This is a genomic window from Paenibacillus hubeiensis (assembly GCF_032334105.1).
Taxonomy (GTDB): Bacteria; Bacillota; Bacilli; order Paenibacillales; family Paenibacillaceae; genus Paenibacillus; species Paenibacillus hubeiensis.
Genome location: NZ_JAVYAE020000011.1, coordinates 57,672 through 115,342 on the forward strand (window position 1 = coordinate 57,672; position 57,671 = coordinate 115,342).

Below are 57,671 nucleotides of genomic sequence, written 5' to 3' on the forward strand. Positions count from 1 at the left end.
CCTGATCAATCTGTCCGGTTGCCTGAATGCCTTTCTGCTTCTGGAACGCCTTGACCGCTTCCTCGGTCTTCTGGTCGTAGTAACCGTCCACGCGATCCGGTTTGAAGTCAAGTCCTCTCAACATCGTCTGTGCACTCTTCACATCCGTGCTGTTGCTGTCGAATTTCAAAGGCAATTTTTCTTTGTTGATCGGCGCCACCGAGAAGTAGTCCGGCTGGTTAACCGCAATATCCGGCTTGATGCCTTTCTCGTGAATCCAGTCGCCGTTCGGCGTCAGCCATTTCGCTATGGTGATTTTCAGCAGGCTTCCATCGCCCATCTGTTTGTCATAACTCGTCTGAACCGTACCTTTACCGAAGGAATTTTCGCCGACGAGCGTTGCGCCTGCGGATTGTTTCAATGCACCGGCCAAAATTTCCGACGCGCTCGCGCTTCCTTTGTTCATGAGAACCGTAATCGGATACGGCTTTACTTTGGATGGACCGTTAGACTTGCTTTGTTCGCGCTTGCCGTTTTTGTCCTCGACCTGCACGATGACCTTGCCTTTTGGAACAAACTGCTCGGCAATGTCGATCACGACTTGCAGTACGCCGCCCGGGTCATTGCGCACGTCGATGATCAAGCCTTTCATGTTCTGCTTCTCCAGCTTCGCGAGCTCTTCCTTGAAGCGTTCGCCCGTATTCATCGAGAATTGCGTAATCGAGATAACCCCGACGCCGTTGTCCTCCATGTGGGCATAAACGGTCTCCATGTCGATGTCATCGCGCACGATCGTGAATTCGATGGCCTCCGTCGAACCGGCGCGTTTCACCTGGATCTTGGCTTCGCTGCCTTTTGGCCCTCTGATTTTGTTAACGGCTTTGTTCAGTTCCAACCCTTGCAGGGATTCACCGTTAACGGAGAGGATAATGTCTTTGGCGCGAATGCCCGCTTTTTCGGCCGGCGAACCTTTGATCGGGGACACGACGACAACGTTGCCGTCTTGCGAAGATACTTCGGCCCCGATGCCCGTAAACGAGCCTTCGATGGACTCTTCAAACTGGGCCGCCGTTTCCTGGGCCATGTAGTTGGAGTACGGGTCGCCGAGAGATTCCATCATGCCGTTGATCGCCCCGTCGATCAGTTTGGTTCGATCCACGTCTTTATAATAGTTGTTCGAGATCAAATCCATCGCGGTTTGAATCTTCTTCAAATCGTTCTTCTGCTGCGTGCTGCCCGTTACGCTCGCCAGCAAGCCTTCACCTGGGGTGGTTCTGGCCGCAATGCCGGGATACGTCATCAACACCATGGTTAACAGGCTTCCCCCGAGGAGGCCCAGAATAACCAGCAGCAGCGCCGATCTTTTCTTCATCATCCGTTTGCCACCGCCTTTGTTTTCGAAGGAGTCTCTCTCACAGCCGGCTCCTTCTGCATATTGCTTCCCTGAACATGCCAGCTTAGTATATGTCTAGCTTGTACGGATTATGATCTTTCCATTCCCGGGCAGATGCCGTCTCTACAAGTAGTTCATCGGATTGACAGGGTTATCGTTGTCCCGTACCTCAAAATGAAGGTGAGGACCGGTCGAGTTGCCGGTATTGCCCGATTCCGCGATTTTGTCTCCGCGGGATACGTTGTCACCTTTGCTCACGCTGATGCTGTTCAAGTGGCCGTACAGCGTCCACAAGCCGCCGCCATGGTCCACGATGACCGTGTTTCCGTATCCGTTCATCCATTCGGCCACGATGACGATGCCGTCGGATGCGGCATGTACGCTCGTACCGATCGGCACGGCGAAGTCAACGCCGTTGTGCATCTTGCCCACTTCGCCCGTAATCGGATGCGTGCGGCGTCCAAACGGCGAGGAGACATATCCTCCGGAGACGGGTTTGGAGAAGATGCCGCTGCCGGAACTGTACGAGGAACCTCCGTCTGAACTTACCTTGGTCGTTGTCTTCGCAGAGGCTGCGGCTGCAGCTTTGGCTTTCGCCTTGGCTGCTGCCAAGGCCTTTGCTTTGGCCGCGGCTGCGGCTTGTTGTTCGCGCAGCTTGTTTTTCTCCTGCAACAATGCGGAACGTTTGCTGGCGATTTGCAGCAGCATGGTCTCCTGCTCCTGCGTTGCCTCTTCCGACTCTTCAATTTTAGCATCATAAGAGGCGAGAAGCACCTGCTTCTCCTTCTCTTTCTGGTCCAGCTGCGCTTTGCGCTGCTTTTTCTGTGCGTACAGGCTCTTGGCTTCAGCATACTGCTTGTCCAAATCCGCCTTTTTTTCCACGACAAGCTGTTTGTCTTTTTTGTGCTCATCGAGCAGATGTTGATCTTGGTCCACAATCGTTTTCAGAGAATCCGCACGCGTCAGGAAATCCGAAAAACTCGTGGAGGACAGCAGAACGTCCAGATACGAAACGGCACCGTCCGTGTACATCAGGCGCACCCGCGACTCGAGCAATTTTTGGCGGGAAACGATGCGCTCTTCTGCAGCCTTAAGCTCCTTTTTCGTGGTTCGGAGATCTTCTTCCGTATTTTCGATCTCCAGGGTAACGTTCGTCAGTTCGTCGCTGACCACGTTGATCTGCTCCATGACGATCTTCAGGTATGCATTGGTTTTGTTTTTGTAGTGTTGGGCCTTCTGCTTGTTGGCAGCGGCTTTTTGCTGCTCTTTTTTGGCGGCAGCCGCTTTGCTCTCCAACTGCTGAATCTGCTTGTCAATATCGCTGATGCTTTGCGCATATCCGTCAGAAGCTTGAAAGGTCAAACCGGCCAATAACGATAAGGCCAGCAGCGAAGCTGTTTTTTTCAAAATGGTGATCCCCCATCCTATGAATTCACGAGAAAGCAACCTGCACAGGTGGTGAACAGCATGTTCCTGCTTTCTTCATCTAAAAGACTCCGTCAATGTACATATCGTCAAACAGGGTCCGTTAGTGAACCTGCTTTGCCATTCGATTTCGACAAAATTCGCAATTTCCAATCATTCGCGCCGTCCGCAGCTTACACTTGAAGCGACTTGCGGATGGACAACGTGCTTCCCAAAATACCTACGAGCACACCCAAAACCACAAGCAATGTACCCATAAGGAACCAAATATCCCCGAGCGGGATCAAATTGAGCATCTGCATGAACATATCCTGGGAAATGGTCGCCATCAGGCGGCTGTACCCAAAGAATAGCACCGCTACCGTAACGACCGAGCCGATCAGACCGATCAATGCCCCTTCAATGAAGAAAGGCCAGCGGATGAACGTGTTCGTGGCACCGACCAGCTTCATGATGCCAATCTCCCGGCGACGGGCCAGAATCGTTACGCGAATCGTATTCGAGATCAGGAACATGGACATCAGACCCAGCCCGCCGACAAAAATAAAGCCGATGTTGCGCACAAGCTTCGTAAACTTAAAGAGGACTTCTACCGTTTCTTTGCCGTAGTTCACTTTCATGATCGGTTTTTCCGGATGCTTCTCATTGAGGGCTTCGATTTTTTGCGCCACAAAAGTGACGGTTTCCGGTTCGATGACCTCGACTTCGATCGTCTCCGGCAGCGGATTGTTGTCCACGTCAAAACCGTCAAGCACGTTGTCTGCGCTATCGCCGAGCCGTTCGCGGAATTCCTTCAGCCCTTCCTCCTTCGAAACGAAGCGGATTTCCTTCACTTCAGGCATGGCGCTGATCTCCTGCTCCAGCGTATTGCGCATCTGCTCGTCCACGTTGAGCTCAAGGAAGGTGCTGATCTGCACCTGGCTGTCCACTTGATTCGCCATGGAATTCACGTTGAGCACCAGCAGCATGAACACGCCCAAAATAAGCAGCGAGACAATAATCGACATGATTGAGGCCACCGACATCCAGCCATTACGGAATACGTTTTTGAACCCCTCCCGCAAATGGCGCACGAGAGTGCTAAAATTCATAACCGTACTCCCCTCTCATCTGGTCGCGCACGATTTGACCGCGCTCAATGGCGATAACCCGTTTGCGCATCGTGTTGACGATATCCTTGTTGTGGGTCGCCATCACGATCGTCGTTCCCCGGAAATTGATCTCGTCCAGCAGCTGCATGATGCCCCACGACGTCTCCGGATCAAGGTTGCCCGTAGGCTCGTCCGCGATAATGACGGACGGATTGTTCACGATGGCTCGCGCAATCGCGATGCGCTGCTGTTCCCCGCCCGACAGTTGGGAAGGCTCGCGATTCGCTTTTCCTTTCAAACCGACGAGGTCGAGCACTTCCAGTACCCGTTTCTTGATATGGCGCTTTGGCGCCTCGATGACTTCCATCGCAAAGGCTACGTTCTCATACGCGGTCATTTTCGGCAGCAGCCGGAAATCCTGAAAAATAACGCCGATATTGCGGCGTACGTAAGGGATTTTGCGCGGCTTCAGCTTGCCGATATTAAATCCGTTGATGGAGATCTGTCCTTTGGTCGGAATTTCTTCCCGGTACATCAATTTCATAAATGTCGATTTACCCGCCCCGGACGGCCCGACAATATAAACGAATTCGTTGCGGTCGATCTTCACCGACACCCCTTGTAATGCGTGGGTACCATTGGGATAGGTCTTCCACACGTCCTGCATTTCAATCACATCATCACTTCCTGCTCGCATAGTTAGCCATTATACTTTCGACATCATACCGTCATTTCCTTTAAAAAAGACTGAATTTCATCAGCAATCCCGCATTCTCCCTTTTTCGAGCCCGAAGAATGGCTGCACATGAAATTTATTGTAACAAATTTGTTACCTTTTGAGTACCCGAAAGTTTTCCAACCTTGGATCATATAGATAAAGCATGTTGCAAATGACGGAACAACAGAAGCCAAAAGGAGCGTACGCTGATGAAAAAAATACATTTGACGGTCATTGCCCTCTTTTCGTTACTCCTTCTCGGTTCCGCTTCTTACGGTGTGCTCTATATGTACGTGAACCAGCCTAACCTCCCCAAAGAAGTCGTCGTTGGCGGTTGGTCCGTGGGGGGACAGCCCCGTAAAAGTGTTTTGAGCACGCTGGACGAGCGATTGCAACAGCTATCGGACTGGCCCGTCTCGCTTGAAGTGGTCGAACCGGAACCCCAAACACTGCAATTCACGGCATCCGAAACGGGAGCCCGCTATGGAGCAGACGCATTCCGGTCCGCCGTTAAGGCGTTGGAGGAAGGGGATGTATGGGAACGTGCCTATGCGCGCTATCATTTCGCCGAGACGTGGTCGCTGGACATGTCGTATGATGCAGGCATCCTCAAGAAGAGGTTGAATCCGGAATGGGAAAAAGAGACCTTCAGATCGCCCGCGAACGCCGTCCGCCGCATCACCGCAGGCGACAAAGTACAATACATCCCCGGGAAAGGCGCCCGCCGGATCGCCTGGGATGAGCTGGTAAGCCTGATGGCAGCCAAGCTCCCTCATGATTTTACCGGAATAGACTCCGCCAAGGAACGCAAACCCGTGTCGGTTCGGCTCCCTCTGTACACCCAGCAACCCGAGGTGACCGTGCATTCGCTGCAGCAGGAAGGCATCGAACGGAAAATCGTCCAGTTCTCCACAAGCTTGGGAAACAGCAGCAACGGACGGATACATAACGTCAGCTCGGCGGCCCAGGCGGTAGACGGCATGATTCTGCCTCCGGGGGGCATGTTCGATTATGAAAAGGTCATTCGCAAGGCCGAAAAAGAATACGGCTTCCGTGAAGCTCCGGTGATCGTGAACGGCCGCTTGACGCCAGGCATCGGTGGCGGCATCTGCCAAGTATCGAGCACCGTATACAATGCCGCCCTTTTGACGGGACTGGACATCGTCGAGCGCCGCAATCATTCCCTGCCGGTCAAGTATTTGCCGAAAGGACTTGATGCCACTTTTGCCTCGGGGGCGATCAATTTCCGTTTCAAAAACAATACCGGGAAGTCTCTGCTGATCCATGCCAAGGTTCAGGGCGGGTACCTCACCGTCAAATTTTTCGGCACATTCCCCGAGAATGTCACCTATGAGCTGGAATCCCGGACGGTCGAAACGCTCGGCGTTCCGGTGAAATACGTCTCAAGCAACGTGCTGCCCGAAGGCGTAGAGCAGGTTCTCCAAAACGGCCAACCGGGATATATCGTAGAAACCGTTCGCATCAAAAAAGTCGACGGCAAAGTCGTGGAAACCCAAACGATCTCGCGAGACACGTACAAAGCGCAAAACCGCCTGATTGCCCGCTCGGGCCACAGCAGCCTGCCCGATCTGCAGGAACCGTCCGTCGTGGAGGATGGGGTCAGCAGCAGCCGCCCCTGAGGGAAAGTTTGGAGATGATGGTCCCGAGGCCAGGGCGAACAGGTCATGCAGGGTCAATCTCGGGTGAGTTCGATGTAGGCATGCGAAGGCGCAGAAGGTTTATGCATCTATCGACATAATTTGCTGAAGAGCATGACGCGGTATTTGCAACAGAAGCTTCCATAGATTGCACTTGTGTATTCATGTGCCCGATGTGATAAAAGGAGCGCAACCTTATACGAACGGTGAGGTTCGGATGGTTGCGCTCCTTTATCATGTTCCAGGTGTGCTCGGGGCCGGTAGGCTGGTTCACTGCGACTTGGGGCTAATCGCGAGTACGCTTACGAACTTCACACGCGTTATATGTAGGCTTTTGCACACTCAAAAATTGTAACGAACCCAGGACACGCTATTCATAGGAAAATGCGCTGTTTAGGCGCAATCCCCTTGAAATAACGTGCGTCAGGTTCATTACAATTTTCCACATGCTGATTTTCACGGAATAAGGTGCCTCAGATTCGTTACAGCTCGTTCGCTCCACATCAAAAGGACCGCCCCTGTCATATTTATGACTGGACGGTCCCTCGATGATGTTAGTGATGCGGATAATTAACATTTCATTGTGTATGTTTGCGTTCGTTTGCTGCATGTACGATTCTGTTTTGATGGATCACGCCAAGCATGGATTGGATGCTCCTCCACAACGCTTGCCTGCTGCCGATGCTTCGAACGAGTCGTTCATTGCAATAGCAAGTTTGCGTGATGGAATATGCTCAGCAAACATGAACCAAACTTCCCACTTAGTGGCCTGCGGTGTACTCTCCCTGCTCCTCGCCCACAACCATTTTGTCCTTGCCCATAAAAAACGCGGCGATCAAGGCCAACGCGGCCGGAATGATGGCCCAGGCAAACAGCTGTACGATGGAAGAGGAGAGCGCATGCGTAATAGCCTCCAGCACTTGGGGCGGGATCGCCTGCCTAAGCTCCGGCGAGAGCAGCGCATGCGGGTCGGCCAGGTCCACGCCCTGCGGTATGCCGCCTGCGGCTGCTCCGCTGCCCGCCGCGCCGCCACCAAGAGCCTCGCTCATTTTTTGCGTGAAAACTTGCCCCTGCACGATTCCGAAAATGGTGATGCCCATCGTCATGCCCAAGGATCGCAGAAAATTCAGCGTTGAACTCGCGGCACCGCGCTGGCGCGGCTCGAACGCGTTCATGGCCGCATTGCTGAGCACCGAGAAGGAACCGCCCACGCCGAGACCAATCAACACCATGAAAATCCGGATCGTCCACAAGGAAGAGTTCTCATCCAATGTCGTCAGCAGACCAAGTCCAACCACGAGCAGTGCAAGCGTAGGAATCATGATGCTGCGATACCGGACTTTGGTCATCAACACACCGCCCATCGAGGCCGTGACGACGGAACCCAGCATCATCGGCAGCAGTACGAGCCCCGAATTCGTGGCTTTTCCGCCGAGCACACCCTGAATGAAAATCGGAATGTACACCGAAGCGGTAATGAATGCCGCCCCGCTGAACATCGCCATGACATTGCTGGACCAGTACACCCGGGTGCGGAACATGGCAAACGAAATGATCGGTTCCTTCGCTTTGCTCTCCGCGTACAGGAACAGCAGGGTCAACGCGGCGAATCCGGCAAACAAGCCGAGAATCTGCGCCGAATCCCATGCATACGCCTTGCCGCCAAGCTCGAGCGCAAAGATCAGGCACACGACCGCGCCGATCAGCGTCGCCGCCCCCAGCCAGTCGATCTGCTGGGATTGATGCTGATGCGACTCCTTATAGAAAAACGCGATAAACACAAACGCGATCAGACCGAGCGGCAAATTAATGTAAAATACCCATTCCCATGCCGCGTATTGCGTAATGTACGCCCCGAGCAGCGGACCGAATACGCTGGAAAGCCCGAATACCGCGCCGAACAAACCGCCGAGCTTGCCTCTTGCTTCCGGCGCAACCACGTCAAACATAATCGTGAACGCAATCGGCACCAAAGCGCCTGCCCCGATCCCTTGAACGGCCCGGTACATCGTCAGTTCAACGATCGACGTTGCCGTGCCGCACAAGGCAGATCCCAGCATAAATACCAATATGCCGAACACGAAAAATTTCTTGCGTCCGTACATGTCGGACAATTTGCCGAAAATCGGCATGCCTGCCATCTCGGCGACCATGTAGGCGGAGGTGACCCATACGAATTTGTCCAGTCCCCCTAGTTTGCCGACGATGTCTCCCATCGCCGTAGCTACGATGGTATTGTCCATCGAAGCCATCAGGATGCTGAGCAGCAGCCCTGCCAGCACCAATCCAATATTGTTTTTCCGTACAGCCATCGTAATCCAATCTCTCCATTCCGCGATCTATTCAATTTTCGACTGGACTAGTATAGCCGAAATGCTTCCGGGGTTAATCAGTCCCGAGACCGATTGCGCTGCTCCCTAACCTCCGCTTGAGGATTGACCTGCAGCGATTCCGTATATTCCACCAAACCGATTCGGCATCCCGGGCCGATGACGATCCGATGGCCTCTGACGACGTCAACCTCAGCATCCTCCAATTCAATAACGTCTCCTTCAATCGCGTCCGCCTTCAGCGTCGCCACGGCATGCTGCCCGAGCAGCCCTTGAATCAGCCTTCCACGGCCCCGCCCGATCTCAATTCGGGAACCGCCGATCTCATGGACCCTGGATGAACCTTTCAATTGAATGCTCAGCTGTTCGGCGCTCAGCATGCCTCCTACCTCAATGCGCCCGGTCAGCCGAATCCGCTCTGCCTGGCAGTTTCCGGCCACATGCAGCTCGCCTAACACTTTTACCTCTTCCGCCTTAAGATCATATTGGCTTTCTCGACCGGAAGCGGTTGTTTCGTTCCCCGGAGCCTGGGCCCTGCCTCCATCCTCTGCAGCCACCAAAGCGAGGGTTCCCGTCACTTTGATTTCGGTCGCATCAAGCGAACCCTTCACCACCGATGTCCCGGTGCACTTGAATTGGCGACAGCGCGTAGCACCATTAAACGTGGAGTCACCCACGACTTTGACTTTGCGGTATTCACCGCCTGCCCAGCTGCTCTCCCCGGTAATGCTGATGTCCCCAGGCTGCGCCGATGAACCTTTAGCTTGACGATCCATATACGATTCCACCTTCCTCTCTCCTCACATCGCTTCTCTTATATACGTTTGCTGCTGCCTACAACGGCATCCCCATCGACATCCAACATGTTCGAATATTCGACCAGCCGGATTTTGCATCCTCGTCCAATATGGACTTTGCCGCCTCGCACGATATCCGCTTCCGTATTCTCAAGCACGACTTCGTCTCCCTCGATCAGATCGGCCTTGAAAGATGGTTTGCCGCCCAGACCGATGCTTTTCCAGAACCCGCCTTGTTCCCTGCTGCGGATATCGATGGTTTCACCCCCAACTTCCTTGGCCGAAGAGGCCGTATGAAGCCTGATCTCCACAGACCCTGCGTTCAGCAAACCACTGATTTTGATGTTGCCCTGCACATGGAGCGATTCGCACTGCACATCGCCATCAACGCTGACCATGCCGCCAATGTCGATACGCTCCCCATCCACTCTTCCGTGCACGCTGCATTTTCCGTTGACATCCAATTCAGGACTTTTCAAATCGCCGTGAATGGTCGCCAGCCCGTCAATGCGAGCGCGCTCACAGCGGAGAGGGCCGTTCATCGTACACACGCCGTTGATCGTGGCGCTCTCTGCATCTACCCCACCCTCAAGGCGCAATGTTCCATTGACGTCCATGGAGGTGCAATCCAGGTCTCCGTTGATTTTGGCCACCCCATCGATCCGCACGCGATGGAACTGTCCCCCTGCCGCCTTGCTCACACCAGATACATTCAGATCATTGCGCAAATCCCGTTCTTCCATGTGCAATCTCTCCCTATCCCAATTTGAGTTTCAATTCTTCCATGAACGTGCCGAGCGGCAATCGCAGGACGACCTTTACCCCGTCGTCAAAGTAAATCTCCGCTCCCGCGCCGGCCAGCATGAATGCAGGCACGCCCATTTTGCGCAATAACAGCAGCTCGCACGGCTTGCCGGCAAACCGATAATAATGCTCCGCCATGACACCAATGAGCAGAGCTCCCTCCTGCCGAGTAATGTCCCCGCCCATAAGCAGCTTCTCCAGAACGTAAAGCATCATGATCTGCTCAAGTGCATACTGCGGCTGCTCGCGTCCAGCTTCCTTCAATAAACCAAGCGAAAGCTCCGTAACAATGTTTCGGTCTATCAGCTGTTTTGCTGACATCTGTACTTCCCCAAGGGTAGGCGAGAACACATCGGCCAATTCGTCCAGGGACAAGCCGTCTTTCATATTCAAAATTTTATCGATGCGCTGCAGTATTTGCTGTCTTGGGAAAAACGTCTCCTGCCCGGTAAAAGAAGACTTTCGGATAAACCATTCCTCGGGAATGAGGTTTTTCCGTTTCCAGCGGTACAACTGGCCGTAGGATATGCCCGTCAGGTCCAGCAATTCTTTTTTGGAGATCAAATCATCCGTCATTTTCGAACCTCCCTTTCGTCGAAACCATCGTAACATAACATTGTTACGTTGTAAATCATAATTCAATGATTCCCGGGAAACACACTTCTATACCCGGAGATGAAACCCGCTCCAACGGCACCGTTAACAAAAATAAACGACGGACTCCCCCGTCAGGAAAGTCCGCCGCTCTCGGCACGGATATCTTCTTCGTTTGTTTCCTTACTTCGTCTCCATTCCGTTTTCCGGCAGCAACGCTTTAATTCTGAATGCCATACGCAAACGCAGCGTTTCCTCCGGATCTTTAAGACTCCGGCCGATAATCTCCTCGCATTTTTCCAATCGGTAAATAACCGTATTGCGATGGATGTACAGCCGCTTCGCCGTTTCGGCAAGTTGGCAATGAGTCTCCAGGTAAACAGACAACGTCTGGAGCAGCATATGATGATCCTTAAGCGTCTCATCTGTGAAACCTTGCATCGTGTCGGTGTAAAACTTCCGCAAATGCTCGTGTGGGATCATGCGCAAAATTTCGGGCACTTCTTTGGGCTGATAATGTTCAATAAAACGCGTCTTGCCCGCCATGCTGCCGAAGTATAGCGCTTCGTTCGCTTCCTTATAAGAGACAGGGATTTGGGCAAGAGGCTGCGCATAACCGCTGACGCCGAACGACAGTTCCGCTCCGTAATGAGCAGCGATTTTGAACTGAAGGCGTTCCAGAAGCGCCACAAAAGAAGGTTCAACCTCTTTCCACTCCTGGACCATCGGCATCAAGAACACGTATGAGCGATCATGATTGAACAAAAGCAGCGGATGGCGGAAATGGGCCAGTTCCGCTTCGAGATGTTCGGCGATGCGGTCCTGCTCCGCTTTGTACTGCATAAACGAGGTCGTTTTGTCGGTACCATCGAGCTTGCCGACCGCGCAGATATACCGCTGGTGTGAAGACAGGCCGAATTCCCGGCCTCGGCTGGCGATCTCCTCACTGCTCGAGAACGAACCCCCGATGAAGTTAGCGAAAAACTCGTTCTGGATCTGGCGACGATTTTGCTTGAGCGCGTTGTCCTTCATCAGCTCGAACGCGATGACATTGGTCGCTTGTTCCACGGTCAGAATACTCGAACGTTCGGTCGGCAAAACGAAACCCTCAATACATAGGTAATGCAGTTGTCTATGGGTATATACCGGAAACAGCGTGATCGTCTGTCGTTCTTCGTCCAGCAAGGAGAAAGCGGAGAAAATGGAAGGTGCCACATGAACACGACTGCCTCCGGACAGCATATTTTCAAAACGAACCGCGGTGGAGGCAGCGGAGAAGCGACCGCAGATCGGCTGCAGGTAAGGACCAAGCAGAAGAACAGGCAACCGCAGCAGGGAAGCCAGTTGGTCCAGCAGCTTCGGAATGCCCTGGCCGCTCATAATCTGCTGAGTGAATTGTCGATGCGTCTTCATGGCATTGTGCAGTTCGGTTGTCCGCACGTCGAGGATATGACTCAACGATTTATTGACGATATCCCCGAGTGACGGTTCCACAGGCAGTTCCATCAGCGGCAGTCCCAGCTCGTCCGCAAGCCGGACCGCCGACTCGGGAATACCGCCAAGGAACCGTTTGCTTTTTATGCCGAGGGCCGCACAGTCCTGACGACTCATCTGCCGGATCAACTCCAGGAGTGCCGGCAGATCATCCTTAAAATGAAAGGCCGTCGTAACAAGCAATTCATTTCTTTTCAGGTAAGGAATGATATCGGGGGCATCCATCATATTGACGGTGTAAACTTCCCGATTCACCCCCTTCGCTCCCGCGACAATGGCAGTCCCATCAAACACCGGCAGCTTCAGCAGATCATCCAGTTTCATCGTTCCCTCACCCTTTGGTTAACATGACTAATAAATTTTCTAATTCTTCTACATTTACGTGAATGATTTCCCTTTTGTTTTATTTTACGATTAATTAATCATATTGCCAAGTTAACAAATATAACACCGGTTGGAAAGCTTGTGGTGCCGGAATGGGGAGAGATTACATTGATGATCGAACAGCCGAATCCGTCAGCCTTATCCGAACAGGTCGAAAACATGATCGAATGGCTGGCCTCCCACGGGGGAGACGAAAGCGGCGGGGTGACACGGCTGCTGTATGACCCCGCCTGGATAGCTGCCCAGCGGGCAATCAAAGAGAAAATGGAAAAAACCGGGTTGTCTGCCCGCTACGACGATGTCGGCAATCTCTTTGGCCGCGTTGCCGGCCGTGATCCCGAAGCGCGTGTCATACTGACAGGTTCGCATATCGACACAGTGAAAGGCGGCGGCAAATATGACGGAGCCTACGGCATCGTCGCCGCGCTGATTGCCGTGGAATATTTACTGACCCATTATGGCCTGCCGCTCAAGCCGATCGAGGTTGTGTCACTATGCGAAGAAGAAGGAAGCCGCTTTCCGATGACCTACTGGGGCTCCGGCAATATTACCGGAGTCAAGAGCCGGAAGAAGGTTCGCGACATCAAGGACGCCAACGCCGTTCCGTTCGAGCAAGCAATGCGGGATGCCGGGTTCGGATTCGGACAGCATCCGCAGCCGGAGCGCCGCGACCTGGAATGCTTTATCGAACTGCACATCGAGCAAGGCCAGGTGCTGGAGCGCGAAGGGAAATCCATCGGCGTTGTCAGTCATATCGTCGGACAGCGCCGCTACGATATTACGGTTCGCGGCGAGAGCAATCATGCCGGCACGACGCCGATGCATTGGCGTCACGATGCGATGTTTACCGCAGCCGAATTGATCCGGCTGCTAACGCATCGTGCCAAAGCGGACGAGAGCGGACTGGTCGCCACCGTCGGCCGGATGGATGTCAAGCCAAATGTCGGAAACGTGATTGCTAGAGAGGTCACCTTCAGCTTGGACGTGCGGCACAGCGATGCGGAGAGAATACGGTTGTTCTGCGAGGAATGCTTTGGCGAATTCGAGAACATCGCGGCCGAACATGGAACAGACGTCGTTTGCCGGAAATGGATGGACGAGTCGCCGGTCGCGATGGACTCTGTACTGAGCGCGACTGCCGAAGATATTTTGAAGCAGAAAGGCATTTCGTACAAAACGATGACCAGCGGGGCGGGACATGACTCACAGGTATTCGGGATCTATTGTCCGACGGCGCTGTTGTTTGTACCGAGCCGGGGCGGAATCAGCCACTCGCCGGAGGAATTTACGAATACGGAAGATTTGCAGCGCGGTGTGCGCCTGCTGATCGACTTGCTGTATAAGCTAGCTTATTGAATAAACAATCAGGAGGCGTTACGAGATGACGAAGTACCGGGAAATCCATGCACCTTTGAGAACGATTATGACGCCGGGGCCGGTCGAGGCTGATCCAAGAGTGCTGCGCGCGATGGCGACGCCGATTCTGGGCCAATTCGATCCGGAATTCACGCGGATGATGAACGAAACCATGGACATGTTGCGGCAGACGTTCCAGACGGCGAACCAGTGGGCCTTCCCTGTCGACGGCACTTCCCGCTCCGGCCTGGAAGCCGTACTCTGCAGTCTGATCGAACCAGGCGACAAGGTACTCATTCCGATCTTCGGCCGCTTTGGCCATCTGTTGACCGAGATTGCAGAGCGTTATGGTGCCGAGCTTCACTTCATGGAGTGTCCATGGGGAGAAGTGTTCGACCAACAAGCCGTCATCGATGAAGTTGAGCGCATACAGCCGAAAATTTTAGCCATTGTGCACGGAGAAACTTCAACAGGCTGCATGCAGCCATTGGACAAAATCGGACCAGCTTGTCGCGAGCGAGGCGTGCTGACAGTCGTCGATGCGGTCGCTTCGATCGGCGGCGCGCCGGTCAAAGTGGACGAATGGCAGCTTGACGCGGTCATCGGCGGAACGCAGAAATGCATTTCCGTGCCGTCCGGGATGGCTCCAGTCACCTATAACGAGCGAGTCGAGCGTATTCTGGCGAGCCGGAAAAAGGTCGAGCGCGGCGTCGCGATCGACAGTGACCGCCGGAACGTCGCGCAGCCGATCCGCAGCAACTACCTGGATTTAAGCCAGCTGCAGGATTACTGGGGACCGCGCAGGCTGAATCATCATACGGAGGCCACGTCCATGCTGTACGCGCTGCGCGAAGGCCTGCGCATTCTGCTCGACGAAGGACTCGAAGAACGCTTCGAGAGACATAAACTGCACGAAAAGGCACTGATGGCCGGCATCCGAGGCATGGGCCTGGAGTTATTCAACGACGTCGCATGGAAGCTGCCGGTCGTGACTTGCGTGAATATTCCGGCAGGTGTCGACGGCGAGTCCGTCCGAACCATGCTTCTACAACAGTTCGGCATCGAGATTGCCAGCTCATTCGGCCCGCTTCACGGGAAGATTTGGCGGATCGGCACGATGGGCTACAGCTGCCGCAAAGAGAACGTCCTCTTCGTTCTGTCCGCGCTGGAAGCTGTGCTGATCAGACATAACGCTCCGATCGTGATCGGACGCGGCGTGCAAGAGGCGCTTGATGTGTATGAACAAGCACGGTTAGATGTTGCATCGCAAAGCTAAGACGGGCTACGACGCGAAGAACAAGACGCGGCGTCCGTTCACACTGATTTTCAGTTACAAAGGATTCCGGAAACCTCCGGAATCCTTTTGCATAAATCCAGCTTCGATGAAAAGCGTTCTGCGCATGGATGCGCCGCTTGAACGAATTCAACGAAGCTCCAAGCGGAAGGTGAAGTATGAACCATTTGATCTCGCTGCGCTCGGGTCTGGCGGGGCTGCAGTGGCTGTTTTTTTTGTTCACGAATACGGTCGTCATTCCGATCACCGTCGGAGCAGCCTTCGGGCTGCCGCAGGAGAAAATTCAATTTTTGATTCAATGCTCATTTGTCCTGACAGGGCTTGCCTGTGTCGTACAAGCAGGGCTTGGGCATCAAAGAGCTGTCATGGAAGGACAGTCCGGATTATGGTGGGGCGTTATCCTGAGCCTCAGCGCATCCGCGCCGTCTCTGGGCATTTCGCTAACGGAACTGGGCGGCAGTCTGGCGGTCGGAATCATGATCTCAGGCGTAATCACAGTTCTGATCAGTGTATGCGGATTGGCCGCTCCATTATCGAAACTGTTTACGCCAGGTGTGATGGCAGTATTCATGTTCCTGCTCGGCTGCAGGTTGAACACGATTTTTCTCGAAGGCATGCTCGGCATATCAGCAGGTTCTTCCTCCGAAGCCTCGGTCATTCAGCCAAGCATTTTCCTCTTAGCCGCAGCAGTGGCCATTTTCGTCGCCGTTCTGTCGGTAAAAGCCAGAGCCGCGATCGGACAATATGCGCTGCTGATCGGCATTTTGGGCGGTTGGGCGCTGTTTGTGTTGATCTTCGGCGGAGAAAGCGCAACAGCCGGATCAGGCAAGCTGGAAGCGGGCTGGTTCCCGCTCGGCGGACCTTCGGATGGACTCGACACCGGTGTTGTAGCCATTGCAGTCATCGCCGGTTTAGTCAACACCTCGAATACATTCGGGGCATTGAAAGGAACCGACAGCATTTACGAACAAGAGGCATCTGGAGGTCAGTACCGACGCTCCTTCACGATCAGCGGCGTGCTCGCGGTCGTGTCCGGGCTACTGGGGCTTGTGCCATATGCACCTTATGTTTCGTCCGTGGGTTTTCTCCAGCAAACCCGCATCCGGGATCGGCTCCCCTTCGTGATCGGCGGTTTGCTGTTCTTCGGAATCGGCCTGATTCCGGCAGTCAGTGCTGTACTGACGCAACTGCCGCTAAGCATCGGGAGCGCCGTGCTGTTGGTGACGTATTTGCGGCTGCTTGGCTCTTCGCTGCAATATTTCGGCCAAATTCGTATGGATGCGGCGAACCTGTACCGGACGGCAGCGCCTTTATTTGTCGGAATTATCGTTATGGGATTGCCGTCATCAACCTTCTCTTCGCTGCCCCCACTGCTGCGTCCACTGCTCGGAAACGGCCTGCTGGTCGGCATTTTACTGGCATTGCTGCTGGACCGGGTCCGCTTCCACTCCGCACGGTAAGCAGGGGCAGCGGGCTTGAACGATGATCGAGTACATGATTAAGGAGAAGCCCATTCTTCCCGGAGCGCTCTCCACCTCGATTCATAAACGAAAGGAGAAACATAATGAGAGGAATACACGAGGTTCATACAGAGGTATCAAAACGAAACGCTGAGGCGGAAAATAATCCGCCCAAGGCCGACAAATGGGGAGCTTTCGTCGACGCTTCAATCAAGCTGCCGTGCACCGGAACAGGCCGGCTCACCGGATTGACTTTTGCAGTCAAAGACGTCTTCGACATCAAGGACGTAACAAGCGGTGCCGGCAACCCGGATTGGCTGCGCACGCACAAACCCGCCGAATCTACCGCTCCGGCGTTACTTGTCTTATTGGCAAACGGCGCAAAACTCGAAGGCACGACGCAGACCGACGAGCTGATGTACAGCCTGAACGGGGAGAACGCCCATTACGGAACGCCGGTCAACCCCGCCGCACCCGACCGGATCCCCGGCGGTTCGTCAAGCGGTTCGGCCGTCGCGGCTGCGGCGGGGCTGGTCGACTTTGCCATAGGAACGGATACTGGCGGTTCAGTACGCATTCCATCATCATACTGCGGCCTATATGGCTTCCGCCCTACGCACGGAGCCGTATCGACAGAAGGCGTCATTCCACTGGCACGCAGTTTTGATACGGTCGGCTGGATGAGCCGGACTGCGAACGTTTTATTAGACGTCGGAAGCGTTCTGCTGGAAACGAGCAAAGGCACTTCGAATTTTGAGCGGGTCAGCAAAACCTTCAGTGAAAACGCGGAAGTTCACCCATCCGGCAGCGACATACCGCAATTCACGCGTTTTTTCACGGCGGAAGAAGCATGGGGCCTGCTCGAAGCCGAAGACCGCTCGCTTCTGAATACGAAGCTCCGATCGCTTACCGACTGGCAGGATGGTGGATCCGCAGTCCGATTGACAGGACATACGGAGAGCCTGACTGACTGGTCGGCGGCGTTCCGCGTGCTTCAGGGGCTGGAAATCGTTCGGGAACACGGTGAATGGATAACAAATGAGCGTCCGCAGTTTGGCCCGGGAATCGCGGAACGTTTTGCATGGGCCGGAACACTCGAGGAATCCGCCAGCACGTCAGAAGCCGAACTGCGCGTCCGCATTCGGAGCAAGCTCGTTGAACTGCTGGGCAAAGACGGGCTCCTGGCAATACCGACCGCACCAGGCCCCGCTCCACTGCTTGGGCTGCAAGGTCTGGAAGCCGAGGATTACCGGGCGAAGACCATGCAGTTGTCCTGTATCGCGGGACTTTCGGGCATGCCCCAGGTTACCATCCCCGTGATCCGCCAGGACGGGCTACCGCTTGGACTTTCCTTTATCGGCGGTCCGAATACGGATATGAAACTGCTGCACTGGACAGCAAAACATGTTACGGAAGAGGTGCTCGGATGAAACTCGCAACAATTGTACACGAACAACGGGAGCAAGCCGCCTTTTTGACGGATCGGGGCATCATCCCGCTGGTATGGCTGAACGAACGGGAAGGGACGGATTGGGAAACGGATCTGTTGGCATTGCTGCAAAAAAACAAACTAAACGCTCTGCTCGGCTGGTATACCGGCGGCGGAAAGGCTCTCCTCACTGAACTGCCTGCCCTCGTGCACGGACAAGTCTCTTATCGTGCGCTTTACCGCCAGCCGGGAAAAATGATTGGCGTAGGCATGAACTATATGGCAAAAGCAATCGAGCTGTCCGGACGTCCGCCGGAGGACGAACCGGTCATTTTCCTCAAGCCAGACACATCGCTGATCGGTCCCGGCGAGTGCATCCGTCTCCCGGATCGAGCGGGGCAAATCACCGCGGAAGCAGAGCTGGCGATCGTCGTCGGCCAAACGTGCAAGGGAATCAGTGAAGAGGAAGCCATGAGTGTCGTGGCCGGTTTCACGACCTCGCTCGACATGACTGCCAAGGATATCCACTCTCGCAATCCCCGATTCATGCAGCGCGCCAAGAGCTTCGACACGTTTCTGAGCCTGGGCGCCACCCTCACTACAGTTGATGAATATGCGAGCCTGGCGGAACTGGAGGTCGAGACCGTGCTGAATGGTGAAGTGGCGCACCGTAATACCGTCAGCAGGATGATGTTCTCCCCTGCTTACCTGATCTCTTTCCTCTCACATGTGATGACGCTGCATCCGGGAGATATTATTTTAACAGGAACGCCCGGTTCCGTCGTGATCAAACAGGGAGACAAGGTAGAATGCCGAATCGCCGGGCTGAAAACACTGAGCAATATGGTGGAGACCTGAATCAAATCCTTTGTACTTTTATACATCAAAACCCGAAAATATAGCGCTTACAATATAAACTTACGTAATGTGTAATATTTTTTTAGTCAAATTCAACAGCAAACCCGATGACAATCTACGTTTTTGTCAATGATTTATGAAGATAAGGTGATAAAATAAGAAACATAAACCAAAGGTCAGTATACATTACATATTAGAGTAATGTTATCTTACATTAAATCATCTGGGATATATGCAAAAGGCTGGCCGAACGGTCGTTTAATCTTCAAACCGACCAGCCTTGCACACCCAATAAAAACGAGGGAGTGGGTCGAGTATGTCTACGAATTTGGCAGGTCGAGTGTTGGAGGAGACGCAGCTGCAGGAAAAGATCAGTGTGGACGACTCCCTGAAACCGAAGCAAGAGAGCGACAGAAAGATTGGACCGGTATCTTACATGTTTATGTGGATCGGGGACGGCGTGAACCTCGGCAACATGACGCTCGGGGCGAGCCTGATTGCCGCTGGCGTCGCTACGCTCAATGTGTTTCAGACGTTTGTAGCCGCGATCATTGCGATCGGTATCATTTCCGTTATTTTCGCCCTGAACGACCGATTCGGCTACCGGACGGGCATCCCTTACGTTGTTCAGCTGCGGATGTCGTTCGGCATCAAGGGCTCGATGATTTCCTCATTCCTGCGCGGCGTGCCTGCCATCGTCTGGTACGGTTTCCAGAGTTGGGTCGGGGCAACGGCGCTGAATGAAATTGTGAAGGTGCTGAGTAGCGGCAGCTTCGACAGCATCCCGATTTGTTTCGTGGTGCTGCAGGCGGTTCAGATCGTTCTCTCGCTTTATGGCTTTCATGCGATCAAGTGGGTGGAGACGCTCGCTTCCGTTGTCATCATGCTGGCCCTCGTCTACGTGTTCGGCATCTTGCTCAATTCCCACAGCACGGCAATTGCCGAGCATTGGGTGAACGCTCAGGGGACATGGGGACTTCCCTTCTTTGCCTTCATCATGGTATTTCTCGGCAACTATGCGGCGATCTTTCTGAGCGCAGCGGACTATTCCCGTGAGCTCAAAAGCGGCATCAGCGACAAAAAGCGCAGTATGCTTTACTTCTTGCCCATCTTTATCGCCTACGGCTTCGTCCTGACGATCGGGGCCATGATGGCCGCGGCGACAGGCATTTCCAATCCGGTCAAAGCATTCGCCGTCATCGTCGACAATCCGTATATCACCGTTGGTGTGTCCGCCTTCATCGTCATCGGTGCGGTTGCCGTCAACATGGTGGCCAACATCGTACCGCCAGCTTACGTCATCTCGCTCGTTACCAAGCTGAAATACAAAGCATCCGTCATTATAACCGGATTACTCGCGCTCTGCTCCTTCCCTTGGGTACTCGTGCAGGATTCTTCGGCCAAAGGCTTAAACATGTTCATCCTGATCTACTCCGCTTTCCTTGGTCCGATCGTCGCAATTATGTTAGTCGAATACTACATTTTGCGCAAACAGAAGGTCGATACGGTAGAGCTGTATCTGGAAAACGGCGCTTTCAAAGGCTATAATCCGAGCGCCATACTCGCCATGCTGATCGGAGCAGGCGCAGCATTCCTACTGGTCGACATCGGCTGGATCATCGGATTTACCGTAGCGGGCATCGCATACCTACTGCTGAGCAAACTCGCTTTCAAAGGCTCATCGTTCAAGAAGGGTACGATTTTTGAATAAACAGTCTCAACTATACATTGGAAACCACCACCTAAAAGGAGAGATGCGCATGGAACGTTACGATCTGATCGTACGCGGCGGCAGCGTGGTGCTGCCGGACGGTGTCACGAAAGTCGATGTCGGGGTCAAAGACGGAAAAATTGCGGCAATCGCCGCCAAACTGGAGGGCGAAACAGAGCAGGAATGGGACGCGGCGGGACTCCATGTGCTTCCAGGCATGATCGACGTGCACGTTCATTTCAGCGAGCCGGGCCGCGAGCATTGGGAAGGCTTTACGACCGGATCAGCCATGATGGCTGCCGGCGGCTGCACCACCTTCTTCGATATGCCGCTGAACGGCATTCCGTCTACGGTGAATGAGGAGGCGCTGCTGGATAAGGCTCGTCTTGGAAACGAAAAGTCGCTCGTCGATTTCGGCCTTTGGGGCGGACTCGTGCCGGGTAACGAAGACGATCTGCAGCCTTTGGCGGAATCTGGCGTGATTGGATTCAAAGCGTTCCTGTCCACGACAGGCAACAAAGAATTCGAAGCCGTGGATGACATGACGCTCCTGAACGGCATGAAAAAGATTGCAGCACTCGGCAAGGTACTGGCCTTGCATTCCGAGAGCGCAGCAATCACCAACTGGCTGAAAGCGGAAAAGGAAGCGGCGGGACTTGTGAGTGCTGACGACTATCTGGAGACTCGCCCGATTCTCGCCGAAGTTGAAGCAGTGGAACGCGCACTGCATTATTCGGAAATAACCGGCTGCGCGCTGCATTTTGTGCATATCAGCTCGGCTGCGGCCGTGGCGAAAATCGAGGCGGCGAAGGCTCGCGGCATGAATGTAACGGTTGAGACGTGCCCGCATTATTTGCTCTTTAATCACAATAGTCTGCGGGAAAAAGGCAGCATCGCCAAGTGCGCGCCTCCACTGCGGGAAGCAGACGAGCAGCAACGGCTAATCGCCCTGCTGGCACAAGGCAAATTCGATATGCTGTCGTCGGACCATTCACCGTGTCCGTACGATATGAAGGACCCGAAAGATTATAACCTCTTTCAGGCCTGGGGCGGCATTAGCGGTGGACAGTTCACGCTGCTGTCTGCCCTGGAACTGGCACTGGCGCACGACATCCCGCTCGAGCAGGTTGCCGCGTGGACGGCATCGAATCCGGCGGAGCGCTTCGGTCTCGCGGGCAGCAAGGGCACCATTGCCATCGGGATGGATGCCGATCTGGCGATCGTCGATTTGAACGAAGCGTTTACGGTCACGGAAGAAAATTATTATGCCAAACATAAACAGAGCCTGTATATCGGGCATACCTTCCCGTGCAGCGTGACCGGTACCGTCGTTCGGGGACATATCGTCGCTCGCAGCGGCGACGTGTCGACGAAGGTTGCGACAGGCAGCTGGCAGAAGCCGTGAATAGATACGAATCACAAAGAAGCAGGTTGAGAGATCAACCCGCTTTTTTCGTTTAAGTATGCGACTACCGTTCTATTTTCATCGCTAACGGATACCGTTCGAGAAATCCATATTCATGATTGCAAAAGAGGGACAATCCATTTAATCTTGGTATGAACACGAATGAAAGGGGTTACTTCACGTTATGGCACTGATCACTTGCAACTTTTATTCCGATACGCTTGGCTTGAGCACAAGTATGCACGTCATTCTCCCGCAGCAGACCCACACCCAGATCGGCATGGAAAATGTAACGGGCAAAGGACTTCATCCTACCCTGTATTTACTGCACGGTTTGTCCGACGACGATTCCATCTGGCTGCGCCGCACCTCAATCGAACGTTATGTGGCTCAGCTCGGCATTGCCGTCGTCATGCCGCAAGTCCATCGCAGCTTCTACACCGACATGGCCGAAGGCGGGCGGTACTGGAGCTTTATCAGCGAAGAGCTGCCCGCGCTTGCGCGCTCGTTCTTCCCGTTGTCCGACCGCCGGGAGGACAACTTCGTTGCCGGCCTCTCCATGGGCGGATACGGCGCTTTCAAGCTTGCGCTGCGCAAGCCGGACCAGTATGCGGCCGCAGCCAGCTTGTCCGGCGCGCTCGACATGGCAGCGCACATGGACAACGCTTCCGGCGCACTTAGTCGCGCGGAGCTGGAACGCATTTTCGGGCCGAGCATCGCCGGGACGGAAAACGATCTGTTCCATCTGCTGAAGGAAAGCCAAGCTTCCACAGGACCTCGCCCTCTTTTATACCAATGCTGCGGCACAGAGGATTTCCTCTACGAAGACAATCAAACGTTCCGACAGGCCTGTGCACAGACAGACTTCCAACTGACTTACGAAGAAGGGCCTGGGGCTCACGAATGGGGATATTGGGATGCGAAAATCCAGGATGTCCTGAAATGGCTGCCATTGGCGAAGAAAGAATAGTCGGCAAGCGAGAGCGATTCGGAGCAGAATTTTACGTTCTGCCCGCTTCGTCTTTTACCAAAAAAAGAAGCAGGAACGAGAGCTTACGCTCTCACCCTGCTTCTTTTTATATAACCGGTCATTTCGGACCAAACATTAACCGCGGTTTTCGATCCACTGCTCCGTCAGCTCGAGCACCTTTTCGCTGCGTGCAATCGCTTCGGCAACCTGGCCGGATGCCGTTCCGCCGTAAACGTTACGGGCGTTGACCACCGCCTCCGGCTGCAGCACATCATAGATGCGCTCATCGAACAGCGGGGAGAACTGGCGGAATTCGTCGATCGTCAGATCGAGCAAATATTTACCGTTCTGGATACAGTAGAGCACCGTTTTGCCGATGACTTCATGCGCTTGGCGGAAAGGCAGCCCTTCGCCCACGAGGAAGTCGGCGATGTCCGTTGCGTTGGAGAAGTCCTGATTGACGGCCTGGCGCATGCGACCTTTGTTGACTTTCATCGTCGCGATCATCGGAGCAAACAATTGCAGCGCGCCTTCCAGCGTGGCTACCGTATCGAACATGCCTTCTTTGTCTTCCTGCATGTCTTTGTTGTAAGCAAGCGGGAGAGATTTCAGCACCGTGAGCAAGCCCATCAGATTGCCGTATACACGTCCCGTTTTGCCGCGAACGAGTTCCGGTACGTCCGGGTTTTTCTTCTGCGGCATGATGCTGCTGCCTGTGCAGAACGCGTCGTCCAGCTCCACAAAGCCAAACTCCGTGCTGCTCCACAGCACCAGTTCCTCGCTCAGTCGGGACAGATGCGTCATGATCAGGGACGCCGCTGCCAGGAACTCCACGATAAAGTCACGGTCGCTGACCGCATCCAGACTGTTTTCGTACACGCCGTCGAACCCGAGCTGCTCGGCCACGAAGTGGCGATCGATCGGGAACGTCGTTCCGGCAAGCGCTCCGGCGCCCAGCGGCAGCACGTTAATGCGTTTGTAGCTGTCCATCAGCCGCTCTGCATCGCGTTGGAACATGGACACGTAAGCCATCAAATGATGCGCGAACAAGATCGGCTGCGCACGCTGCAAATGCGTATACCCCGGCACGATCGTATCCAGGTTGTCCTTCGCTTGCCCGATCAACGCTTGCTGCAGCGCATGCAGCATGCCGACAAAACCAACCACGCGCTCGCGCAGGTACAAGTGCATGTCCGTCGCGACTTGGTCATTCCGGCTGCGCCCCGTATGCAGCTTGCCGCCAACCGGACCAATCGTTTCGATCAGGTTTTTCTCGATGTTCATATGAATATCTTCGTCAGATACCGAGAACTCCACTTCGCCTGCACGGATTTTGTGCAGCACGGTAATCAGGCCTTCCTTGATCGTTTCCACGTCTTCGGCAGGCAAAATGCCGCATTTGCCGAGCATCGTCACATGGGCCAAACTGCCTTGAATGTCTTCCTCAGCCAGCGCTTTGTCAAAGTTGATGGATGCCGTGTACTCCTCCACCAGATGATTCGTTTGTTTCGTAAAACGTCCGCCCCACAGCTTGCTCACGGTGAATATTCCCCTTTCGCTCATGGACAAAGCCGCTCCTGCCGAAGTTTCGGCAAGAACGGCCCGCCTTGTCATTGATTATGCATGCCAACGCTGGCAGCTTGTATATGCACGTTCCGAGCCGTATAAAACGCCCGGCGCCCGCGAATTAGTTTTTGTTTTGCTCCACGCCGGAGTTCACTTTCAGGCGCAGCGCGTTCAAGCGGATAAAGCCGGTTGCATCCCCTTGGTCGTACGCTTGCGTCGGATCAGCTTCCATCGTAGCGATGTCCGGGTTGTACAGGCTGACAGGGCTTTGTACGCCTGCGCCGATAATGTTGCCTTTGTACAGCTTCACGCGCACGGTTCCGGTCACGTTTTTCTGGCTTTCGGTCACGAGTGCTTGCAAGGCAAGGCGTTCAGGCGCAAACCAGAATCCGTTGTATACCAGCGTGCTGTAACGCGTAATCAGGCTGTCGCGCAGGTTCATCACTTCGCGGTCCATCGTGATGGATTCCATTTTGCGGTGAGCGGTGAACAGGATTGTGCCGCCCGGCGTCTCGTATACCCCGCGGCTCTTCATGCCGACGAAGCGGTTTTCCACCATGTCGACGCGTCCGATGCCGTGTTTGCCACCCAGCTCGTTCAGTTTCTCCATGACTTGCAGCGGGCTCAAACGCTCGCCGTTCAAGGCCACGCAATCGCCTTTTTCGAATTCCAGCTCCAGATATTCCGGTTGATCCGGCGCATCCTCGGGAGAGCTGCTGAGCAGGAACATGTCTTTATTTTCTTCAGAGCTTGGATCGAACCAAGGATCTTCCAGCACGCCGCTTTCATAGCTGATGTGCAGCAGGTTGCGGTCCATCGAGTATGGTTTTGCCGCGGAAGCCGTTACCGGAATGCCGTGTTTCTCGGCATATGCGATCATTTCCGCACGTCCAGGGAATTGGTTGCGGAATTCTTCCAAACGCCAAGGCGCGATCACTTGAATATCCGGTGTCAATGCAGCCGCGTTCAGCTCGAAGCGAACTTGGTCGTTCCCTTTGCCCGTAGCGCCGTGAGCGATCGCCGTAGCGCCTTCGGCGCGTGCGATGTCCACCATGCGTTTGGCGATCAGCGGACGCGCGATGCTTGTGCCGAGCAGGTATTGTCCCTCATAAAGAGCGCCTGCCTGGAACATTGGATAAATGAAATCTTTCGCGAACTCGTCGCGCAGATCGTCGATGTACACTTTGGACGCGCCCGTCGCGAGTGCTTTCTCTTCCAGTCCGTCCAATTCTTCTTTCTGACCGATATCTGCCGTGAAGGCGATGATTTCCGCATCATATGTTTCTTTCAGCCATTTCAAAATGACCGATGTGTCCAGTCCGCCGGAATAGGCGAGTACGATTTTTTCCTTAGCCATTGTCGCTTCCCCCAAAGTTGATATCCGTGAATATGTTGGGTTGTGCACACCACTCCGATTGCAGTACCATCTTCCGATCTTCGTTATCCCCGGATTTTTTGATCACTCTATAAACGGGCAAATCCGGTGATAAAGGCGAGCGCTTCGCTTCTCCAGATTGGTTCTGCACTCTCCGTTAATGCACAAACATCAAATCCACTTCTATCAAAAAATATAATTAATAAATAATGATAAATCTCGCTTTGTTCTATCATCGCTAACCCCGTCCTCAAAATCAACCATTTTGAGGAAAACGGCGGTTATTCGCTCATTAACGCAGCCATCAAGGCCTTCTGTGCATGCAAACGGTTTTCGGCTTGGTCGAAGATGACGGAGTTCGGGCCGTCAATGACGCCTTCGCTCACTTCTTCGCCGCGGTGCGCCGGCAGGCAGTGCAAGAACAGGTAGTCCGGCTTTGCGCCTTTCATCAACTCTTCGTCCACTTGATAGGCCGCAAATGCTTGCTCGCGCACTTTTTGCTCCTCTTCAAAGCCCATGCTCGCCCATACGTCCGTGTATACCACGTCCGCGTCCTTCACAGCTTCATGCGGATCGTAAGTTACAGTAACTTCAGAGCCGCTCTCCTTTGCAATGCTGCGTGTCTGCTCTACAATGGCGCTGTCCGGCTCGTATCCCTTCGGCGTAGCAACTGCGACATGAATGCCCATTTTCGCCGCACCCAGCATGAGGGAATGCGCCATGTTGTTGCCGTCGCCCACGTATGCCAGCTTCAAGCCTTCAAGCTTGCCTTTGTGCTCCAGCACCGTTTGGAAGTCAGCCAGCACTTGGCATGGATGCGCTGCATCGCTCAGGCCGTTGATGACCGGAATATCTGCATGTTCCGCCAATTCAGTCACGTTATGATGTCCGAACGTACGGATCATGATTCCGTCGAGATAGCGGGACAATACTTTCGCCGTATCATGCGTCGTCTCGCCGCGACCGAGCTGAATATCGTTTTTGCTGAGGAACAGCGCGTGTCCGCCCAACTGAAACATGCCTACTTCAAAAGATACCCGCGTACGCGTGGACGATTTTTCGAAAATAAGTCCGATCGTTTTGCCTTTCAGCGGCTGATAAGGCACGCCGTTTTTCTGTTTTCCTTTGATCTCGATGGCCAGATCGAGCAAATAACGGATTTCCTCTGCCGTATAGTCCGTGAACTCGATGAAATCCCGGCCTCTAAGGTCGATTTTTTTGATTTGGGTTTGCGATGCTTGCGTCATTATTCGTATCCTCCTTCATTCCGGTTCCCTGCACCCGCCTGGGCAGAAAAGAAAACCCATTCTCTTCTGCATTCTCACGCGGCGCCATGCGGCTGCAGGGATTCAGCTGTACATGTTCACCCGGAGGGCCGGAAGTGGCCCCCGGAGCAAACGAAATATTTTAACCACCTTCAATTGAAGAGTGGACTTACAAATTACGCGTTTTTAGCAGCAACATGCTCTTGGATCAGTTCCGTAACGAGGGTTACCGCCTGATCAACCTCTTCCTTGCTCACCAACAGGTTAGGCAGCAGACGAATCACGTTCGGTCCTGCATTGACGAACAGAATGCCGCGCTTTTGCCCAGCCGTAATAATATCGCCGACCGGCTCCGCACACTCGATGCCCACGATCAGCCCGAGGCCGCGCACTTCCTTCACGAACGGAATGTCTGCGAGCTTCTCGCGCAGTGCATTCATCAGGTATTCACCAGTCTCTGCGGCACGCTCCGGCACGCGTTCCTCCAGCATCGTTTCCACGGTGGCGATCACCACCGACGAAGCGAGCGGCGTACCGCCAAACGTAGTCGCATGGCTGCCCGGCGTAAACGCATCTTTCAGATATCCTTTACCCAGCATGGCGCCCACAGGGAAGCCGCTTCCGATCCCTTTGGCGACCGTGAAAATATCCGGCTCAATGCCATAATGCTCATGCGCAAACAGCTTGCCTGTCCGTCCCATGCCCGTTTGCACCTCATCCACGATCAGCAGCAATCCGTGCTCGTCGCACAGCTTCCGGATATGCTCGACGAATTCGCGTTTGACCGGATGCACGCCGCCTTCTGCCTGCACCATTTCAATCATGATCGCCGCCGTTTTGGGCCCGATGGCTGCTTCGAGCGCTTCTGTATCATGGAGCGGTACGGTCACGAAACCGGCCGGGAGCGGAAGGAAACCTTCCTTCACTTTATCCTGGCCTGTTGCCGTCAACGTTGCCAAGGTGCGTCCATGGAAAGATTGGGCAAACGTGATCACTTCATAGCGGTCCGTGCCCTTCACTTTCTGGTGATAGCGGCGAGCCAGCTTGATGGCCGCTTCGTTCGCTTCCGCTCCGCTATTGCAGAAGAACACCGCGTCCGCGCACGTATTCGCCGTCAACAGCGCTGCCGCTTTCTCCTGGCCTGGAATTTGGAACAGGTTGGATACGTGCCACAGCTCATCGATCTGCGCTTTCAGCTTCGCCGCGATTTGATCGGGCGCATGGCCAAGGCTCGTTACCGCAAGACCGCTCATGAAGTCCAAGTATTTATTGCCTTGATCGTCCCATACCCAGCTGCCTTTGCCCTTAACAAGACTGATGGGATACCGCGAATATGTCTGAAAAAGCGAGCTCTCCGTTTGCCCGGAAGGCGCCGCCGCAGCTGCTACAGCACCCGCTACCGCCGTAGCGGCGCCGATTTGTTCATTGTCTTTTGCCATCGCCGTTTCACTCTCCTGTTCCTTAATGAATGCGTAGGGAATGCCGATTAAGAGGCTGCAACGAAATAAAGCATCGCTACTTTCCTTGCAGCTCCTAAGGCATCCGGATAATGCGCGTACCGATCGCTTCTCCGCCAAGCACGCGGCTCAAAATTTGCGGTTCGCTGCCATCCACGATAACGACCTCGCGGACGTCGCCATGAATGCAGGCAATGGCCGCGCGCACTTTCGGAATCATGCCGCCATAGATTTCTCCGGTCTGAATCATGTCCTCGATCTCCTGCACGGAGACGGAAGGCAGCACCTTTTTCTCGCCGCGTACCGTCTTCATGATGCCAGGCACGTCCGTCACAACGATCATGCGGCTTACGCCAAGGTGGGAAGCTACTGCTCCAGCCGCCGTGTCGGCGTTGATATTGTAGCGCTGCCCGCTCACATCCACACCCACCGGGGCGATGACAGGCATGTAACCCATGTCCACAACGCCTTGAATAATCGGGGCTTCCACACCAGTCACTTCGCCAACCCAGCCGATTTCAGCGTGGTTCGTTACCGGTCTGGCCTGAATGAGTCCCCCGTCCACGCCGGACAATCCGATCGCCCGGCCGCCCACGCGCTGGATCAGGCGAACGATCTGTTTGTTGATGCTGCCCGCGAGCACCATCTCCACGACATCCAACACCGCTTCGGTCGTCTTGCGCAATCCGTTCACGAATTCGGTCTCGATGCCGAGCTTTGCCAAATTGTCCGAGATCGCCGGGCCGCCGCCGTGCACAATGACGGGCTGAATGCCCTGAGCCTGCAGATCCCGCAGATCCGCAAAAAACGATTCCGGCAACGCCGCCAGCGTGCTTCCTCCACATTTCATCACAAAGCGCTGCTTGCCCGCTTCGGTCCGAGCCCCGTTCTGTTCGCTTGGCAAAGTTGTTGAACTCATGACGCCACCCCTTTCACTGATGAATTAACATTGAACCAATGATTTTTACACGGAGACACTACGTGGTCATGTAAATGTCTAGTTCAACCTATCCAAATGCTCTATTATGTGCGGTATGCCGCATTGATTCGTACATAGTCGTAAGTCAAGTCGCAGCCCCATGCGATGGCGGAACCTTCGCCATGGTTCAAGTCGACCACGATGCGAACGGTATCGCCTTGCAGGTAGGCCAGCGCCGCCTCTTCATCGAAAACTACCGGACTGGACTGCTTCAGCACCGAAATGTCGCCCAAACGGATGTCCACCGTATTCGGGTTAACAGGCTGGCCTGCACGCCCTACAGCCGCGATAATGCGCCCCCAGTTGGCATCGGCGCCGAACATGGCGGACTTCACCAGGCTGGACCCGATCACGGTCTTGGCGATCGCCTGTGCGGAGTCATCGCTAACTGCCCCGGTTACTTGGACTTCCACCAGTTTCGTGGCGCCTTCGCCGTCTCGGGCGATCGCTTTGGCCAGCACTTCGCACACATAAATGAATCCAGCCGCAAAAGCTTCCCAGTCGGCATGCTCAGGCGTCAGCTCTTCATTGTCGGCCAATCCGCTGGCCATGGCCACCAGCATATCGTTCGTGCTCGTGTCCCCGTCCACGGTAATCATGTTGAACGTGCGGTTGGTCGTCTGACGCAGCAATTGGTGCAAGGCCTCCGAACCGATGGCCGCATCCGTGGTCATAAAAGCAAGCATCGTGGCCATGTTCGGATGGATCATGCCCGAGCCTTTGGCCGCGCCCGCAATCGTTACCGTTTTGCCGTTTACTTCAACGGATACGCAAGCTTCCTTTTTCACCAGATCCGTGGTCAGGATCGCTTGGGAAAATTGTTCCGCCTGCTCCGCATCCACGCCCAGGTTTGCCGGCAATGCGGCAATGCCTGCATGCACCGCGTCCATTTTCAGCAATTCGCCAATGACACCCGTCGATGCCACGGCAACATCGTCCTCGGCTACGCACAGCTCGCGTGCAGCCGCAGCGCGCATGGCGTACGCATCGTCCTCGCCCTGCTGCCCCGTGCAAGCATTCGCATTGCCGCTGTTCACTACCACCGCTTGCAGGCGGCCGTTCACGAGACTTTCGCGAGTGACCTTGAGCGGGGCTGCCTGGAATACATTCGTTGTATATACCGCAGCCGCAGCCGCCGGCACGTCGCAGCGAATGGCGCCGATATCGTTGCGCGATGTTTTTTTCAGCCCGCAGTGCAATCCGCCAGCAGCGAACCCGCGCGGGGTTACGATTGTTCCGTTCTTAATGACGGCAAAAGCCTGTTGTTCCACATTTGTTCCCATATGTTATCCCCCGTCAGGCGTTCGGCTGCATGCCGACCTCCGCCGCTTTCATGAACCGCTACCCCGATGAAACAGGACCGGGAGTGACCGGCAGCTTGCACCGATGCACTCCTTGCGTGCCCATTTCTTATGGATATACAGGCGTCATGTTCAGTCCGAGGTTCTCCTCCCATCCCATCATCAGATTCATATTTTGAATGGCTTGCCCGGAAGCCCCTTTGACCAGGTTGTCGATGACGGAAATAATCGTCAGTCTGCCTGTGCGAGGGTCTGCCGAAAATCCGATATCGCAGTAGTTCGAGCCGTACACTTCTTTCGTCGCAGGCCAGATGCCTGGCTCCCGAACGCGGACGAAAGGCCGATTCTCGTAGTATTTGCGGTACAAGTCCACAATTTCACGGTCCGTGTGTTCCCCTGTAAGGCTCGCATACATCGTGCTCATGATCCCGCGCGTCATCGGTACAAGATGCGTCGTGAACGTCACCGTTACCGGCTTCCCGGCAATCAGGCCGAGAACTTGCTCTATCTCCGGAATGTGCTGGTGCTTGTTCAGCTTGTAGACCCTGAAGTTTTCGTTCATCTCGGCATAATGATGAGGAAGTCCAATGCCTCTTCCCGCACCGGATACGCCGGATTTCGCATCGATGATGATGGTGGACGGGTCGATCCAGCCTGCTTCCACAGCCGGAATCAGCCCCAGCAGCGTAGCCGTCGGGTAACACCCCGGATTGGAAATGAAATTCCGATCCTTCACCTGATCGCCGAACACTTCAGCCATGCCGTATACCGCTTCTTCCAACAATGCCGCCGGCGCAGCAGGGTGTTTGTACCACTGTTCGTAGGATGCTCCGTCTTTCAACCGGAAATCGCCCGAGAGATCGATGACTTTCAGTCCAACCTCAAGCAGGCTCGGCACAAGCTTGGCGCTTACTCCGGATGGAGTCGCAGTGAATACCAAATCAGCGCGTGTCGCAATCTCGGCCGGATCAACGCCGTCGAGCGGCCTTCGCACAACCCCCGTCAGATGCGGGAATCCATCCGCGATGGATTCGCCGCTGCTGGATGATGAGATCACGGACGTAATCTCAACATTTGGATGATGTTGTAAAAAACGAATCAGTTCCACCCCGCCGTAGCCGGTGGAACCGACGATTGCCACTTTCAATTTGCTATTCACTCTCGCTCCCCCAATCCCGCTGCATACGCCGTATAGTCTATGTCGCGCTTCGTTTCCCGATTACCTTAAAGTCAATCGGCGCGCCTATCCGTCGCTTCTATGCATATTTGTGTATTATTATACATCCACATTTATATAAATACAACACTCTGCCATGAATTTCACATGCTTTCTCTTTCAGCTCGAAACATATCTTTCCAATATCTGCGGACGAACCACGTCACTTCTGCTAAAATACGTAGTATGAGGCCACATTACATACAAAGATTACGTGGCCAATTTTGCCGCTCGGCAATAACTATATAAATCGCAAAATACATACACACGTTAACGGAGAGGCAGAACCAATCTGGAGAAGCGAAGCGTTCGCCTAAAAGCTTTCTGAAAGAAAGCTGCTTCGGAAGCATAGGCTGTTCACCGGATTTTTCCTTAGAAAAGGGGAATCCATGAAATCTGGGGATAACAGCGATCGGAAGATGGTCCTGCACTCGCAGTGCCCTAGTGTGAATGATTAATGCGATTTATATAGATGACATCTATTTTGAATCACGGAGGGCTACAGTGCACATCGAATCCATCTTGCTTATCGTACTTCTGGGCCTGAACATCATTTTTGCAGCAGCCGTCGTCTTCTTCGAACGGAAGGATGCCAGCGCATCCTGGGCTTGGCTGCTCGTCCTCAACTTTATTCCAGTGCTCGGATTCGTACTATATTTATTAACTGGCCAGAATCTGACCCGTTACAGGCTGTTCCAGTGGAAAGAACGCAAAAAGCTCGGTTTGGAGGAACGCATCTCCGCCCAGCTGGAGCAGCTGAAAGACCACCGAGGGCCTTTCCTCAACACGGCCACCGAAAGCCATCAGGACATGATCTACATGAACCTGAAGCAGAACGGCGCGCTCCTGACGGAGGACAATGACGTCGAAATCATTACGGACGGCATGGATAAGTTCCAACGTTTGCTGAGCGATATCGAGGCGGCCCAAGACCATGTCCACGTGCAATATTACATCTATAGAGGCGACCGCCTGGGCAAAAAAATCCGCGATGCCCTCATCCGCAAAGCGAGGCAAGGCATTAAGGTCCGCGTCCTGTACGACGCGCTTGGCTCGCGCAGGGTCTCAAACCGTTTTTTCAAAGAGCTCCGCGAAGCGGGAGGTTTGGTGGAAGTCTTTTTCCCATCCAAATTCAGCCTCATCAACCTGCGCATGAACTATCGCAATCATCGTAAAATCGTCATCATTGACGGCAATCTCGGATACACGGGCGGGTTCAATGTCGGCGACGAATATTTGGGGTTAAACTCCAAATTCGGCTATTGGCGCGACACACACCTGCGCATTCAGGGGAATGCCGTTCACGCGCTCCAGACCCGGTTCCTGCTCGATTGGAACGAAGCATCCAAACAGCATGACACGCCTTACGTGCCCGAACATTTCCCGAAAATCCAGGGTACGGGATCCACGGCCATGCAAATTGTGTCCAGCGGTCCTGATGCCGAGATCGAGCACATTAAGAACAGTTACCTGAAAATGATTAACGGGGCCAAACAATCCATCATGATCCAGACGCCGTATTTCATTCCGGACGCGAGCGTGTTCGAATCCATTCGCCTTGCCTGCCTGTCGGGCATTGACGTGCGGATCTTGATCCCGAACAAGCCCGACCACGCCTTTGTATATTGGGCCACGTTATCCTACATCGGCGAGCTGCTCAAAGTGGGGGCCAAAGCATTCGTTTACGACAACGGCTTCATCCATGCCAAAACGCTCATCATTGACCGCATGGTCGCATCCGTGGGAACGGCGAACATCGACTATCGCAGCTTCCGCCTGAACTTTGAGGTCAATGCCTTCATGTACGATGAAGGCATCGCCTCCAAACTGGCGAACACGTTCGAACACGATCTGAAAGTATCCCGGGAAATGACGATGGACGAATACAATCGGCGCAGCATCGTCATTCGCTTTAAAGAAGCCATCTCGCGGCTGCTCTCTCCGATTCTGTAAAATGCAAAAAGCAGGGAATCCCAGTCTGATGAACTGGAGGATTTCCTGCTTTTCTTTGAATATCACATTGTCCTGTTCGAGCAACCGATATCGTATTTTTTTGACTGAGTACACTCTGCCTGTGACGATTAAACATGCTCCCGTTTGAAACCTTCGCCAAGCACCTCATGCGCATTGCTGATAATGACAAAAGCCCCCGGGTCCACGGACCGGATCAACGCTTTAAGTCTCGGCACCTCGCTCTGTCCAACCACGACCATCAGCACCGTCCGCTGGTTATCCGTATAACCTCCCCGTGCTTCGAGTTTGGTCAATCCACGATCCAGATCGGCGAGAATGATCTGTGTGATCGGTTCGATCTCGTTCGAGATGATGTATGCGACCTTGGAGCTGCCAAAACCCATTTCGACGCCGTCAATCACTTTGCCGGTAATATACAAACCGATGAGGGCATAAAGCGACTGTTCCAGCGACAGGACAAAGCCCGCCAAAATGATCACCGTTGCATCCATGATTACGACGCAAATCGAATAACTGAGTCCGCTGTATTTCTGCACGATGCGAGCCATGATGCTCATGCCGCCCGTCGATCCCCGGCCGCGGTATACGATCCCGATTCCCAGTCCCGCGCCGATCCCCCCGTATAATGAACCGAGCAGCGGATTCATCGTTGGCACCGTCCAATCCTTCGTCAAATACACGAAGAGCGGCAGTACGATGCTGCCGAGCACGGAACGCACGCCATACTGTTTGCCGATCAACACGAACCCCGCGATCAGGAGCGGAATATTCAATGCCCACTGGGTGTACGCCGGTTCCAGGCCAAGCCACTCTTTCCCCAGAATGGAGATGCCTGACACACCGCCCGAAGCGATCTGGTTCGGCAGTAAAAACAGATTGAAGGCCACGGCGATCAAAAACGATCCCACGATAATCAAGGCCGTATCCATAGCGGTCCGCCAGGGGCCGTTCAAGGGAATAAAGTTCGTCATTCTTTTCTTGCGGTTGTACTGCAAATGCGGTTGTTCCTGCATGTCATCTTGCTCTCCTTTGTTGTCCATAGTGCTATATATGCCATCCCGCCGATACGGGGAATACCAATGATGTTTAGAGATTTGTATTCAAGTTATATAAACCGCAATAATCATTCACATTAGGCCACTGAGTGCGCTGTACCATCTTCCGATCGCTGTTATCCCCAGATTTTTTGGATTCCCCTTTCTGAAGGGGAACATCCGGCTGCATCGTGCGCGCACAAAAAAAGCTCCTGTATAGACCAGCATACGCCTACACGTATCCAGTCCATACAGGAACTCGATTAATCGGTTTCCACTTTAATTTGGCTGCGCAAATAACCATCGATGAATGCATCGAGGTCGCCGTCCATTACCGCTCCGGTATTTCCCGTTTCCACAGAAGTACGGTGATCCTTTACCATACTATAGGGATGGAACACGTAGGAGCGAATCTGGCTTCCCCATGCAATATCCGACTGTTCCCCTCGGATTTCATCCAGCTCTTTTTGCTGCTCTTCAATTTTACGCTCATACAGCTTCGAACGAAGCATCGTCATGGCCCGCTCGCGGTTTTTGATCTGTGAACGCTCGTTCTGGCACGTTACAACGACGCCTGTCGGGATATGCGTAATCCGTACTGCCGAGTCCGTCGTATTGATGTGCTGTCCACCCGCGCCGCTCGCGCGGTAGGTATCGATCTTGAGATCTTCCGTCCGGATGTCGATCTCGACCGTATCATCGATCTCTGGCACGACGTCGCAGGATACGAAGGAGGTATGGCGACGGCCGGAGGAGTCGAACGGCGAGATGCGTACCAAACGATGCACGCCTTTCTCCGCTTTCAGATATCCGTAGGCATTGTGGCCCTTGATCGAAAGCGTTACGCTCTTGATGCCCGCCTCGTCACCCGGCAAATAATCGAGCACTTCGACCTTGAAACCGCGTTTCTCGGCCCACCGCGTATACATTCTCAGCAGCATCTGGCCCCAGTCCTGAGACTCGGTACCGCCGGCACCCGGATGCAGCTCCAATATGGCGTTCATTTTGTCGTATGGCTGGTTCAGCAGCAGTTGGAGCTCGAATTGCTCCAGCTTTTCCACAATGGCGGCTACGCTGCCGCTTACCTCTGCCGCGAGATCATCGTCGCCCTCTTCTTCAGCCAGCTCGACCATCATGGCTGCATCATCATAATCCTGCTGCAGCTTGTTGTATTGGTCTACCGAACCCTTGACCGCATTCATTTCGGCGATGACGGATTGGGCTTTTTCATTATCGTCCCAGAAATCGGGCGCAGACATTTTCTCTTCGAAGTTCTCAATCATTTCCTTTTTGAGATCTAAGTCAAAGAGACCCCCTAAGGTTTGTTAGTTTCTTGCTGATTTCACGCAGGTCATGCTTTACGCTTGGATCAATCATGTGCAATTCCTCTTTTCATTAAAGTAAGCTCCCGGCAACCGAGGAACCCATAGGTTATCCTATGAAATCCCCGGCTGCAAGGAGCCATGTGTCCTGACTATATATTATTTCCTATTCTTGGCCATGGCAATGTTTGTACTTTTTGCCGCTGCCGCATGGGCACAGATCGTTGCGTCCCACTTGATCGGCTACGCGCACCGGGCGTTTCTCGGCTGGCTCGCCGCTGGTAGAGATTTTGCTCTCGTCCACGACTGCCTGACGCTCCTGATTGCTCTCGATTTGCGCCCGCATTACGTATGTGGCCACTTCTTCCTGGATCGAAGCGATCATCTGATGGAACATTTCGAAACCTTCGAATTGGTACTCGCGCAGCGGATCGGTACCGCCATACGCACGCAAGTGAATCCCTTGGCGAAGCTGATCCATCGCATCGATGTGGTCCATCCATTTGCTGTCGACCGCACGAAGCACAACCACTTTTTCGAACTCGCGTACCATTTCAGGTCCGATTCGTTCTTCACGGGCGTTGTATTTCTTCTCTACTTTGTCGAAGAGATACTCGACGATCTCTTCGGCTTCTTTGCCCCACAGATCATCCTTGGTCACGGCGCCGTCATCCAGCAATTTGCTGTTCATGTAGTCGGCCACTTCCTGCAGCTCCCAGTTCTCCGGAATTTCGTCGCTGCAGTGCGCTTCGACAATACGCTCGATGGACGGTTTGATCATATCCATGACGATTTGTTTGATATTGTCGGATTCGAGCACCTCGCGGCGCTGTTTGTAAATGATCTCACGCTGCTGGTTCATGACGTCATCGTACTGGAGAACGACTTTGCGGACGTCGAAGTTGTTGCCTTCAACGCGCTTCTGCGCCGACTCTACCGCACGGGTAATCATGCGGCTTTCGATCGGCTGGTCTTCGTCAAAGCCCAGGCGCTCCATCATGTTCAGCACGTTGTCCGCGCCAAAACGTTTCATCAGTTCGTCGCCCATCGACAGATAGAACTGCGTGGAACCAGGGTCGCCCTGACGTCCCGCGCGTCCGCGAAGCTGATTATCGATCCGACGCGATTCGTGGCGTTCCGTACCGATGATATGAAGGCCCCCGAGCTCGGCCACGCCTTCGCCCAGGATGATGTCCGTCCCCCGTCCGGCCATGTTGGTCGCGATCGTTACCGCGCCCGCCTGGCCCGCGCCGGAGATGATTTCGGCCTCTTCCGCATGGTACTTGGCGTTCAATACCTGGTGACGCACGCCGCGGCGTTTCAGCATGTCCGAGATGCGCTCGGAGTTCTCGATGGACACCGTACCGACGAGAACCGGCTGTTTTTTCGCGTGGCGTTCCACGATCTCTTCCACCACGGCTTTGAATTTGCCGTCAACGCTTTTGTAGACGACGTCGGCGTTGTCGATCCGTTTGTTCGGACGGTTCGTCGGAATTTGCAATACTTCAAGCCCGTAAATCTTCTTGAACTCTTCTTCTTCCGTTTTGGCCGTACCCGTCATACCCGCCAGCTTGCGGTACATCCGGAAATAGTTCTGGAACGTAATCGTTGCAAGCGTCATGCTCTCGTTCTGTACCTCGATGCCCTCTTTGGCCTCGATCGCTTGGTGCAGGCCATCGCTGTAGCGGCGTCCGGACATCAGGCGGCCCGTGAACTCGTCAACGATCATGACTTCCTCGTCGCTTACCACATAGTCTACGTCCCGGCGCATGATGACATTGGCTTTCAGCGCCTGCACGATATGGTGGTTCAACGTTACGTTGGCATGGTCGTACAGGTTTTCAATGCCGAACGCTTTCTCGGATTTTGCAACACCCGCTTCGGTCAAAGCTACGGATTTCACCTTGATATCTACGGTAAAATCCTCTTCCGGCGTCAGACGTTTCACGAAACGGTCTGCTGCGTAATACAGGTCGGTCGACTTCTGGGCTTGTCCGGAGATGATCAGCGGCGTACGCGCTTCGTCGATCAGGATGGAGTCCACTTCGTCAATGATACAGAAGAACAATGGACGTTGTACCATTTGTTCTTTGTAGAGCACCATGTTATCGCGCAAATAGTCGAAACCGAATTCGTTGTTCGTTCCGTACGTAATATCGCAAGCATATGCGTGCTGCTTAAGAGCATGGTCCATGCCGCTCAGGTTGACCCCGACGGTCATGCCCAGGAATTCGTAAATTTGTCCCATTTCGGCACTGTCGCGTTGAGCCAGATAATCGTTGACCGTCACGACGTGCGCGCCCTTGGATTCCAGTGCATTCAAATACACCGGCAGCGTTCCTACCAGCGTTTTACCTTCACCCGTTTTCATCTCGGCAATCCGGCCTTCGTGCAGCGCAATACCGCCAAGCATCTGTACATCATAGTGGCGTTTGCCGAGCACACGGCGAGATGCCTCACGCACGGTAGCAAATGCTTCCGGCAGAAGCTCATCCGTCGTTTCTCCCTTTTCGATCCGGGCACGGAACTCCTCAGTCTTCCCCTTCAGCTGCTCATCGGAGAGAGCCTGAAATTCCGGTTCCATTTTATTAATGACGTCGACCGTCTTCATCAGACGTTTAACATCGCGTTCATTCATGTCTCCGAAGATCTTTTTGACAAGTCCTAGCATGGTATACCCCTTTCGTGCAAAACAGAATAGCCCCCCTGTTGCCGCACAGCGGCATCTTCGGATGATATCATCCACTTGCCCGGGGGTGACAATGTAATACAATACTATGAGATGAATCAACTCCAGGCTTGCAAGGGTCCCTCATGAAGCCGATTCGGTATTCAACCGGACCCGGGCCCATCCAAAATGAATCCGGAATCCAAGCCGGACGAATCATGTTCATGGTGCTGTGCCTGTCATTGATAATGATTGGTGATCATTCGTTGACAATTCCCCATCAGGACAATGATTCTCTTTCATAAATTGTAACAGTTTGTAAGAGACGCCGCAACACGGCACGGCCGACTTCTTTGATCTTTCGCCGCTCCTTTGGGTGGAGAATAGTGCAAAAAATCATAGCCGTTAGCCGAAGCGTTCGCCTTCATAAGCGCATTCACATCAAAACGTCCTCCGTATGAGGATTTTTGCAGGAAAACTGGATCGCATTAGGTATGCTACTCGCAAACCTGAGATAATATCCTATCCATGTATTAGACGCAGCAGCATAGGGAATAGTTTCACTAAACGGCATCCGAAACTTTTTCCACTCCTCCTAGGAAAATCCAAAACCAAAAGAGCCCCATCCCGATTGGATGTAGGCTCTTGTTATATCGGATCCAGGAATCAAAGATTCCCCATGTTCAAGTACGTATTAAATTAAGTATTCATTTCATAACGCAAGCGTTTGAAACAAGCCCATTATCCTTGCTCGATCAAACCGTATTTTCCATCATTCCGTTTGTACACGACGCTAACCTCTTCATTCTCAATGTTGGAAAAAACAAAGAAATTGTGGCCGACCATGTTCATCTGCAGAATGGCTTCTTCCACATCCATCGGCTTCAGCATGAAACGCTTCGTCCGGACCACTTCCAGATCGTCGTCCACTTCGGCATCCAGCTCGGCTGTAGCCGCGGTTCCGGTGGGATCCTCCACAAAGAAGTTTTTCAGGCCGCTGTCCTGGCGGAACTTGCGGTTCAATTTCGTTTTATGTTTGCGAATCTGACGTTCCAGCTTGTCAATGACAGCGTCAATGGAAGCGTACATGTCATCGCTCTTGTCTTCGGCGCGGAGCACCAGACCTTTCAAAGGAATCGTTACTTCCACCGCATGCAAACCTCTGGTCGTACTTAAAGTAACCGTACCGTCAGAGTTAAGGGGTGCATCGAAATACTTCTCGAGTCTGCTCAATTTTTTGTCGACGTAATCTCTCAAAGCATCGGTAACCTCGATTTGTTGACCTCGAATACTTAAATTCATAGGGCACTCCTCCTTTTCCTTTGCTCCTTCATTATACCACGAATGTAAGCGCCATGTAAAAACTCCGGGTGTCCGAATAATGACATCTGCACGAGCCAGTTCTTCCAGCATAGGCCAATCGCCATATTTCGCGATTTCTCGCCATTTTTAGGCGTTATCCTTGATATATAAACCCCACTAATCAATCACACAAGGCCACTGCGAGCGCAGTACCATCTTTCGATCGCTGTTATCCCCCGATTTTTTTGATTCCCTTTTTCTAAGGGAAAAATCCGGTGATAAATGCGAACGCTCCGCTTCTCCAGATTGGTTCTGCCTCTCCGTTAACGTGTGTATGTTTTTTTGCGGTTTATATAGAAGTTTTTATAAAAACGGCGCTTGAGTATGTAAATTAACCGTTTTTTCGCTGTACCAATCGCTGTGGCACGAAGAGAAGACCAATCTATGATCGCAAGCTCTCGCTGATTCGTGCGACTTCCGTTGACAACAAAAAAAGACCCTGGCCTGAGCCAGAGTCCTACGCTAGCGTTAATTCAATTCGGTAACCATCAAACCATGTATGTAGGTCGGAATCGCCCGGATGATTATAATTTGATTACGTTAGCTGCTTGCGGTCCACGCGCGCCTTCGACGATGTCGAATTCAACGGATTGACCTTCTTCCAAAGTTTTGAAGCCTTCGGATTGAATTGCGGAGAAGTGTACGAATACGTCGCCGCCGTCTTCAGTTTCGATGAAACCGTAACCTTTTTCTGCGTTGAACCATTTTACTTTACCTTGCATGCACTAACATTCCCTTCGTCATCAAATGAAGTGAAGCCTCAGCTCGAAAACCTAGCTCACAACTCAGACTATACCATCCAAACTTATCCATTGTCAATTGGTAATGCAAATGTTTTTCTGGAATTAATTTGTAGATTAATGATGAATTATGAGGAAAGATGGGTTTTCCAGTACTATACCAGCTTATCAACCAAATAGTAAGGGTCTTTTTTTACATAAACGAATTCATGGGATCTTATGGTGGTGGAACACCGTTTTGAAGATGTTAAACTTTAATACGAAACTAGAGCTACGCCTAACAACAAAACATGGCTATGCGTCATTCTGCTGACAATTCTTTCGTCAGGACTTTGGACGTTCATGTCAGCAGATTTCCAGCAAGCACGGGAGACGTATATAACAATGAAATTGGTCTTTTGAACTCTTGAGACTTGTTATGGACACGGTGAGGAAGCTGGAATATGGACCCTCCCTGCTCCACTTGGACCAAGGATTTCAGTATGCGACAGAAAGCTGTGCCAAGTTGTTTGAAGAGAATATGCTGACGGGGAAGCCATTCTCGGCATTAACGCTTTTATCGAGTCCTTCATCTCTCATTTAAAGACGGAGAAGTTATATTTGGAGAATCCTCAAAATCTAGTGCAAGTGCGGAACCAAAACTAGAGACTATATTTTGTTTAACAAGCGTGGAATGTTTCCAAAACAAAATAAACGACCTCCCCCCGGTTGAATTTCGGAAAAAAGTCGCTGCTCAATAGAATTTTTTTAATATCTACTTGACGGGCTATGACCATCGGCAATATAGTTAGCAATCACATCATACAGCTTGTCAATTTGTTTTAATACAAACATGCGATCCAAACAGTAATCCAGATACCGGTTGTCCGTACAGAAACGATACGTATCATTGAGTATTTGCGTTAACTCTTCTTTGCTTGAAAAACTTTTGTAAAAACAGTCCATTGAAATCTTCATCAGCCAGAATGTTTTACTACATAGATTCAGGTACATATTTTGCAAAACACCAGCATCTGTGCTAATGTCCATGCCTACCATAATTTCAAAAAAGCCATTGTGTTGGGCTAAACGACTCCCAACTGTCGCATATTCAGGCACTTCTGCGCTACTGTTAACCTTAACAATATACTCCGTTTCCATTTGTTCAGGCATTCCTTCTCGAACCAATACCAAAGAAGTTGAATGGACATTACCATACTGACACATCAACAACTCCCAGCACATATGCGGATAAATCAAAGTAGTTATATTTCCAGCAACGTATAACTCGTCAATGCGCTCAATCACTTTTTTTTGTACAAGAAGTTCATTATTAAGAATTAAACCAGACATATAATTCGAACTAAGCATAAATTTGTATAACGCTTCTTCACCAGCAAAGGCTGCTTCCTCTTGAAAAATCCCTTGAGTTGTGGTACTGGTTTTCAATAACGCTACGTCAGGTTCTAATTGCAGAAAAGACATGATTTTCTCCAGCACGTGCAGATCAACGAGATCTTCATCACTTAATAACAGTACAAATCTACCTGAAGCTACTCTGCAAACATTCACAACGTTTGCATAAAAACCTTGATTTTCTTCAAACTCAAAATATGTTATTCTGCTGTCTGGGTAATTCCTAATCTCTTCATAAAAAGGCATCGTAGCATTTCGTGTACCATTATTTGATATTACGATTTCCAATTCATAATCATAGGCTGTATTTAGCGACTGAATCACATTCTCCAAAGCTCTGTGCCCTCGATTATAGGTTGGGATACAGATGCTGAGAAGTACTCGATCTCGACGCTTATTCTGTGTCAGCAATCGACGACGGTGCAAATGTTGAATATAACTTTTGGCTTTTTGAATACCTGCAGAGTAACTCACAATGTTGCGCGGCAAATAGTTTCCTTGAGTTTCAAAATATTGTTTTAATTCAATGTAAGAAGCAAACAGCGTCAATTCACCCAATTTTTCAGCAAGCCCGCCTTGCAGTGTTGAAAGAAACTTATCGTATTCTTCGACTATGGCAAAGCATTCTCGATGCTCTTCGACGATTCTGGTTAGATCAAACAATGCATTTCCAATTTCATATTTTTCCACGTAAAGAAATGAAGCCGAAAAATCAATCATTCCACTGTTACCGACTTGCTCCGACTTCTTCTTGAACAACTCAAACGAGTCTTCTATAGTTTTTTTGCTTTTATGGTATAGATAATATTTATTCTCAACTTCAGTAGGAATTAGATAATAGGGCAACTCAGAGAAACTCTTAGGAGAAGTAGCCGTACGCAATGATGAAATATTGGTATTATAGTTTTGTTCGAATTCTGCCATGTTAGGCAAGATAAAAGCTTGGTGAATCAATTCATCGATATCACTGGAGTACTTCACCTCTTGAGCAAGTTTAAACATACCGATCGCTCGGTCATAGTGCCCCAATCCGAACAGTATTTCACCAAACGATTTATAGAAAAACGCCTTTTCCTCCACTGAATATTTCTTGGGTGAATTCACAATATCTTCATGATCTTGGATAAGATGAGAAAGTGCCCGTCCCACCTCACCATCTTCAATCAATGACAAAATTCGCTGTAGTTCTAATGGTTCCATCATTAAACCCCTTTTTCAATAGTATCGAATCTTCTAATAACGTCTTCCATTGTCTCTCTAATCCCCAGAGCAAACGGAGTAAAGGTAATCTGCCCAATATCCTGCTCCAGCTCGACAAGATCCGCTACCAGATGCATGACCTGATTTTTCCCATAAGGGATAGCGCCAAAAACGGGCTTTTGTTCTGGCGCAATTACCTCATGCATTTCCTCAATAAACGTTTTTAATTTTCTGCACTCTCCACTGCCAACGCAATAAGTCTTAAGATTTTTACCATTAATTGACAATTGATATAAAATATTCGCTGCATCGACACTGTATAAAAAATCCCACATTTGTTCCCCCTGAGTAAACAATAACACTTCTTGGGACAACATTTTTTTGATTGTACTGATAACCATCGTACGCTCATCATCGTAAGGTCCGTAAACACTTAAAATTCGCGTCCAAATATGCTTTATTTGCAACTGCTCGCACAAAATTCTGCTTAGTTGGCCTGCACATAGTTTAGCAACCCCATATCCTGTTTCCGGGAACACAGGCGTAAGGGGGGTAAGAGGCATTCCAGATCGGCCATACTCCGCTTGAGAACCCGCTCCTATGAATGTATGACAGCCTAGACGCTTAGCCAAGCGTACCGCATCCAACGTATAGGTTACATTTTGGTTTTGAGTGTACACGTCGTTACGGCTCTCTCCAATCGTGCTCGCCCATGCAAAATGATAAAACACATCATATTGACCTGGCAGTTCAAGAGTCGCATATTCATCCAAATCTGCTTCAATGATATGAAGCAAAGGATCTTGTGGCATATAAGCCAGACCTGGAGAACTTTTACGGCAAATAGCCAACACTTCGATCTGCTTGTCAATACACAATTGAATAAGTGCCATGCCGATTGCTCCGGTGGGTCCGGTAATGACCATTTTCATCATGTATACAGTCCTTCTTAGTGTAATTGCAGCAGCCAGCCGGTTCTTATTGAACCTGACTGTCTTTTAAATTCGATCATGTATGGTAATTGGGTCACTTGAATTTATTACTTTCATATTCTTCCCGAGACAAAAACGGATACATATCATCAATCGGCGGGGATACGATTTTCCCATCTGCCAATACTTTAGAGGACAGCTTAGGCTCAAAGTTCTGCTCAGGATCAAGCATTACTTCACAAATCATGGGGCCTTCACTAACCAAAAATGTCTCTATTGCAGCAGCAATGCCGTCGATATGTTCTATTCTTATATAAGGAACATCGTAAGCATAGGAGAGCTTCTCCAGATTAGGAAAGCTAATTCCATTATCCTCTGAAACCCCAACAAGGGGCGGCTTAAACAGATTATTTTGCGTTTGCCTGATCGAATGGTAGCCATTATTGTTCAAGATAATAATTTTCATATTCAACTGGTTGTACACAACGGTCTGCATCTCTTGAATATTCATTTGAAAACTGCCGTCTCCATCCAGACAGATGACTCGTTTTCCTTTTACACCAACCGCTGCACCCAACGCTGCAGGAAAGCCATACCCCATCGAAGCACAACCGGAGTTCGTAAATAGCCGCTGTCCCTTTTTGATTTTTGCAGCCTGGAAGGCAACCACACATGCTGTTCCATTACCTGCAATCACATAATCTTCTTCTTCTAGCTTGTCAAACAGCTCATCCATAAATACGTAAGGATTGATCGGCGATTTTCTCTCATAATAACTCGGCAGCACTGCAGGATACTTGGCATTGACTTGTCGACACCATGACAACCATTCCTCATGTTGTGTAAAGTCTTTCGCACAAACTGCATGATTTAAGGCAGACATCACATCTTTGACATTGGCATGAATCGGGAGATCGGGAGAGATTGTTGGTTTCTTTAGCTCATTCGCATCAATATCAACAATCATTTTATACGCATGTTGTGCAAAAGTTTTATAGTTATAACTGATCTGTCTGATATTCAAACGTGATCCCAAAACGAATAACACGTCGCTATTTTCTACGATGAAGTTTCCGCCACGCGTCCCCACTGTACCCGGCCGTCCACAAAACAATCGGTGCTCGTCCCATAATAGATCATGCGAATTCCAGGCTGTTACGACCGGAATATTCAGTTTATCGATGAGTTCCAGAAATTCGGCATACGCATCGCCTAAACGAACGCCGCTGCCAGCCAAGATGACAGGTCGAGCCGCATACTTGAGCTTCTCAATGATGACATCAGTCAATGTATCGTCATATCCTGGGTTTTCTTGCATACCTGATTCAACTGGTTCAAACCCCGTTAGTTGATCCACTTCTACCAGTGAGGCCTGAATATCAAGTGGGATATCAAGCCAAACAGGACCTCCCCGGCCATTCTGACATAGAAACCAGGCTTTTTCCAAGTGATACTTAATCTCTTGCGCATCTGTAATCATGTGCGCATATTTCGTCATCGTTTGCACACAATCCACGATGTTAAATTCCTGGTCTCCCAATTGTCTTAATGGTACGTCTGTAGACCAGATGGTTGTCTCGCGCTTCACTTGTCCCGAAACGATAAACATCGGAATTGAATCCAACCATCCTCCAAGCACTCCAGTCAATGTATTGGTGCCACCTGGGCCGCTTGTTACACATATCGGTGCAATTTTCCCTGTCAGTCTGGTATAACCTTCTGCAGCAATTGCACTTCCTTGCTCATGATGATTGTAGATACACGTCAAATCAGGATGGTGACCCAAGGAGTCATTCAAATGCATGGCTCCTCCACCTGTGATCGTAAAGATATGTTCAACGCCTTTATTTACGAAAAAATCAGCAATATAATCCGAAACTTTGATTTTCATGATAATCTACCCCATTTAAAGTATGATCATAGGATTGCTCAGGCCCATCCCTTGAATTTCAGACACAATTTCTTTGCTAAATAGTGCCGAACTAATAATAATCGTGCCTTCGTAAGCTGTTTCGATCAACCATCTAGGTGCTGTGATCGAGGCTTGATCCATCATCTTGCCTTGTTTGCTTTGGTCTTTGTCAATAAAACAGCGAATATTACATTCGGCCAACACGGTTTCACTTAGCAAGCGCAATGTATTTTGACCGGCGCCCCACACCACACAAGGCTCTTTAGATTTACCCAATTCCGCAAGCTTTTCATTAATTTGTGAATAATTAGAATCGCTGAGGTGTGTCATAATCGATGTTTTGGCAGAATCATCAACCCGTAAGGTGTAGGGTCTTGAGAAAGTCCCCTTTTTAAACAGAGCATATACTGCTGGATACATACGGTCTTTGGCAACAGGAATCTCAATTTGCTTCGAATCTACATAGCTAAACGATTGCTGTAAAAACAGATTGGCCAGCGATACATCCGTAAAATGATTAATGTGCTCAACATCAAAGTAGTAGTATGGGACTACAAAATAATTTCCGTACTGTGCAGCGTTCGGTGTCTCGATATAAACCAATCCATCTTTACTCAAGTAATCCGATATTACGGTAACGGCTTGCGCCACATCGTATAAATGTTCAAAAACATGCGATACAATCACGAGATCATACTTCTGTTCTTTGTCTAACAAAGTATTCTCAAATAAATCACCCTGAACCGCCTGAATATCATGATCCATCATAAAAGCTACGCATTTCGGAGAAGGATCGAGTCCCGTGACATACTTATATCCATGTTCTCTAAAGTAACTGAGCAATCCACCGTTCGCACAACCAATGTCCAATATGGTGGAGGCTGGGTTCAAAAAAGGAGCCACACGACTTAGGACCATTTTATATCGTGCCAGATCGGAACTGGAGAAACCTCCCGACGACACTTCTTCATCTTCATATTTAGATAAATTGGTATAGTAGTCATTATAATCATGCTGATTGGCGCTGGTATCCGCATAAGTAAAACCGCATTTTGTACAAACAACCACATCATATTGCCTGGGTAATGTATGATATGGAGGCAAGTCAAACTTTTGATGATGAATCACTTCTACTTCAGTATGCTGACATACTGAACATATTCTTGTAGCTAATTTAAGCATACATAACCACCCTTTCATTTTGCTACCCCGATCAACAACCAACTAACGAGACCACCTATCGCGCTCCTCATGATAAAAATGATGCTACAACTTCATTTTTATCATGAGGAGCGCCCTTACCAATATAGATTGGTAAAGTACACTCGGTATCTTTGAGACCCCGCTACTCTTTTTAAATACAATACAGCACCGTTTCCAGAGCCGATTGCGAGTAATGTCTAAAGTAGAGGTTATAATCCGGGTTGATTTCAAGTACAGTTCGGGGCAACTTCCAAAGATCTTCAGCTTTATGATAACAAGCAATGGCGAGTTTGGGACGATGGGTGCTTAGTTGCTCAGCCGCACCTCTTAACGCGTGTTCTTCCGCCCCTTCAATATCTAACTTGATGAAGGTAGTTTTCTGTTTAATGACTGAATCAATTGCTGTCACATCAATTGTATATCTACCTTCACTACTTATAGCTCCATCAAGCCCCCCTGTTTGATTAAACGATAGCTTCGCATCATGAGAAAACAAGCCTTTTTGATGGTAATTAATGTTAGGGGATTTTCTTAACTCAGACTTGGCGATGTTCATTAACTGCTCATCGGGTTCAAATATGTGGATGTTCTTGTAATTTCCAGAGACTTTTTCAATAAAGGCTTTGGTAGTATCACCGGAATAGCCTCCACCATCGATAAATACTTCCTGATCTCCTAATTCAACAATATCATCTTCGAAGTAATGATTCTCCGAGCCGTATTCTAGTTCATGAAAATTGAATTCCATTCTGCATTCGAGCAGCTTACAAAGTGTATCTTTTGATTTCTCATCGCTTAACAGCAGATAAAGGGAAATATATTTGAGTTTATTTTCGGCGATATCTTTATGCATATCAATGAATACAGGTTCGTTCACAAAAATCTCGGGATTGAATAGATTCAGCACGGTAAAAGGAATCGAATTCAGGTAGCCATGTTCTAAAAGCTGCTTCTGAATCTCTCCCAGATAAGTGGTGGAGGCGATAATAATCGCTTCGTGCTTTCTGCATGCATCAAGAGCAAAAATTGTTTTTTCTTTAAACGTTTGCCCTTGTTTCTTCGCATCGTTATCAATAAACCCCATAACTTCAATGTTAGCAGCACGGCACTGATCATATAGTTTCTCGCCAAGCTTCTGTGCACCGAATATATATACCTGCTTCAGATCAAGAAGCAGATTCTGGTACGGATCTAGTATGCCATCGATCAACTGCCTCTCATTTTGGACGTTCTTTAAGTTTCTCAGTACCGGAGGTAAAGAAAACAACTCGGGTAACAATTGAATGTCACTGATCAGAATGCAGTCTTCATGCTGGAGCATGCTTTGATCGATCAAGACAGGAACACATCCATGCTGTATAGCAAGCTCAATATCACTTGTATAAGAATCTCCTACAACCATAATGTGCTCGTAGCTGATGCCGGATTCCCTAACGAATTCTTCTAACATGAATTTTGAAGGTTTCCCCAATACAAGATCGACTTTTCTTTGAATGGCCTCTTCTACCTGCTGAACAACTCGTCCACATCCCGTGGCGATACTTCCAGAGCCATCTGGATAGGATAAATCGAGATTACAAGCAATGATCAGGCTATCGGGCTTTTGAGCAATCTCACGAACGACGGCAAAGTCTTCTTCTGTAATATCGTAGGTCATACCGATCACAATACAATGTACAGACGCATCGGAAGCAGTAGCAATCCCCCGTGTGGCCAATTCTGATTTAAAGGCATCTGTTCCTAGACAGTACACACATTCAATCTGATGCTGAACCAAATAGTTCACTGTCACTGACGCAGAGGTATAAATGCTTGAAAGTCCCGCCTCAATTCCGAGCCCATTTAGTTTTTGTTGGATCTGCTCTTTGGTTTTAGTCGAATTATTAGTCAAAAAAGCAACTTGCTTCTCTTGAGTGCGAACGCAGTCGATCGCCTGTTTCGCCCCGTTAATTAATTTATCGCCAACATAAACGGTCCCATCTAAGTCAAATAAAACAGCTTGAATCGTATCCACGTTCCACCTCGTCACTTCATAATTTTTACAGTCCTACTTACACCTTTTGATAGTAGGACTCGGTAATATAATCTATTTCAATCATCAAATCCAAGCGACTGAGGCTATTTTTCGTATCCTGGTTAATTTCTGCTGCTTTTTGTTTCGTGAAGCTATATTCCATTTTAGGATTCACATAATCAGGTTGATCAGACGTCGAATAACCATCAAATCCCGCCAAACAAACCTTTTTGATCGGGAACTGGTTTAACAGCTTCAACAGCATAATTAAGGGATTATCATAAAATTGGGCTTGCTTGTCCACCAAGGAACTAAACTGCAAAGTGAAGTCAAAGCGATTCGCTTTAGGTGAAACATTCGACGTCCCAATTAATTCCAAATCGAAATCCAGGACCTTCAGTTTTGATGAGAGTTCAACATATCTTCTAGAATTGCTAACAAACAAGTAGTCAATATCAAAGAAGTCTGGCAGGAAGTTCACTGCCACAACAACAGGTTTTTCACGCTCGATAAATGCTTGAATGCACTCAGCTTCTTTTTGAATCGAAGTGCCTGAACCAATCAACAACACTTTTTGTCCAGACCACAGCTGAGAGAGCTTCAGCAGGTCTTCATGATCGCTGCAAGCGATCGTTTGATTTTGCAAATACAAGTCCTCAATATGAAGCTCATCGAACGACAATTTCTTATCCGGTGAAATACCGCCTAAAATTTCGTAAATCGAAGCAACAGAAAGTGTTCGTTTCGCCATCAAAAAACTCGTATAGCTAGGATGGCATTTTTGCAGTGCAGAAATAAAGTAGCTAAGGGAATAGCCCCATCGAGTTTGTCCATATAACGGAAGAATTGAAGTTACAATGGACTCTAAAATATGCTCCAGATTGTAACGCGGCTGAATATGATCATTGATGTACATGGCCAACAATTCAAGTGGTGCATTGCCCGCCCCTTTGCCCATTCCGTACAAGGTTCCATCCACGATTAATTCCCGCTGTACAGGTGGATTTTCGAGGAGTGAAATGCAGTTTGAATAGGCCAGTTGAAAGTTATTATGGGAATGATAACCCAAACGGATATCATGATGGAGCCGTTCATCTGCTAACCGGAAATAGTGATTCAGCTGCTCCTTATGCAATAAACCATAGGTGTCCACTACCGAAAAACCATAAGGCTCCAGTTCATTGACCAGCTTAATGAGCTGCAAAAACTCTTCATCCGAGTAACTCGTAATCGAAACCGCTTGGACAAACACGTCGTAGCCCAACTTCTTCACTCCGCCACAAAAGGCCAATGCATCAATCATTTTTTCTTTTTTGAATATGACCCGAATTCCATCCATATAACTTTGGCTAGCAATCTGAAGATCCTCAACATCACAAGTTCCGAAATCAATCATGCCTACAATCATCGCATGATGTCTTTGCAGTTTTTCAAAGATCTGGTTTACAGCAAACCCATTTGGGAAAATAGAGCGGTTTTTATCATATATCCGGGCATTATTAATGAAGCCCACTTCGATAATATCAATATTCGCTCTTACCAGCCGATCGAAAATATTTATGATATGATCGTGGCCAAATTCCCAATCATTCAGAAAACCGCCATCTCGTAACGTACAATCTAGCAACTTAATACTGGACATCGTAAACTTCCCTTTCGTTCTCGTAGTCTTCAATCTGTTTTAGACACAAGTCATACGATTCCGACGGATCAGCAAGGTACCACTCCAAAACTTTTTGCACCGTTTGCTCTAGTCTCCATATCGGCTTCCAGTGCAGTACATTTATCGATTTATCAATATTGAGCTGCAAAGAATTCGTCTCATGCTCTTCGGAACGGATGACGGACAATTGCGGAAAAGAACCAGCAACTTGTGTGCGGAACGTATCAATCAGACGGGATACGGATACAGCATCTTCGGATTGAGGCCCAAAATTCCATGCTCCATTCCACTTCACATTTTCGATGTATAATTTTTCAGCTAACAGTAAATAACCGTATAATGGTTCGAGTACATGCTGCCATGGTCGTACAGACTCTGGATTACGTACTACAAAGTCTCGACTATGCAGAATGGCTCGCATCAAATCTGGTATCAGACGATCCTTCGCCCAATCACCGCCTCCGATCACATTACCTGCACGAGCAGTGGCGAGCGCGACACCGTGTTGAGCATAATTTTCAGGACTAAAGAAAGACTGAACATAGGACGAGGTAAGCAGTTCCGAGCAAGCTTTGCTATTGGAATAAGGATCGTAACCACCTAACCGATCCGTTTCTAAGTACCCTTTAAGCTGCTTCTGGTTCTCATAGACTTTGTCGGTAGTTACATTCACGACCGCTCGTACCGAACGACATGAACGAACAGCTTCGAACAAATGTACGGTTCCCATCACATTCGTCTCATAAGTTTCTACAGGATTCTTATAAGAGAATTTCACCAGAGGCTGTGCGGCGAGATGAAAGACCACATCGGGTTGAAAATCATATACAGCAGCACTTAAAGCGGACAGATCACGGATATCCCCGATCTGCGAGTCCATCCGTGCTCCAACTTTTGCAACTTCAAATAGCGACAACGTATGATCTTGCGCTAAGGCATACCCCTTCACTTGCGCTCCCAGATGGTACAACCACATTGACAGCCACGAGCCCTTAAATCCGGTATGACCCGTTACAAAAACTTTTTTGCCTTTCCAAAAGCTTTTATTCATCTACTTCCACACCTTCCAAGCCGGATTCCCCGTCTCCCATTCCTTTTCCAAAAATTTATTATCTCTCAGAGTGTCCATAGGTTGCCAAAAGCCATTATGCTTAAAGGCTTGCAATTGTTGATTCTTCGCAAGTCTCTTTAAGGGCCCCTCTTCAAAGACCGTCTGGTCGCCTTCAATGTAGTCGATCACTTCCGGATTGAGTACAAAAAAACCGCCATTTATCCAACCTACATCGCCTTTAGGTTTTTCCTTAAATCCAAGTACGGTAGAGGTCCCATCCAAATCAAGTGCGCCAAAACGCCCATTCGGCTGAACTGTTGTAACCGTCGCAAGCTTGCCATGATTTCGATGAAACTCGACCAGTTCTTGAATATTGACATCCGATACTCCATCACCGTAGGTCAACATAAACGGTTCGTTATTTAAGTATTCTTTCACTCGCTTCAAGCGACCGCCTGTCATCGTTTCTAGCCCGGTATTGACCAGAGTCACTTTCCATGGTTCTGCATGAATATGGTGGATCATTTGCTGATTGGTTGCGAAATCAAAGGTGACGTCTGATTCATGTAAAAAGTAATGGGCAAAATATTCTTTGATGATGTACCCTTTATAGCCTAAACAGATAATGAAATCATTAAATCCATAGTGGGAATAAATCTTCAAAATATGCCATAAGATCGGCTTGCCGCCAATCTCGATCATCGGTTTAGGTTTTAGATGAGACTCCTCACTGATTCGTGTTCCAAAGCCGCCTGCAAAAATAACAACCTTCATAAGTCCTCCTTGCTTACAGACTCGCGTATTTTACAGCTTCTATTATCTTTCCACTCATATATTCAATTTTCTCGTCGTCCAGCCCTGGATACACCCCGACCAGAAACGTATCATGCATAATTTTGTCCGTATTTTCGAGATCGCCAACGATACGGTAATGTACACCTTGAAAAGCCGGCTGCTTCGTGATATTGCCAGCAAACAACATCCGCGTCTGGATATGATGATCTTCCAAAAACTGAGTCATTTTTTGTCGGGAAAGCTTATTCCCGTCACGGATCGTCAAAATAAATCCAAACCAACTTGGTTCGCTATTGGATGTGGCTACAGGCAGAATCAGATCATTCTCCAGTTCCTTTAGTTGGGCATACAGTAAGGCAAAATGACGATTTCTTTTCTCCACAAAACCAGGCAATTTTTTAAGTTGCTCCAATCCAATCGCTGCCTGCATATCCGTAACCTTCAAGTTGTAGCCAAGGTGTGAATACGTATATTTATGATCGTACCCTTTCGGCAAATCGCCGAGCTGCCAGCCAAACCGCTTGTGACATGTGTTATCGCAACCTGAGGGACACCAACAATCCCTTCCCCAATCTCTAAAGGATTCAATAATCATTTTTAGTTTGGAATCGTTGGTGTAAACAGCGCCGCCCTCCCCCATCGTAATGTGATGTGGAGGATAAAAGCTGGATGTGCCAATATGTCCAATAGTCCCCGTTAACTTCCCATCATACTTGGCACCTAAAGCATCACAATTATCCTCGATCACCCAAAGCTGATGCTTCTCTGCAAACTGCATGACCGCTTCAAGGTTAAACGGATTACCCATCGTATGGGCAATAATGATCGCCTTTGTGCGCTCCGAAACAGCTGCTTCAAGCTGAGAGACGTTGATATTGTAGGTGCCTAGCTCCACATCTATAAACACCGGCACTAAGCCGTTTTGTATAATTGGAGCAACTGTTGTTGGGAATCCGGCAGCAACGGTAATGACTTCATCTCCTGCCAACAGTTGACGGTCGCCTAACTTTGGAGAAGTCAGTGCAGACACTGCAAGCAGGTTGGCAGAAGAACCTGAATTGGTTAAAAGTGCGTATTTGACACCCAGATATTGAGCGAATTCTTTTTCAAATTGCTTGGAAAAGCGTCCTGTGGTCAACCAAAAATCAAGGGAGGCATCTGTCAGTGCGAGCATTTCCTTCTCATCGTAAATCTTTCCTGAGTAAGGGATTTTCGTCTGTCCTGCTTCAAAAGGCTTCTGCTGATGAAATAATGTATAGAATTCATTCACCTGCAAGAAAATACGTTGTCGTTTCGCTTTTTCTAATTCGGTAAGTGAAACCATATCAGCTGTCACAATTGACCGATCTTGAAACGTTTGCCGCTCAATCTCTTGCATCGTAGAAAGATCGATTGCCTGTCCACATACATTTGCGATCAGCAGACTGTATGTCCCTACTTCAATGATGACAGTAGCTTGATTATCATAATGAATGATCTGGCCTACTTTATACATCCGAGTCTCCTTTTATCCACTCATGTTCTCAATTTCTATCTCAACGTTGATCGTACGATATGGATTACTTCCTCCAGCTCTTCATTTGTCATCTTCGTATCCGAAGGTAAGCAAAGCCCTTGCGCAAAAATACGAGTTGATACATCTTCATCTTCACCATGAGCGAAATACGCATTGTCCTTAAAGAGCGGTTGCATATGAAGCGGCTTCCAAATCGGACGGGATTCGATATTATGAGCCTCCATAGCTTCAATGATCGCCTCTGGCTGCACCGTACACAACTTAGGATCAATCGTCATCACTGAAAGCCAATGTGTCGCACGACCTGTGAACTGCTCACTGTGCACCTGAACACCGGCAATCGGGTTAAGCTCTGTGGCATAGCGATCCCGAATCTCCCGTTTACGCGCGATCCGTTCCTCCAATACTTCCATCTGCCCTCGCCCGATACCCGCTAGTACATTGCTCATACGATAATTGTAGCCCATCTCACTATGCTGGTAGTGTCTGGCCTGATCTCTTGCTTGAGTCGCCCAGAACCTTGCCTTCTCCAGTGCAGCGGTATCTTCCGAAATCAGCATCCCTCCGCCAGAAGTCGTAATAATCTTGTTGCCATTGAAGGAAAAGATACCGAACTTGCCAAATGTCCCGCTCATTCGCCCTTGATAGGAAGCACCTAGTGACTCTGCCGCATCTTCCACAATTGGAACCTCATACTGCTCACAAATACGCACAATCGGTTCATAATCTGCACTTTGTCCATACAGATTCACAACGATCACAGCCTTCGGCTTGTGCCCTTGGGCCGTATAATAAGCGAGTGCCCGCTCTAACGCCTTTGGAGACATATTCCAACTATCCGGCTCAGAGTCGATAAATACAGGGGTGGCTCCTTGATATAAAATCGGATTTGCGCTAGCAATAAACGTCAACGAAGCGCACAAAACAAAGTCACCGCTCCCTACACCTAACAAACGCAAAGCCAAGTGAATCGCAGCAGTTCCAGAGTCCAGCGCCAATGCGCCTACTGCACCGACATAATCTGCTACTGCCTTCTCAAACGCATCCACATTGGCACCCAGTGGAGCAATCCAATTGGTGTCAAAAGCCTCCTGTATATAGTTTTGCTCCCCCGTACCCATATGAGGGGAGGCCAAATAAATTCGCTTAGTCCGCATCATGTTGCTCCTTCCGCTGTACGATCCTCGCTGGGCATCCAACAGCCACCACATAGGGAGGAAGATTTTCGATCACTGTGGTACCAGCTCCTACTATTGTATATCGGCCAATACGTATTCCCGGAATAGAGCAGGACCCAATTCCGATATGAACAGATTCTTCCACATGGACATTTCCTGCCAGATGAACTCCTGGAGATATATGGGCGTAATTCCCGATCGTACTATCGTGGTCGACTGTTGCTGCAGTGTTAATAATCGCATGTTTTCCGATATGAACATCTGCTTGCAAGACTGCCCCTGCCATCACCACTGTCCCAGCTTCAATCACAACTCCTGTGCCTAAACACGCTAACGGATGAACAATCGTAGCAAAACGAACGTTTAGACTCTCTAATTCTTCTACGATTTGCTTTCGTACAGTTCCGTCACCAATCGCTACAAACCAAGCTGCATCAACATGTGTGGAACAAATCTTGATTAAATCTTGACGACCTCCCAAAAAGGGAACGTCTCTCCAGATTGCTTCTGTCCATCGATCATCGACAATTCCGCAGACTTCCATATTTGCAGCTCTAGCCGCATCCAGTACGACCTTGGCATGCCCACCTGCTCCAAATAAGAATACTTTCATGCGGTTCGTTCCCTTCTTTCTCAATAGGTGATCATTTTTTGGATCCAACGTTGCGTGATCGACATTTCTCGCAAAATTCGCGCAATCACAGCAGAAGTCTCCGGGTATTCATAGATATTTTGCAGAGACTGCACTTGCTGTATAAACACGGTTGAATGAATCGTTTGCAGAGCCTCAGCCAACGCTTCTTCACTTTCCTCAATATCCACGACATTGGCCGAACGCTCACGCCCCGCCTGTCGACTACCTATATTGATTACAGGAGTATTAAAAGACGCAGCTTCAATGATCCCTGACGATGAATTTCCAATTAGAGCATCAGTATGTCTGAGCAAAGTCAGATAATCCAAAGGAGAGAAGCTCGTCACCGTCACAAATTTTGGGGATTTTCCCAGACGTTCATAAACCGATGAAATCTGCTCAGTACCTGCATCTGCATTTGGGCGGATTGCGATTACTTTTTTTCCCTGTTGCAGCAGAAGGCACAACATCTGTTCCAGTAGTTGAACTGTTACAGTCTCTGTAGTTACCGGATGGTAGACAAATAAATAGTAAGATTCAGAATCTCCCAAGTTATACCGCTCCAGAACCTCCGGCAATGGGGGCAATTTCGCTCGGCGAATCGTCTCGATACGGGGAGCACCTACTATATGAATCCGCCAATAATCTTCTCCCATTCGGGACAACCGCTCGGCGCTCCCTTTGGTAGCCGATAGATGCAAATGAGCTAGCTTGCTGATTGCGTGGCGAACGGATTCATCAATCGTACCGGAGACTTCTCCACCATGCA

General features: G+C 50.5%; 43 protein-coding genes (2 of these 43 cut by a window edge). 10 read left to right on the plus strand and 33 right to left on the minus strand.

The window, feature by feature from the left end; translation table 11 throughout:
* The 4 genes from RSX24_RS23330 to ftsE all read right to left on the minus strand — a co-directional run.
* On the minus strand, positions 1-1,354 hold the 5' portion of the coding sequence (locus RSX24_RS23330; RefSeq protein WP_339274870.1) for a S41 family peptidase. 125 nt of this gene lie to the left of the window's left edge; the window shows 1,354 of its 1,479 coding nt (coding positions 1-1,354); it begins with the start codon at positions 1,352-1,354; its stop codon lies beyond the left edge, outside the window.
* A 141-nt stretch (positions 1,355-1,495) separates the two neighbouring features.
* Positions 1,496-2,779 (minus strand): murein hydrolase activator EnvC family protein, encoded by a 1,284-nt coding sequence (locus tag RSX24_RS23335; RefSeq protein WP_343261932.1) that lies wholly within the window; start codon positions 2,777-2,779, stop codon positions 1,496-1,498.
* A gap of 191 nt (positions 2,780-2,970) precedes the next feature.
* Positions 2,971-3,888, minus strand: coding sequence for a permease-like cell division protein FtsX (gene ftsX, locus RSX24_RS23340; protein ID WP_236420890.1), 918 nt, complete (start codon positions 3,886-3,888; stop codon positions 2,971-2,973).
* Positions 3,878-4,564 (minus strand): cell division ATP-binding protein FtsE, encoded by a 687-nt coding sequence (gene ftsE / locus RSX24_RS23345; RefSeq protein ID WP_236420891.1) that lies wholly within the window; start codon positions 4,562-4,564, stop codon positions 3,878-3,880. The genes ftsX and ftsE overlap by 11 nt, the downstream gene beginning before the upstream one ends.
* A gap of 251 nt (positions 4,565-4,815) precedes the next feature.
* Between ftsE and RSX24_RS23350 the strand changes: the two genes are divergently transcribed.
* On the plus strand, positions 4,816-6,246 hold the full coding sequence (locus RSX24_RS23350; RefSeq protein ID WP_343261933.1) for a VanW family protein: 1,431 nt from the start codon (positions 4,816-4,818) through the stop codon (positions 6,244-6,246).
* Between the two features lie 779 nt (positions 6,247-7,025).
* Here RSX24_RS23350 and RSX24_RS23355 read toward each other — a convergent pair.
* From RSX24_RS23355 to RSX24_RS23375, 5 genes are all read right to left on the minus strand, one after another.
* Entirely contained in the window at positions 7,026-8,576 is a 1,551-nt protein-coding gene (locus RSX24_RS23355; RefSeq protein ID WP_343261934.1) for an MDR family MFS transporter, read from the minus strand.
* Positions 8,577-8,653: 77 nt separating this feature from the next.
* A complete protein-coding gene (locus tag RSX24_RS23360; RefSeq protein WP_343261935.1) occupies positions 8,654-9,382 on the minus strand; it encodes a hypothetical protein in 729 nt (242 codons plus the stop codon).
* Positions 9,383-9,408: 26 nt separating this feature from the next.
* The gene (locus RSX24_RS23365) at positions 9,409-10,134 is read right to left on the minus strand and encodes a polymer-forming cytoskeletal protein (RefSeq protein WP_236420895.1); all 726 of its coding nucleotides are present in this window, start codon (positions 10,132-10,134) and stop codon (positions 9,409-9,411) included.
* A gap of 13 nt (positions 10,135-10,147) precedes the next feature.
* A complete protein-coding gene (locus tag RSX24_RS23370) occupies positions 10,148-10,771 on the minus strand; it encodes a YhbD family protein (RefSeq protein ID WP_236420896.1) in 624 nt (207 codons plus the stop codon).
* A 201-nt stretch (positions 10,772-10,972) separates the two neighbouring features.
* Positions 10,973-12,607, minus strand: a complete 1,635-nt coding sequence (locus RSX24_RS23375) for a PucR family transcriptional regulator (RefSeq protein WP_343261936.1) — start codon at positions 12,605-12,607, stop codon at positions 10,973-10,975.
* A gap of 171 nt (positions 12,608-12,778) precedes the next feature.
* Between RSX24_RS23375 and allC the strand changes: the two genes are divergently transcribed.
* The 8 genes from allC to RSX24_RS23415 all read left to right on the plus strand — a co-directional run bounded on the left by allC (position 12,779) and on the right by RSX24_RS23415 (position 23,150).
* Complete coding sequence (gene allC / locus RSX24_RS23380; RefSeq protein WP_343261987.1) at positions 12,779-14,023, plus strand: allantoate deiminase; 1,245 nt, start codon at positions 12,779-12,781, stop codon at positions 14,021-14,023.
* 25 nt (positions 14,024-14,048) lie between these two features.
* A complete protein-coding gene (locus tag RSX24_RS23385) occupies positions 14,049-15,299 on the plus strand; it encodes a pyridoxal-phosphate-dependent aminotransferase family protein (RefSeq protein ID WP_236420898.1) in 1,251 nt (416 codons plus the stop codon).
* A gap of 176 nt (positions 15,300-15,475) precedes the next feature.
* A complete protein-coding gene (locus RSX24_RS23390) occupies positions 15,476-16,777 on the plus strand; it encodes a uracil/xanthine transporter (protein ID WP_343261937.1) in 1,302 nt (433 codons plus the stop codon).
* Positions 16,778-16,881: 104 nt separating this feature from the next.
* The gene (locus tag RSX24_RS23395; RefSeq protein ID WP_343261938.1) at positions 16,882-18,207 is read left to right on the plus strand and encodes an amidase family protein; all 1,326 of its coding nucleotides are present in this window, start codon (positions 16,882-16,884) and stop codon (positions 18,205-18,207) included.
* The gene (locus RSX24_RS23400) at positions 18,204-19,064 is read left to right on the plus strand and encodes a fumarylacetoacetate hydrolase family protein (protein WP_343261939.1); all 861 of its coding nucleotides are present in this window, start codon (positions 18,204-18,206) and stop codon (positions 19,062-19,064) included. Before RSX24_RS23395 ends, RSX24_RS23400 begins: the two co-directional genes overlap by 4 nt.
* A 316-nt stretch (positions 19,065-19,380) precedes the next feature.
* A complete protein-coding gene (locus RSX24_RS23405; RefSeq protein ID WP_236420902.1) occupies positions 19,381-20,775 on the plus strand; it encodes an NCS1 family transporter in 1,395 nt (464 codons plus the stop codon).
* Positions 20,776-20,824: 49 nt separating this feature from the next.
* A complete protein-coding gene (locus RSX24_RS23410; protein WP_343261940.1) occupies positions 20,825-22,180 on the plus strand; it encodes an allantoinase in 1,356 nt (451 codons plus the stop codon).
* A 184-nt stretch (positions 22,181-22,364) separates the two neighbouring features.
* Positions 22,365-23,150, plus strand: coding sequence for an alpha/beta hydrolase (locus RSX24_RS23415; RefSeq protein ID WP_339274893.1), 786 nt, complete (start codon positions 22,365-22,367; stop codon positions 23,148-23,150).
* A 135-nt stretch (positions 23,151-23,285) separates the two neighbouring features.
* Here RSX24_RS23415 and argH read toward each other — a convergent pair whose 3' ends face one another.
* The 7 genes from argH to argC all read right to left on the minus strand — a co-directional run bounded on the left by argH (position 23,286) and on the right by argC (position 32,252).
* Complete coding sequence (gene argH / locus RSX24_RS23420; protein WP_236420946.1) at positions 23,286-24,689, minus strand: argininosuccinate lyase; 1,404 nt, start codon at positions 24,687-24,689, stop codon at positions 23,286-23,288.
* A gap of 148 nt (positions 24,690-24,837) precedes the next feature.
* Positions 24,838-26,073 carry an argininosuccinate synthase gene (locus tag RSX24_RS23425; protein ID WP_339274895.1) on the minus strand — a complete coding sequence of 412 codons (1,236 nt, stop codon included), beginning with the start codon at positions 26,071-26,073 and terminating at the stop codon, positions 24,838-24,840.
* A gap of 299 nt (positions 26,074-26,372) precedes the next feature.
* On the minus strand, positions 26,373-27,338 hold the full coding sequence (argF, locus tag RSX24_RS23430) for an ornithine carbamoyltransferase (RefSeq protein WP_236420906.1): 966 nt from the start codon (positions 27,336-27,338) through the stop codon (positions 26,373-26,375).
* 194 nt (positions 27,339-27,532) lie between these two features.
* The gene (gene argD, locus RSX24_RS23435) at positions 27,533-28,795 is read right to left on the minus strand and encodes an acetylornithine transaminase (protein WP_343261941.1); all 1,263 of its coding nucleotides are present in this window, start codon (positions 28,793-28,795) and stop codon (positions 27,533-27,535) included.
* A 94-nt stretch (positions 28,796-28,889) separates the two neighbouring features.
* Complete coding sequence (argB, locus tag RSX24_RS23440) at positions 28,890-29,732, minus strand: acetylglutamate kinase (RefSeq protein ID WP_438286874.1); 843 nt, start codon at positions 29,730-29,732, stop codon at positions 28,890-28,892.
* A gap of 104 nt (positions 29,733-29,836) precedes the next feature.
* Positions 29,837-31,075 (minus strand): bifunctional glutamate N-acetyltransferase/amino-acid acetyltransferase ArgJ, encoded by a 1,239-nt coding sequence (gene argJ / locus RSX24_RS23445; protein WP_343261942.1) that lies wholly within the window; start codon positions 31,073-31,075, stop codon positions 29,837-29,839.
* A 127-nt stretch (positions 31,076-31,202) separates the two neighbouring features.
* Positions 31,203-32,252: an N-acetyl-gamma-glutamyl-phosphate reductase gene (gene argC, locus RSX24_RS23450; RefSeq protein WP_343261943.1), complete on the minus strand. Its 1,050-nt coding sequence runs from the start codon at positions 32,250-32,252 to the stop codon at positions 31,203-31,205.
* Positions 32,253-32,813: 561 nt separating this feature from the next.
* On the opposite strand from argC, the gene cls reads away from it, so the two are divergent.
* Positions 32,814-34,262, plus strand: a complete 1,449-nt coding sequence (gene cls, locus RSX24_RS23455) for a cardiolipin synthase (RefSeq protein ID WP_236420910.1) — start codon at positions 32,814-32,816, stop codon at positions 34,260-34,262.
* Positions 34,263-34,390: 128 nt separating this feature from the next.
* On the opposite strand, the gene RSX24_RS23460 is transcribed toward cls, so the two are convergent.
* From RSX24_RS23460 to neuC, 17 genes are all read right to left on the minus strand, one after another.
* Positions 34,391-35,296 carry a YitT family protein gene (locus RSX24_RS23460; protein ID WP_438286875.1) on the minus strand — a complete coding sequence of 302 codons (906 nt, stop codon included), beginning with the start codon at positions 35,294-35,296 and terminating at the stop codon, positions 34,391-34,393.
* A 284-nt stretch (positions 35,297-35,580) separates the two neighbouring features.
* Positions 35,581-36,694, minus strand: a protein-coding gene (gene prfB, locus RSX24_RS23465; RefSeq protein WP_236420911.1) for a peptide chain release factor 2 whose coding sequence is annotated in 2 segments (ribosomal slippage) — positions 35,581-36,621 and positions 36,623-36,694 — 1,113 coding nt in all. Because the reading frame shifts where the segments join, the coding sequence is not laid out codon by codon here.
* A 111-nt stretch (positions 36,695-36,805) separates the two neighbouring features.
* A complete protein-coding gene (secA, locus tag RSX24_RS23470) occupies positions 36,806-39,310 on the minus strand; it encodes a preprotein translocase subunit SecA (RefSeq protein ID WP_236420912.1) in 2,505 nt (834 codons plus the stop codon).
* Positions 39,311-40,048: 738 nt separating this feature from the next.
* On the minus strand, positions 40,049-40,609 hold the full coding sequence (gene hpf / locus RSX24_RS23475) for a ribosome hibernation-promoting factor, HPF/YfiA family (protein ID WP_236420913.1): 561 nt from the start codon (positions 40,607-40,609) through the stop codon (positions 40,049-40,051).
* A gap of 584 nt (positions 40,610-41,193) precedes the next feature.
* A complete protein-coding gene (locus tag RSX24_RS23480; RefSeq protein WP_024631599.1) occupies positions 41,194-41,391 on the minus strand; it encodes a cold shock domain-containing protein in 198 nt (65 codons plus the stop codon).
* A gap of 765 nt (positions 41,392-42,156) precedes the next feature.
* On the minus strand, positions 42,157-44,004 hold the full coding sequence (locus RSX24_RS23485) for a glycosyltransferase family 2 protein (protein WP_343261944.1): 1,848 nt from the start codon (positions 44,002-44,004) through the stop codon (positions 42,157-42,159).
* Between the two features lie 2 nt (positions 44,005-44,006).
* Positions 44,007-44,939, minus strand: a complete 933-nt coding sequence (locus RSX24_RS23490; RefSeq protein ID WP_343261945.1) for an NAD-dependent epimerase/dehydratase family protein — start codon at positions 44,937-44,939, stop codon at positions 44,007-44,009.
* 91 nt (positions 44,940-45,030) lie between these two features.
* A complete protein-coding gene (locus tag RSX24_RS23495) occupies positions 45,031-46,827 on the minus strand; it encodes a thiamine pyrophosphate-binding protein (RefSeq protein ID WP_343261946.1) in 1,797 nt (598 codons plus the stop codon).
* A gap of 15 nt (positions 46,828-46,842) precedes the next feature.
* A complete protein-coding gene (locus tag RSX24_RS23500) occupies positions 46,843-48,030 on the minus strand; it encodes a class I SAM-dependent methyltransferase (RefSeq protein ID WP_343261947.1) in 1,188 nt (395 codons plus the stop codon).
* A gap of 172 nt (positions 48,031-48,202) precedes the next feature.
* On the minus strand, positions 48,203-50,065 hold the full coding sequence (locus tag RSX24_RS23505; protein ID WP_343261948.1) for an HAD-IIA family hydrolase: 1,863 nt from the start codon (positions 50,063-50,065) through the stop codon (positions 48,203-48,205).
* A gap of 37 nt (positions 50,066-50,102) precedes the next feature.
* Entirely contained in the window at positions 50,103-51,707 is a 1,605-nt protein-coding gene (locus RSX24_RS23510) for an aldolase catalytic domain-containing protein (RefSeq protein WP_343261949.1), read from the minus strand.
* Positions 51,694-52,779, minus strand: coding sequence for a CDP-glucose 4,6-dehydratase (gene rfbG, locus RSX24_RS23515; RefSeq protein WP_343261950.1), 1,086 nt, complete (start codon positions 52,777-52,779; stop codon positions 51,694-51,696). The genes RSX24_RS23510 and rfbG overlap by 14 nt, the downstream gene beginning before the upstream one ends.
* Positions 52,780-53,553 carry a glucose-1-phosphate cytidylyltransferase gene (rfbF, locus tag RSX24_RS23520; RefSeq protein WP_343261951.1) on the minus strand — a complete coding sequence of 258 codons (774 nt, stop codon included), beginning with the start codon at positions 53,551-53,553 and terminating at the stop codon, positions 52,780-52,782. It lies immediately after the preceding gene.
* Between the two features lie 13 nt (positions 53,554-53,566).
* The gene (gene rfbH / locus RSX24_RS23525) at positions 53,567-55,069 is read right to left on the minus strand and encodes a lipopolysaccharide biosynthesis protein RfbH (RefSeq protein WP_343261952.1); all 1,503 of its coding nucleotides are present in this window, start codon (positions 55,067-55,069) and stop codon (positions 53,567-53,569) included.
* Between the two features lie 35 nt (positions 55,070-55,104).
* Entirely contained in the window at positions 55,105-56,250 is a 1,146-nt protein-coding gene (locus RSX24_RS23530) for a DegT/DnrJ/EryC1/StrS family aminotransferase (protein WP_343261953.1), read from the minus strand.
* Positions 56,237-56,881, minus strand: a complete 645-nt coding sequence (locus RSX24_RS23535; protein WP_343261954.1) for an acetyltransferase — start codon at positions 56,879-56,881, stop codon at positions 56,237-56,239. The genes RSX24_RS23530 and RSX24_RS23535 overlap by 14 nt, the downstream gene beginning before the upstream one ends.
* Before the next feature lie 20 nt (positions 56,882-56,901).
* Positions 56,902-57,671: the 3' portion of a UDP-N-acetylglucosamine 2-epimerase gene (neuC, locus tag RSX24_RS23540; RefSeq protein ID WP_343261955.1), read on the minus strand. It continues 370 nt past the right edge of the window; 770 of the gene's 1,140 nt are visible here — the last part of the coding sequence; the start codon falls outside the window, past its right edge — the gene reads right to left on this strand; its stop codon occupies positions 56,902-56,904.

Excerpts from the sequence above, each read along its gene's own strand:
- ftsX (WP_236420890.1), bottom strand. The coding sequence starts at position 3,888 with ATGAATTTTAGCACTCTCGTGCGCCATTTGCGGGAGGGGTTCAAAAAC.
- RSX24_RS23350 (WP_343261933.1), top strand. The coding sequence starts at position 4,816 with ATGAAAAAAATACATTTGACGGTCATTGCCCTCTTTTCGTTACTCCTT.
- RSX24_RS23355 (WP_343261934.1), bottom strand. The coding sequence starts at position 8,576 with ATGGCTGTACGGAAAAACAATATTGGATTGGTGCTGGCAGGGCTGCTG.
- RSX24_RS23365 (WP_236420895.1), bottom strand. The coding sequence starts at position 10,134 with ATGGAAGAACGGGATTTGCGCAATGATCTGAATGTATCTGGTGTGAGC.
- RSX24_RS23370 (WP_236420896.1), bottom strand. The coding sequence starts at position 10,771 with ATGACGGATGATTTGATCTCCAAAAAAGAATTGCTGGACCTGACGGGC.
- RSX24_RS23375 (WP_343261936.1), bottom strand. The coding sequence starts at position 12,607 with ATGAAACTGGATGATCTGCTGAAGCTGCCGGTGTTTGATGGGACTGCC.
- allC (WP_343261987.1), top strand. The coding sequence starts at position 12,779 with ATGATCGAACAGCCGAATCCGTCAGCCTTATCCGAACAGGTCGAAAAC.
- RSX24_RS23385 (WP_236420898.1), top strand. The coding sequence starts at position 14,049 with ATGACGAAGTACCGGGAAATCCATGCACCTTTGAGAACGATTATGACG.
- RSX24_RS23390 (WP_343261937.1), top strand. The coding sequence starts at position 15,476 with ATGAACCATTTGATCTCGCTGCGCTCGGGTCTGGCGGGGCTGCAGTGG.
- RSX24_RS23395 (WP_343261938.1), top strand. The coding sequence starts at position 16,882 with ATGAGAGGAATACACGAGGTTCATACAGAGGTATCAAAACGAAACGCT.
- RSX24_RS23400 (WP_343261939.1), top strand. The coding sequence starts at position 18,204 with ATGAAACTCGCAACAATTGTACACGAACAACGGGAGCAAGCCGCCTTT.
- RSX24_RS23405 (WP_236420902.1), top strand. The coding sequence starts at position 19,381 with ATGTCTACGAATTTGGCAGGTCGAGTGTTGGAGGAGACGCAGCTGCAG.
- RSX24_RS23410 (WP_343261940.1), top strand. The coding sequence starts at position 20,825 with ATGGAACGTTACGATCTGATCGTACGCGGCGGCAGCGTGGTGCTGCCG.
- RSX24_RS23415 (WP_339274893.1), top strand. The coding sequence starts at position 22,365 with ATGGCACTGATCACTTGCAACTTTTATTCCGATACGCTTGGCTTGAGC.
- RSX24_RS23425 (WP_339274895.1), bottom strand. The coding sequence starts at position 26,073 with ATGGCTAAGGAAAAAATCGTACTCGCCTATTCCGGCGGACTGGACACA.
- argF (WP_236420906.1), bottom strand. The coding sequence starts at position 27,338 with ATGACGCAAGCATCGCAAACCCAAATCAAAAAAATCGACCTTAGAGGC.
- argD (WP_343261941.1), bottom strand. The coding sequence starts at position 28,795 with ATGGCAAAAGACAATGAACAAATCGGCGCCGCTACGGCGGTAGCGGGT.
- argB (WP_438286874.1), bottom strand. The coding sequence starts at position 29,732 with ATGAGTTCAACAACTTTGCCAAGCGAACAGAACGGGGCTCGGACCGAA.
- argJ (WP_343261942.1), bottom strand. The coding sequence starts at position 31,075 with ATGGGAACAAATGTGGAACAACAGGCTTTTGCCGTCATTAAGAACGGA.
- RSX24_RS23460 (WP_438286875.1), bottom strand. The coding sequence starts at position 35,296 with ATGCAGGAACAACCGCATTTGCAGTACAACCGCAAGAAAAGAATGACG.
- secA (WP_236420912.1), bottom strand. The coding sequence starts at position 39,310 with ATGCTAGGACTTGTCAAAAAGATCTTCGGAGACATGAATGAACGCGAT.
- hpf (WP_236420913.1), bottom strand. The coding sequence starts at position 40,609 with ATGAATTTAAGTATTCGAGGTCAACAAATCGAGGTTACCGATGCTTTG.
- RSX24_RS23480 (WP_024631599.1), bottom strand. The coding sequence starts at position 41,391 with ATGCAAGGTAAAGTAAAATGGTTCAACGCAGAAAAAGGTTACGGTTTC.
- RSX24_RS23485 (WP_343261944.1), bottom strand. The coding sequence starts at position 44,004 with ATGGAACCATTAGAACTACAGCGAATTTTGTCATTGATTGAAGATGGT.
- RSX24_RS23490 (WP_343261945.1), bottom strand. The coding sequence starts at position 44,939 with ATGATGAAAATGGTCATTACCGGACCCACCGGAGCAATCGGCATGGCA.
- RSX24_RS23495 (WP_343261946.1), bottom strand. The coding sequence starts at position 46,827 with ATGAAAATCAAAGTTTCGGATTATATTGCTGATTTTTTCGTAAATAAA.
- RSX24_RS23500 (WP_343261947.1), bottom strand. The coding sequence starts at position 48,030 with ATGCTTAAATTAGCTACAAGAATATGTTCAGTATGTCAGCATACTGAA.
- RSX24_RS23510 (WP_343261949.1), bottom strand. The coding sequence starts at position 51,707 with ATGTCCAGTATTAAGTTGCTAGATTGTACGTTACGAGATGGCGGTTTT.
- rfbG (WP_343261950.1), bottom strand. The coding sequence starts at position 52,779 with ATGAATAAAAGCTTTTGGAAAGGCAAAAAAGTTTTTGTAACGGGTCAT.
- rfbF (WP_343261951.1), bottom strand. The coding sequence starts at position 53,553 with ATGAAGGTTGTTATTTTTGCAGGCGGCTTTGGAACACGAATCAGTGAG.
- rfbH (WP_343261952.1), bottom strand. The coding sequence starts at position 55,069 with ATGTATAAAGTAGGCCAGATCATTCATTATGATAATCAAGCTACTGTC.
- RSX24_RS23530 (WP_343261953.1), bottom strand. The coding sequence starts at position 56,250 with ATGATGCGGACTAAGCGAATTTATTTGGCCTCCCCTCATATGGGTACG.
- RSX24_RS23535 (WP_343261954.1), bottom strand. The coding sequence starts at position 56,881 with ATGAAAGTATTCTTATTTGGAGCAGGTGGGCATGCCAAGGTCGTACTG.